Annotated in this window: 49 protein-coding genes and 2 pseudogenes (1 of these 51 running past the window's edge); 17 read left to right on the top strand and 34 right to left on the bottom strand. The window is 64.6% G+C overall.

Annotation, left to right across the window (positions count from 1 at the left end; genetic code table 11):
* On the top strand, positions 1 to 354 hold the end of the coding sequence (locus tag KBA48_RS06940) for an iron ABC transporter permease (protein ID WP_292904575.1). It extends 1359 nt beyond the left edge of the window; only the last 354 of its 1713 coding nucleotides appear in the window; its start codon lies off the left edge, out of view; its stop codon occupies positions 352 to 354.
* 50 nt (positions 355 to 404) lie between these two features.
* Here the strand turns inward: KBA48_RS06940 and KBA48_RS06935 are convergent, their stop codons facing one another.
* Positions 405 to 1802 (bottom strand): nitronate monooxygenase, encoded by a 1398-nt coding sequence (locus KBA48_RS06935; protein WP_292904573.1) that lies wholly within the window; start codon positions 1800 to 1802, stop codon positions 405 to 407.
* Positions 1803 to 1973: 171 nt separating this feature from the next.
* Here KBA48_RS06935 and KBA48_RS06930 point away from each other — a divergent pair, with 171 nt between their 5' ends.
* Positions 1974 to 2399, top strand: coding sequence for a VOC family protein (locus KBA48_RS06930; RefSeq protein WP_292904571.1), 426 nt, complete (start codon positions 1974 to 1976; stop codon positions 2397 to 2399).
* Positions 2400 to 2403: 4 nt separating this feature from the next.
* Here KBA48_RS06930 and KBA48_RS06925 read toward each other — a convergent pair whose 3' ends face one another.
* Together KBA48_RS06925 and KBA48_RS06920 are read right to left on the bottom strand one after the other, a co-directional pair.
* Positions 2404 to 2898, bottom strand: a complete 495-nt coding sequence (locus KBA48_RS06925; protein WP_292904569.1) for a hypothetical protein — start codon at positions 2896 to 2898, stop codon at positions 2404 to 2406.
* Complete coding sequence (locus KBA48_RS06920) at positions 2895 to 5018, bottom strand: S9 family peptidase (protein ID WP_292904567.1); 2124 nt, start codon at positions 5016 to 5018, stop codon at positions 2895 to 2897. Before KBA48_RS06920 ends, KBA48_RS06925 begins: the two co-directional genes overlap by 4 nt.
* A gap of 385 nt (positions 5019 to 5403) precedes the next feature.
* Here KBA48_RS06920 and KBA48_RS06915 point away from each other — a divergent pair, with 385 nt between their 5' ends.
* On the top strand, positions 5404 to 6972 hold the full coding sequence (locus KBA48_RS06915; RefSeq protein ID WP_292904565.1) for a diguanylate cyclase: 1569 nt from the start codon (positions 5404 to 5406) through the stop codon (positions 6970 to 6972).
* 15 nt (positions 6973 to 6987) lie between these two features.
* Entirely contained in the window at positions 6988 to 7656 is a 669-nt protein-coding gene (locus KBA48_RS06910) for an HAD family phosphatase (RefSeq protein ID WP_292904563.1), read from the top strand.
* 33 nt (positions 7657 to 7689) lie between these two features.
* On the opposite strand, the gene KBA48_RS06905 is transcribed toward KBA48_RS06910, so the two are convergent.
* A complete protein-coding gene (locus tag KBA48_RS06905; protein WP_292904561.1) occupies positions 7690 to 8433 on the bottom strand; it encodes a Crp/Fnr family transcriptional regulator in 744 nt (247 codons plus the stop codon).
* Between the two features lie 321 nt (positions 8434 to 8754).
* Here KBA48_RS06905 and KBA48_RS06900 point away from each other — a divergent pair, with 321 nt between their 5' ends.
* Positions 8755 to 9210: a hypothetical protein gene (locus KBA48_RS06900; protein ID WP_292904559.1), complete on the top strand. Its 456-nt coding sequence runs from the start codon at positions 8755 to 8757 to the stop codon at positions 9208 to 9210.
* A 53-nt stretch (positions 9211 to 9263) separates the two neighbouring features.
* Positions 9264 to 10517, top strand: a complete 1254-nt coding sequence (locus KBA48_RS06895; protein WP_292904557.1) for a class I SAM-dependent rRNA methyltransferase — start codon at positions 9264 to 9266, stop codon at positions 10515 to 10517.
* A gap of 119 nt (positions 10518 to 10636) precedes the next feature.
* Here the strand turns inward: KBA48_RS06895 and KBA48_RS06890 are convergent, their stop codons facing one another.
* The 17 genes from KBA48_RS06890 to KBA48_RS06810 all read right to left on the bottom strand — a co-directional run bounded on the left by KBA48_RS06890 (position 10637) and on the right by KBA48_RS06810 (position 26027).
* Positions 10637 to 12241, bottom strand: coding sequence for a phosphoenolpyruvate carboxykinase (locus KBA48_RS06890; protein WP_292904555.1), 1605 nt, complete (start codon positions 12239 to 12241; stop codon positions 10637 to 10639).
* A gap of 183 nt (positions 12242 to 12424) precedes the next feature.
* Positions 12425 to 13810 (bottom strand): DUF2142 domain-containing protein, encoded by a 1386-nt coding sequence (locus KBA48_RS06885; RefSeq protein ID WP_292904553.1) that lies wholly within the window; start codon positions 13808 to 13810, stop codon positions 12425 to 12427.
* 89 nt (positions 13811 to 13899) lie between these two features.
* Positions 13900 to 14958 (bottom strand): S41 family peptidase, encoded by a 1059-nt coding sequence (locus KBA48_RS06880; protein WP_292904551.1) that lies wholly within the window; start codon positions 14956 to 14958, stop codon positions 13900 to 13902.
* Positions 14959 to 15112: 154 nt separating this feature from the next.
* Positions 15113 to 15862, bottom strand: a complete 750-nt coding sequence (locus KBA48_RS06875; protein WP_292904549.1) for a DUF2470 domain-containing protein — start codon at positions 15860 to 15862, stop codon at positions 15113 to 15115.
* Positions 15863 to 15934: 72 nt separating this feature from the next.
* Positions 15935 to 16477 (bottom strand): GNAT family N-acetyltransferase, encoded by a 543-nt coding sequence (locus KBA48_RS06870; RefSeq protein WP_292904547.1) that lies wholly within the window; start codon positions 16475 to 16477, stop codon positions 15935 to 15937.
* 2 nt (positions 16478 to 16479) lie between these two features.
* Complete coding sequence (locus tag KBA48_RS06865; protein ID WP_292904545.1) at positions 16480 to 16881, bottom strand: cytochrome c; 402 nt, start codon at positions 16879 to 16881, stop codon at positions 16480 to 16482.
* A 101-nt stretch (positions 16882 to 16982) separates the two neighbouring features.
* Positions 16983 to 18551, bottom strand: coding sequence for a flavin monoamine oxidase family protein (locus tag KBA48_RS06860; protein ID WP_292904543.1), 1569 nt, complete (start codon positions 18549 to 18551; stop codon positions 16983 to 16985).
* Positions 18552 to 18735: 184 nt separating this feature from the next.
* The gene (locus tag KBA48_RS06855) at positions 18736 to 21189 is read right to left on the bottom strand and encodes a TonB-dependent receptor (RefSeq protein ID WP_292904541.1); all 2454 of its coding nucleotides are present in this window, start codon (positions 21187 to 21189) and stop codon (positions 18736 to 18738) included.
* A gap of 243 nt (positions 21190 to 21432) precedes the next feature.
* Positions 21433 to 21933, bottom strand: coding sequence for a RidA family protein (locus tag KBA48_RS06850; protein ID WP_292904539.1), 501 nt, complete (start codon positions 21931 to 21933; stop codon positions 21433 to 21435).
* Between the two features lie 34 nt (positions 21934 to 21967).
* Positions 21968 to 22186 carry a hypothetical protein gene (locus KBA48_RS06845; protein ID WP_292904537.1) on the bottom strand — a complete coding sequence of 73 codons (219 nt, stop codon included), beginning with the start codon at positions 22184 to 22186 and terminating at the stop codon, positions 21968 to 21970.
* Between the two features lie 367 nt (positions 22187 to 22553).
* Positions 22554 to 23210, bottom strand: coding sequence for a transglutaminase-like cysteine peptidase (locus tag KBA48_RS06840; protein WP_292904535.1), 657 nt, complete (start codon positions 23208 to 23210; stop codon positions 22554 to 22556).
* A gap of 408 nt (positions 23211 to 23618) precedes the next feature.
* Positions 23619 to 23840: an envelope stress response membrane protein PspB gene (locus tag KBA48_RS06835; protein WP_292904533.1), complete on the bottom strand. Its 222-nt coding sequence runs from the start codon at positions 23838 to 23840 to the stop codon at positions 23619 to 23621.
* A gap of 25 nt (positions 23841 to 23865) precedes the next feature.
* Positions 23866 to 24108, bottom strand: coding sequence for a hypothetical protein (locus KBA48_RS06830; protein WP_292904531.1), 243 nt, complete (start codon positions 24106 to 24108; stop codon positions 23866 to 23868).
* Between the two features lie 47 nt (positions 24109 to 24155).
* Positions 24156 to 24833 (bottom strand): envelope stress response membrane protein PspC, encoded by a 678-nt coding sequence (pspC, locus tag KBA48_RS06825; RefSeq protein WP_292904529.1) that lies wholly within the window; start codon positions 24831 to 24833, stop codon positions 24156 to 24158.
* Positions 24830 to 25057 carry an envelope stress response membrane protein PspB gene (pspB, locus tag KBA48_RS06820; protein ID WP_292904527.1) on the bottom strand — a complete coding sequence of 76 codons (228 nt, stop codon included), beginning with the start codon at positions 25055 to 25057 and terminating at the stop codon, positions 24830 to 24832. Before pspB ends, pspC begins: the two co-directional genes overlap by 4 nt.
* A 75-nt stretch (positions 25058 to 25132) precedes the next feature.
* Positions 25133 to 25813, bottom strand: coding sequence for a phage shock protein PspA (gene pspA, locus KBA48_RS06815; protein WP_292904525.1), 681 nt, complete (start codon positions 25811 to 25813; stop codon positions 25133 to 25135).
* Positions 25814 to 25826: 13 nt separating this feature from the next.
* Complete coding sequence (locus KBA48_RS06810) at positions 25827 to 26027, bottom strand: hypothetical protein (protein WP_094455683.1); 201 nt, start codon at positions 26025 to 26027, stop codon at positions 25827 to 25829.
* A gap of 252 nt (positions 26028 to 26279) precedes the next feature.
* Here KBA48_RS06810 and pspF point away from each other — a divergent pair, with 252 nt between their 5' ends.
* The 4 genes and pseudogenes from pspF to infA all read left to right on the top strand — a co-directional run.
* Positions 26280 to 27407, top strand: coding sequence for a phage shock protein operon transcriptional activator (gene pspF, locus KBA48_RS06805; RefSeq protein WP_292904521.1), 1128 nt, complete (start codon positions 26280 to 26282; stop codon positions 27405 to 27407).
* Positions 27407 to 27790, top strand: a complete 384-nt coding sequence (locus KBA48_RS06800) for a DUF1801 domain-containing protein (RefSeq protein WP_292904519.1) — start codon at positions 27407 to 27409, stop codon at positions 27788 to 27790. Before pspF ends, KBA48_RS06800 begins: the two co-directional genes overlap by 1 nt.
* Positions 27791 to 28006: 216 nt before the next feature.
* A complete protein-coding gene (locus tag KBA48_RS06795) occupies positions 28007 to 28219 on the top strand; it encodes a cold-shock protein (protein WP_292904517.1) in 213 nt (70 codons plus the stop codon).
* Between the two features lie 76 nt (positions 28220 to 28295).
* Positions 28296 to 28511, top strand: a pseudogene (gene infA, locus KBA48_RS06790) (translation initiation factor IF-1); the annotation flags it as partial.
* 202 nt (positions 28512 to 28713) lie between these two features.
* Here infA and KBA48_RS06785 read toward each other — a convergent pair.
* The 9 genes and pseudogenes from KBA48_RS06785 to KBA48_RS06745 form a co-directional block, all read right to left on the bottom strand.
* Positions 28714 to 29763: a LacI family DNA-binding transcriptional regulator gene (locus KBA48_RS06785; RefSeq protein WP_292904515.1), complete on the bottom strand. Its 1050-nt coding sequence runs from the start codon at positions 29761 to 29763 to the stop codon at positions 28714 to 28716.
* A gap of 239 nt (positions 29764 to 30002) precedes the next feature.
* A pseudogene (locus KBA48_RS06780) lies at positions 30003 to 31418 on the bottom strand (sugar porter family MFS transporter); the annotation flags it as partial.
* 283 nt (positions 31419 to 31701) lie between these two features.
* A complete protein-coding gene (locus KBA48_RS06775; protein WP_292904513.1) occupies positions 31702 to 33489 on the bottom strand; it encodes an IlvD/Edd family dehydratase in 1788 nt (595 codons plus the stop codon).
* Complete coding sequence (locus KBA48_RS06770) at positions 33486 to 34367, bottom strand: SMP-30/gluconolactonase/LRE family protein (protein WP_292904511.1); 882 nt, start codon at positions 34365 to 34367, stop codon at positions 33486 to 33488. The genes KBA48_RS06775 and KBA48_RS06770 overlap by 4 nt, the downstream gene beginning before the upstream one ends.
* A complete protein-coding gene (locus KBA48_RS06765) occupies positions 34364 to 35125 on the bottom strand; it encodes an SDR family NAD(P)-dependent oxidoreductase (protein ID WP_292904509.1) in 762 nt (253 codons plus the stop codon). The genes KBA48_RS06770 and KBA48_RS06765 overlap by 4 nt, the downstream gene beginning before the upstream one ends.
* 49 nt (positions 35126 to 35174) lie before the next feature.
* Positions 35175 to 36353, bottom strand: a complete 1179-nt coding sequence (locus KBA48_RS06760) for a fumarylacetoacetate hydrolase family protein (RefSeq protein ID WP_292904507.1) — start codon at positions 36351 to 36353, stop codon at positions 35175 to 35177.
* A gap of 179 nt (positions 36354 to 36532) precedes the next feature.
* Positions 36533 to 38935: a glycoside hydrolase family 3 N-terminal domain-containing protein gene (locus KBA48_RS06755; protein WP_292904505.1), complete on the bottom strand. Its 2403-nt coding sequence runs from the start codon at positions 38933 to 38935 to the stop codon at positions 36533 to 36535.
* Positions 38936 to 39219: 284 nt separating this feature from the next.
* Positions 39220 to 41166, bottom strand: a complete 1947-nt coding sequence (locus tag KBA48_RS06750; RefSeq protein ID WP_292904503.1) for a sialate O-acetylesterase — start codon at positions 41164 to 41166, stop codon at positions 39220 to 39222.
* The gene (locus KBA48_RS06745) at positions 41163 to 43286 is read right to left on the bottom strand and encodes an alpha-glucuronidase family glycosyl hydrolase (RefSeq protein WP_292904501.1); all 2124 of its coding nucleotides are present in this window, start codon (positions 43284 to 43286) and stop codon (positions 41163 to 41165) included. Before KBA48_RS06745 ends, KBA48_RS06750 begins: the two co-directional genes overlap by 4 nt.
* A gap of 344 nt (positions 43287 to 43630) precedes the next feature.
* Between KBA48_RS06745 and KBA48_RS06740 the strand changes: the two genes are divergently transcribed.
* The 7 genes from KBA48_RS06740 (at position 43631) to KBA48_RS06710 (ending at position 53218) form a co-directional block, all read left to right on the top strand.
* Positions 43631 to 44356 (top strand): GntR family transcriptional regulator, encoded by a 726-nt coding sequence (locus KBA48_RS06740; protein WP_292904499.1) that lies wholly within the window; start codon positions 43631 to 43633, stop codon positions 44354 to 44356.
* A 23-nt stretch (positions 44357 to 44379) separates the two neighbouring features.
* A complete protein-coding gene (gene manD, locus KBA48_RS06735; protein ID WP_292904497.1) occupies positions 44380 to 45588 on the top strand; it encodes a D-mannonate dehydratase ManD in 1209 nt (402 codons plus the stop codon).
* Positions 45589 to 45823: 235 nt separating this feature from the next.
* Positions 45824 to 47098 (top strand): MFS transporter, encoded by a 1275-nt coding sequence (locus tag KBA48_RS06730; RefSeq protein ID WP_292904495.1) that lies wholly within the window; start codon positions 45824 to 45826, stop codon positions 47096 to 47098.
* 127 nt (positions 47099 to 47225) lie between these two features.
* A complete protein-coding gene (locus tag KBA48_RS06725; RefSeq protein WP_292904493.1) occupies positions 47226 to 50312 on the top strand; it encodes a TonB-dependent receptor in 3087 nt (1028 codons plus the stop codon).
* Between the two features lie 327 nt (positions 50313 to 50639).
* Positions 50640 to 51773 (top strand): endo-1,4-beta-xylanase, encoded by a 1134-nt coding sequence (locus tag KBA48_RS06720; RefSeq protein WP_292904491.1) that lies wholly within the window; start codon positions 50640 to 50642, stop codon positions 51771 to 51773.
* 100 nt (positions 51774 to 51873) lie between these two features.
* Positions 51874 to 52440 carry a sigma-70 family RNA polymerase sigma factor gene (locus KBA48_RS06715; RefSeq protein ID WP_292904489.1) on the top strand — a complete coding sequence of 189 codons (567 nt, stop codon included), beginning with the start codon at positions 51874 to 51876 and terminating at the stop codon, positions 52438 to 52440.
* Positions 52430 to 53218: a hypothetical protein gene (locus tag KBA48_RS06710; protein WP_292904487.1), complete on the top strand. Its 789-nt coding sequence runs from the start codon at positions 52430 to 52432 to the stop codon at positions 53216 to 53218. Before KBA48_RS06715 ends, KBA48_RS06710 begins: the two co-directional genes overlap by 11 nt.
* An 11-nt stretch (positions 53219 to 53229) precedes the next feature.
* On the opposite strand, the gene KBA48_RS06705 is transcribed toward KBA48_RS06710, so the two are convergent.
* From KBA48_RS06705 to KBA48_RS06690, 4 genes are all read right to left on the bottom strand, one after another.
* On the bottom strand, positions 53230 to 53952 hold the full coding sequence (locus KBA48_RS06705; RefSeq protein ID WP_292904485.1) for a response regulator transcription factor: 723 nt from the start codon (positions 53950 to 53952) through the stop codon (positions 53230 to 53232).
* 139 nt (positions 53953 to 54091) lie between these two features.
* Complete coding sequence (locus KBA48_RS06700) at positions 54092 to 55351, bottom strand: D-alanyl-D-alanine carboxypeptidase (RefSeq protein ID WP_292904483.1); 1260 nt, start codon at positions 55349 to 55351, stop codon at positions 54092 to 54094.
* Positions 55352 to 55515: 164 nt separating this feature from the next.
* A complete protein-coding gene (locus tag KBA48_RS06695) occupies positions 55516 to 56127 on the bottom strand; it encodes a glutathione S-transferase family protein (RefSeq protein WP_292904481.1) in 612 nt (203 codons plus the stop codon).
* A gap of 46 nt (positions 56128 to 56173) precedes the next feature.
* On the bottom strand, positions 56174 to 57355 hold the full coding sequence (locus KBA48_RS06690; protein WP_292904479.1) for an aspartyl/asparaginyl beta-hydroxylase domain-containing protein: 1182 nt from the start codon (positions 57353 to 57355) through the stop codon (positions 56174 to 56176).
* Positions 57356 to 57671 lie beyond the last annotated feature (316 nt).

Here is a 57671-nt window from a genome sequence, read left to right as displayed (position 1 = left end):
AACACGGTGGAGGCCAGCCTGTCCAAGATCCGCCCCACCATGGACCAGGCGGCCCGCATCCTGGGCCAGACGCCGGGCAAGACCCTGTTGAAGGTCCACACGCCCATTATGCGCGGCAGCCTGCTGACGGCGGCGCTGCTGGTCTTTGTCGATGTCATGAAGGAACTGCCGGCGACCATGATCGTGCGGCCGTTCAATTTCGACACGCTGGCCGTGCGTGTCTATACGCTGGCCAGCGACGAACGGCTGGCGGAGGCCAGCACGCCTGCCCTTGCCATTGTGGCCGTGGGCATCATCCCCGTCATCCTGCTGTCCCGTGCCATTGCCAAAAGCCGGCCGGGCACGGAAGGCTGAAACAAAAACCCCACCGCAGGGCGGTGGGGTTTTCTTCGGCTGCGGTTTTCTTACTTACCGGTCATGATACGGTCCACCAGTTCCTTGACGGTCGGCACGAAGCCGTTCGCGTACCAGGGGTCCTGGGCGAAGCGATAGGCATTGTGGCCGGCGAACATCAACTGATGCTCGCAATCCTCGGAATGGCTGATGTTCTGCAACGTCTTCTGAATGCAGAAGGAACGCGGATCGGCGCGGCGGCCGGTCGTCCCCTCCTCGTTCTGTGACCAGTTGGAGAAGGCGCAGGCCGACAGGCAGCCCATGCAGTCCACCTGATCCTTCAGGATAAGGCGGGCCTTTTCCGGCGTCACGAAAACCAGGGTCGTGTCCGGGGTCTTCAGTGCCTGGGTATAGCCGGCGGCGACCCAGCCCTCTGCATGGGCCTTGTCGGCGGGGGTCAGATAGACAGGGCGGCCGCGCGGGCCGATGGCAAATTCTTCCGTCAGTTCGCCCACCGGCTCCGTCGCGAAGGCCACCTGCCGTTCGGACCGCTGGCGCAGATCCTCCAGGAACGGGTTGCGCACGGCGGACGAATAGAAGCCCGTGGGGGAAAATTTGTTCAGATAGACGTCGCCGGCCTTCAGGGTGAGAAGCTTCTGCTTCCAGGCATCCGAAATCGGGCTTTCCTTGGTCAGCAGCGGACGGGTGCCGAACTGGAACGAGATCGGGCCGATTTCCGGATTGTCCAGCCAGTGATCCCATTCCTCCAGCCACCAGACGCCGCCGGCCATGACGATGGGCGTTTCGGTCAGGCCGAAACTGTTCATCATCTGGCGCAGGGCCGCGACGCGGGGATAGGGGTCTTCCGGCTTCTGCGGGTCTTCGCTGTTGGACAGGCCGTTATGGCCGCCGGCCAGCCACGGGTCTTCATAGACCACGCCGCCCAGATTGCTGGGGAACTTGTTATAGGCACGCAGCCACAGGGCGCGGAAGGCACGGGCGGAACTGACGATGGGATAATAATGCACGCCATGGCGCACGGCGATTTCCGCCACGCGATAGGGCATGCCCGCCCCGCAGGTCACGCCATGGACCAGGCCCTTGGCGCCTTCAAGGATGCCTTCCAGGATCTCCTCGGCCCCGCCCATCTCCCACAGCACATTGACATGCAGACGGCCATTGCCGTTCGACACTTCATGCGCGATGCGGGCCTGGCTGATGCCGCCCTTGATACCATAGGCGATCAGCTCATGGTGGCGTTCGCGGCGGGTGCGGGTGTGATAGACCTGCTCGATCGGATTGCCGTCTTCGTCATAGCTGTCGGCATTGACGCCGGAAAAGGTGCCGATGCCGCCGGCAGCCGCCCAGGCGCCCGCACTTTGCCCGTTCGACACGGCGATGCCTTTCCCACCTTCCACCAGGGGCAGCACTTCCTTGCCGGACATGACCAGGGGCTTCAGCGCCTTCACTGTACTTCCTCCGAAAGACCAACCGGTACCGGTCCCGCCGCCAAAGCCGGGCGCGGGTTCCATGGGGTGCATATAGGAAAAGATATCAGAGCGAAAGAGGGGGGCTGGCCTATAAAGTCACTTTATGGTGACGTAACGTAAGGTGACATCGATATCCGGGGGGAACGGACAATGTCGGTTACGGGTCGCAACGGGCAGGTCACACCTTGCCTGCGCTATAAAGATGCGAAGGCAGCCATCGCCTGGCTGGTCCGCGTGGTGGGCTTCAGCGAACAGTTGGTGGTGCCGGGGGAGGGCGACGAGGTCGTCCATGCCCAACTGGTGCTGGGGGCCGGCATGGTGATGCTGGGCAGCGACCGGGAGGACCAGTACGGGTTTCGCGCACCGGGTCCCGATGGAACGGGCGCGGCGCTGAATTGCTTCATCATCGATGATCTGGACGCCCTGTTCGCCCGCGTCACGGCGGCGGGGGAGGTGGCGCTGGAAGGCGGGATCATTGACACGCCCTATGGCTCCCGCGCCTTCACCATCCGCGATCCGGAAGGGCATTTGTGGCATTTCGGGACATATGATCCATGGGTGCTGCCGACGGCGTAAATCCTTACATGTAATGCCCAAGCGACAGGAAATTCTCCTTCGTCGCCTCGTCCACGGGCAATCCGCGTTCAAGCACCAGTTCCGCCACGCGGGCTGCGATGGCATCGAAGCCCACCAGTTGGCTTTCGATGCTGCAGCGGCCCCGGCCGGCCTGGATGGTCAATTGCATCCAGCCACCCGACTTGTCTTTCTTCGTGGAATAGTAGCGCAGCTTCACCCCGGTGATCTGGTCCCAGCGGACCATCACCATGAAGAACCCGCGAGGCAGGACCAAACCTTGCGGGGTCAGCCGGTAATGTGTACCCCGGCGGGCCAGGGTGCGCAGCCCCAGCCAGCCGAACAGGCCCGCCCCCGCCAGCAGCGGCAAAGCCACCAGCGGATGGGCATCGAATCCGACAAGCGCCAGCGGGCCCAGCGTCACCGCCAGGCCCGCCGCGGCCCGCAACCCGTCGGCCTTTAGCACATCGGCCGGATAGTGACCGAACTCCGGATCGTTCACTGGTTCATCCCGTGGGCACGCAGGATGAAGGCCTGGGACAGGGCCACTTCCTTCAGCTTGTCGAAGCGGCCCGTGGAGCCGCCATGGCCGGCACTCATCTCCGTCTTCAGCAACAGGATATTGTCGTCGGTCTTGTAGGCGCGCAGCCGGGCGGCCCATTTGGCCGGTTCCCAGTAGGTGACGCGGTAATCGTTCAGCCCGGCGGTGATCAGGATCGGCGGATAGGGCCGCTTGGTCACGTTGTCATAAGGGCTGTAGGTCTTCATGACATCGTAGATTTCCTTGATGTTGGGATTGCCCCATTCCGGATAATCGCCGGTGGTCAGCGGCAAGGTCTCGTCGAAAAGGGTGTTCAGCACATCGACGAAGGGCACATGCGCCACGGCACCGGCAAACATGCCGTCGGACGCCATGTTCAGCACGGCCCCCATCAGGGTGCCGCCGGCCGACCCGCCCTCGATGCTGATCTGACCCGGGCTGGTATAGCCCTGGGACACCAGGAACTGTGCCACATCCAGGAAATCGTTGAAGGTGTTGGGCTTGTTGGTCAGGCGCCCGGCATCATGCCAGGGCCTTCCCATCTCCTCGCCCCCACGGATATGGGCGATGGCATAGACGAAACCACGGTTCAGCAGGCCGATCCGGTTGGCGGAGAATCCGGGCTCTGTAGCGATGGAGTAGGAGCCATAGCCATAGAGATGCAACGGCGCCTTGCCATCCTTTTTCACATCCTTGCGATAAACGATGGAGACGGGGATGGGCGTACCGTCGCGCGCCGGGGCCATCAGCCGTTCCGAGGTATAGAGCGAAGGATCATAGCCGCTTGGGATCTCCTGCACCTTGCGCGTGGTCAGGGTGCGGGCGGCGAGGTCATAGTCGAATACCGTCGGCGGCGTCACCAGCGAGTGGTAGCGCACACGCAACGTGCCCGTTTCATATTCCTCGTTATTCAGGCCGGAAACCGCGAAGGCCGCATCGGGGAAGGCGATGGTGTGCGATCCCCCCTTGTTGTCCAGCACCCAGACCTGCTGTGTGCCATCCTGACGGCCGAACACCACCAGCCAGTCCTTCAGGGCCAGCAGGCCCGTCAGATATTGCCGGTCGGAACCTGCCATCACCTCCGTCCAGGCCTTCTCCGACCAGTCATTGAGGGGCGTCTTCACCAGACGGAAATTCAGGTGCTTGTCATTGGACAGAATCCACAGGCTGTCGCCCTGATCGGCCACGGAATAGAGATGGTTCTCCCGGCGCGGGATCACCGGCTTGGGCTTGGCCGTCGGATTGTCGGAGGGAATCAGCAGCGTCTCGCTGGAAACCAGGGTGCCCGACCCGATCTCGATGAACCGGCCGGACTGGCTTTCGCCGATGCCGACCCACCAGGACGGGTCCTGTTCCTCATAGACCAGCACCCCGGCATCGGCCTTGGCACCCAGCATGGTGCGCATCACCTGCTTGGGCCGCTGGCTTTCATCCTTCAGCACATAGAACAGGGTCTTGTTGTCGGCGGCCCAGACCACGGCGCCGGAGGTGCCGGCGATCGGCTCGCCTAAGAACTCCCCGGTCGTCAGGTCCTTCACGACGATGGTGAAATTTTCCGACCCGTTGTCATCAAAACTGTAGGCGAGGTAGCGGCCGTCGGGGCTGGGTTCCAGCGCCTCCACATCATAGAAATCCTTACCCTTGGCCAGTTCATTGATGTCCAGGATGGTCTTCTCGGACCCTTCCGGCTCGCCCTTGGCGCGGCGCACGAAGGTGGGGTGGTCCTGACCGGCGGCGAAGCGCGACTGATACACATAACCGCCCTTGGGATAGGGCACGCCGGTATCATCCTCCTTCACGCGGGCCTTCAACTCGGCGAACAGGCTGGCGCGCAGCCCCTGCTCCTCCTCCCCCAGCACCGTGTCGGTATAGGCGTTCTCGGCCTTCAGATAATCCAGGACTTCCGGGTCATCGACCTTGGGATAGGAACGGTCGCGCAGCCAGTCATAGGGGTCGGTCCAGGTCTCGCCCTGGTACACATGCTCGACCGGCACCTGCTTGGCGACGGGCGGGGCGGGGAACAGGCTCTGGCGCAGCGGCGGCAGATCGTTGCCGGCCTGGGCGACGGGTTGGGCGGGCATCTCGGCTGGCTTCCTCGGCAAGGTCACATAGGCAAGAGTGGTGGCCCCGACCAGGGCGGCGAAGAGAAGAAGGATGCCGGGACGGCGCGGACCACCCCGTGTTGGATCACCCGATGACATCTGCAACACCCCTTCCTGGTGAAGTTTGGCGCCAAGGATAGGGCGCCACGGGCCGGCGCGCCAACGGGGAAATCCCGGCGGACCCATCATTTAGGGCGGGCATCGGCCCCTGAAACGCTTTATAGTGGTAATCAGATCAGTGAGCTGCCCGATCCGTTCCGTCATTCGACAATGTGGAACGGATGGAGTGGCCTACATTTGTTTCGGTTTGGTGTGCCGGGTCCCACCCGATAAAGGGGGGCCCGCAGACGGAACGGAGCGCCCTTTGGTTGAAGATGATTTCCTGTTCGCGGAGGACGGTACCCTGAGGGGTGCGACTACTGCGCTGCCGGAAAGCTGCCAGCCGGACGGCCCGCCCTGGCGTATCCTGATCGTCGATGACGATGAGGAGGTGCATTCCGTCACCCGCTATGCCCTGCGCAAGGTGCGTTTCCGCGATCGCCCCCTCGAACTGCTTTCCGCCTATTCGGCGTCGCAGGCGCTGACCATGCTGGCGGCGGAAGCGTCGGTTGCCCTTGTCCTGCTGGACGTGGTGATGGAAACGGATGATGCCGGTCTGCGTCTGGTCCGTGCCATCCGCGAGGATCTGGGCGATGCCGCCGTGCGCATCATCCTGCGCACCGGACAGCCGGGGCAGGCGCCCGAGGAACGGGTGATCGTCGATTACGACATCAACGACTATAAGGCTAAGACGGAACTGACCTCGCAGAAGCTGTTCACGACGGTGATCGCGGCGCTGCGGGCCTATGACAGCATCACGACGATCGAGGCGAACCGCCGCGGCCTGCGCCGCATGATCGCGCTGGATGACCGGCTGCGCCCCGACATGGGGCTGGAAGCCTATGCCCAGACCGTGCTGGAACAGGCAGGCCCCATCCTGGGCTCCAACGCCTGTGGTCTGGTCTGTACGGTGCAAGGGGTGGAGGGCTGGACCATCGGCGGCACCCGGTTCCAGCCGCTGGCCGCCACGGGTGGTTTCGCGGGCACGGCGGATGTGCCCCCCGGCGGACCGCTGCATGACCGGCTGGCCCATGCCCTGGCGGCGCGGCGCACCGGGGTGGACGGGCGGACGGCCACGCTCTATATGCCCGGACCCGATGGCGGCGCTTTCCTGGCCATTCTGGATTGCGACCGGGCGCTGTTGCCGGCGGATGCTGAAATGCTGGGCGTGCTGACGGCGAAATTCGCGGGCGGGCTGGTCAATCTGGTGTTGTATGAGCAATTGAGCCAGGCCAATACCGATCTGCGCGCCCTGGCCCAGACGCTGGAACACCGGGTGGCGGAGCGCACGCGTGAGCTGTCAGAGGCCAATGCCAAGCTGGAAACGCTGGCCAGCATCGACAGCCTGACCGGCATCCTGAACCGCCGCCGTTTCATGGAACTGGCGGAAGCCGAATGGGAGCGGGCGGTGCGTTACGACCGCCCCTTCGCCCTGCTGCTGCTGGATCTGGACCAGTTCAAGCGCATCAATGACGGCTATGGCCATGCCGCCGGCGATACCGCCATCCGTGTCGCGGCCGAACGGGCGGGCAGCGCGCTGCGCGCGACCGACAGTCTGGCCCGGTTCGGCGGGGAGGAACTGGTGGTGCTGCTGCCGGAAACGGAACTGCCCACCGCCCTGCTGGCGGCCGAACGGATCAGGGCCGCCATCGGCACCCACCCCGTCCTGCACGAGGACAAGGCCATCCCCCTGACCACCAGCATCGGTGTGGCGGCATGGTGCGGTGTGGAGGAAACGCTGGCCCAATTGCTGGACCGCGCCGATCAGGCGCTGTATCAGGCCAAGCAGATGGGGCGCAACCGCGTGGAAGCGTCCCGCGTCACCGTTTCCTGAAGGCCTGTCTTCCCCATGTCCCTGACCGTGCCGGCATTCCCGCGCCCCATCCATGCCGTGATTTTCGACATGGACGGGCTGTTGATCGATACCGAGCGCCATGTGCGTGTCGCCACCCTGGGGGCTGCCGCCGATATCGGCCGACCCATGGATGATGATTTCTATGCCGGCATCATCGGCACGCCCTGGCCGGAAACCTTCGTGATGCTGAAGGATTATTTCGGCGGTCAGGAAGGGTTCGACCGGTTCCGCACCCATTTTACCCCGCGCATGGAAGCCCTGCGCCAGGGGGTGGAGATGATGGCGGGCGTGGTCGAACTGCTGGACCGGCTGGAGGCGCTGGGCCTGCCCAAGGCGGTGGCGACATCGACAGGCCGGGAAAAGGCCGACGAACATCTGCGCCATGTCGGCATCCACCATCGATTCGCGTCCATCGTCACCCGTGACGATGTCACGCGGGGCAAGCCGCATCCGGAACCCTATCTGACGGCGGCCCGGCTGCTGGACATCGATCCGGCCCATTGCCTGGCGCTGGAGGACAGCCATAACGGCATCCGTTCCGCCCATGGCGCCGGCATGATGGCCGTGATGGTCCCCGACCTTCTGCCCGCCACGGATGAAATGCGTCGCCTGGCCCTGCATGTGGCCGGCGACCTGCATGATGTGCGGATGATGTTGGGATAGGCTGGCCGCCCCCCGCGCCCGCAGGCGCGTGGGTCAAACGCCCTCGGCCAGCTCGTGCAGGGTTTCCATGTCGTTCAGACGCACCTTGCCGCCTTCCAGCAGGGAAATGGCGCGGCTGGTCTTCAATTGCGTGAAGGTGCGGCTGACGGTTTCCGTGGTCAGGCCCAGATAGTCGGCGATGTCCGACCGGCTCATCGGGACATGCACGGGATTGTCGGGATAGCCCCGGCGCTTGGCCCGTTCCGACAGCATCAGCAGGAATGAGGCGATTCGTTCCTTGGCGTTCTTGCGGCCCAGCAGCAACATCTGGTCCTGGGCGGCGGCCAGTTCGCTGGACGCCATGGCGAACAGCCGGCGCTGCATCTTGGGGTAATCCTCCAGCAACCCTTCCAGGCGGCGGCGGGGGAAACGGCACAGCGTGGCCGGCGTCACCGATTCGGCCGAATAGGCATAGGTGTCGTTGATCGACAGGCCCAGGAAATCACCCGGCAGCAGGAAACCCGTGATCTGCCGGCGGCCGTCGGGCAAAAGCTTGTACAGCTTCATGGTACCGGCGGTGACGTTGAACAGGGTATCAGCCCCGTCACCCTCCGCGAACAGCGTATGCCCGGCATCGACCTTCACCGAAACCAGGATATCGGCCAGCCGCTTCAGTTCGTCCGATTCCAGCGCGGAACAGACCGACATGCTGCGCACCGGGCAGGCATTGCACGGGGAAATATCGATACGGGCCGCAACGGCGCTTTCGCGCGTGCATGCATGTTCAGCCAACGCCATGTAAGGCCCCCCGATATAAGCATCGCCCCCGATTTTCTACCGGAAAGCAGGATGCGCCTGTTGGAAACGATCCGCAACGCGCAACAAGGCTGGCGGAACGCTTCCAGTCATGTCCGCCAGCCAATGGAAGGATTTCATAATGGTTGGCTGATGAACACATATCCAGAGGTCTATGCCTATGCGAAAGATTGCGCCTTGATCCAGATCAAAGCGCGACCATCGGCTTATCGGTTAACGGTTGGGGGCCGTCCTTCCGTCGGGCGGCACCTTGTTCAGACAGACAGAGACTTAGCCGTGCTTATCTCGCCGGAACGGGTGACCATGTCCGACCGTTTTACCGTGAAGCCGCTGGACCGCCGCCGCATCGACCAGGCTTGGCCGCTGGTGCAGACGGGCCGCGCCGCCGATGACCGTGAGGCCTGGCGACAATATGCAGGCCTGCTGCTGGGCACGGCGGATGGTGGCATCCGCACCGTGGAGGGCGACCATGGCTATATCCATGGCATCTATGCCTATCAGGTCCTGCCCAGCCCAAGGCATGGCAAGGTGTTCCAGGTGGACATGTTTCTGGCCCTGGACCTGATCGAGCCGGAGGCCGCCATTGATGTCCTGCTGGACGACATGGACCGGATGGCGCTGGAACTGGGCTGCAATGCCGTGCATCTGCACCTGCCGCAGCGGGAAGGCATCGGGACCAGTGTTTCAATCGCCCTGGCCCGTGCCCTGGACCATGGGCACCATCGCGAAGATCTGCGCCTGTGCCGGCCGCTGACCTGACCGGCGGGCACCGCGCTTGATGACCGGGGGATGGCGGCGGTATTTTCCGCGCCATGACCGACATTCCCGCCGCGACGGCCCCCGCCATGACCAGTGATACAACGACCCCGGCCCCCAGGCCGGCCGCATTGCCCGTGATCCGCATCCAGGCGGGCCGGCACAAGCGCGCCCAGCATGGCCATCCCTGGGTCTATTCCAATGAAGTGGACATGGACAAGGCGGCCAAGGCGCTGCCGGCCGGGTCCATCGTTCGGGTGACCGATGCCGGTGGGGCCACGCTGGGCATCGCCGCCTTCAATCCGCACAGCCTGATCTGCGCGCGTTTCCTGACCCGCGACCCGGCAGAGGCCATCGATACGGGCTTTTTTGTGCGTCGTATCCGCCGCGCCCTGGAAATCCGCGAACGGCTTTATGACCGGCCCTTCTATCGCCTGATCCATGCGGAGAGTGACGGGCTGCCGGCCCTGATCATCGACCGGTATGGCGATATCGTGGTGGTGCAAGCCAACAATGTCGCCATGGACCGCCGCCTGCCCATGATTCTGGCCGCCTTGGACGAGGTGTTGAACCCGTCCGCCATCGTGCTGCGCAATGACAGCACGGCCCGGTCCTATGAAGGGCTGGAGGAGGTGGTGAAGGTGGTGAAGGGCTCCGTCCAGGGGCTGATCCCGCTGGAGGAAAACGGCGCCACCTTCTTCGCCGACCTGTCGGAAGGGCAGAAGACGGGCTGGTTCTTCGATCAGCGCGACAACCGTTCCTTCATCGCCGACCTGTGCAAGGGCCGGTCGGTGGTGGATTTCTACACCTATGCCGGCGGTTTCGGCGTGCTGGCCGCCAAGCGCGGGGCCAGCCATGTAACGCTGGTCGACCGGTCGGCCCTGTCGCTGTCCATCGCCATGAAGGCGGCAGAGGCCAATGGCGTGGCCGACCGCGTGTCGGCGGAAAAGGGCGACGCCTTCAACCTGATGGACCAGTGGGTGGCAGAGGGACGCACCTTCGAGGTGGTGATCGCCGACCCGCCGGCCTTCGTGAAGTCCAAGAAGGATCTGGCCGTGGGCAGCCGCGCCTATCGCCGCATGACCAAGGCGGCGGCCCGTCTGGTGGCGCCGGGCGGCATGCTGCTGGTGGCGTCCTGCTCCCATAATATGGAGCCGCCTTTGTTCCATACGGAAGTCGCCCGTGGCCTGGGCGAGGCCGGGCGTCAGGGGCGCATCCTGCGCTTCGCCGGTGCGGGCTGCGACCACCCGGTGCATCCGCTGCTGCCGGAAACGCAATATCTGAAGGCCATGGTCTTCGCGCTGGATTGATGGGGCCGGGGCGATCTGTTCCGTGAAGATGGTTCCCCGCATGCAAAAAAGGCCGGGGGATCGCTCCCCCGGCCTTAATCGCCCCTCCCCGGTCATCGGAGGGGTGGTGAACGGTCTGTTTACGCGGCGGTACGGATACCGGCGCGCACGACCTTTTCGTCCACCTGGTCGGCGAACTGGGTGAAATTGGCTTCGAACCGGCGGGCCACCTCATGCGCGGTGGCATCAAACGCCGACTTGTCGGCCCAGGCGTTACGGGGCAGCAGCACATCGGCCGGCACGCCCTCGCACCCTTCCGGAACGGCCAGACCGAAATTCGGCTCCGGCTTGTGGGTGACGGTGGCCAGCTTGCCCGACAGGGCGGCGTTCACCAGCGCACGGGTATGGCCGATCTTCATGCGGCTGCCCGTGCCATAGGAACCGCCCGTCCAGCCGGTATTGACCAGCCAGCAATTGGCGCCATGGGCCTTGATCTTCTCGCCCAGCAGCTTGGCATAGGCGGTGGGATGGCGCGGCATGAAGGGGGCGCCGAAGCAGGTGCTGAAGGTGGCCTGCGGCTCCGTCACGCCCTTTTCCGTGCCGGCCACGCGGGCCGTGTAACCGGACAGGAAATGGTACATGGCCTGTTCGGACGACAGCTTGGAAATGGGCGGCAGCACGCCGAAGGCATCGGCCGTCAGCATGATGATGTTCAGCGGCTGCCCGCCCAGACCCGTATCCGACGCGTTCGGAATGAAATCGATCGGGTAGGAGGCGCGGGTATTCTCCGTCAGGCTGGCATCGTCCAGGTCGAGCGTGCGGCTGCGCTCATCCATCACGACATTTTCCAGAACGGTGCCGAAGCGGCGCGTGGTCTCGAAAATCTCCGGCTCGGCCTCCGCCGACAGGCGGATGACCTTGGCATAGCAGCCGCCTTCGAAATTGAATGCGCCGCGATCGGACCAGCCATGTTCGTCATCGCCGATCAGGGTGCGGGAGCTGTCGGCCGACAGGGTGGTCTTGCCGGTGCCCGACAGGCCGAAGAAGATGGCGGTGTCGCCATTGGCGCCGATATTGGCGGAGCAATGCATGGGCAGCACGCCCTGCGCCGGCAGCAGGAAATTCAGGACGGAGAAGATCGACTTCTTGATCTCCCCGGCATAGGAGGTGCCGCCGATCAGGACCAGCCGCTTCTTGAAATTGATCACGACGAACACGTCGGACCGGGTGCCGTCGCGCTCCGGCACGGCGCGGAAATCGGGCGCCTGCAGAACCGTGAAGGCGGGTTCGAAATGCATCCGTTCCTTCAGGGCCGGGCGGATGAACATGTTCTGGGCGAACAGATTGTGCCAGGCATGCTGGGTCACGATACGCACAGGCAGGCGATAGGCGGCATCGGCGCCTGCATACAAATCCTGCACAAAGACCTCGCGGTCCTGCAGAAAGGCCGTGACGCGGGCATGCAGCCGGTCGAACGCGTCTTCCGTGAAGGGCTTGTTGGGACCCCACCAGATGTCATGGGCGGTGGTCTCTTCCTTCACCGTGAACTTGTCGTTGGGGGAACGGCCCGTATGCTGGCCCGTGATGGCGACCAGCGCGCCGTCCTTGGACAGCTTCGCCTCGCCCCGCTTCAGGGCCTGTTCGTAAAGCGCGCCGACGCTGAGGTTCCAGTGCGCGGCCTTCAAGTTGGACAGGCCCAGATAATCCAGACCGAAGCTGCTGATGACGGGACCGGTATGTTCCACGTTGGGTTTCTCCCTCTCCAGTGACAAGGGCCGTTCCCGTTTTTCCGGGTCGCATGCTCGATGTAGTGCCTGGTACGGGCGCTACAAGGCTTTTTATGTAACGGCTTTTGTACACTTACCGTTCCCGCCGGTGGCTGGCAACCCCCACAGGCGTGGATACCCCCATGGTGTCGGGCATGCCTGTCAGCCGGCCGTTACATGCAGGCGCATCATCACGGTATGGGGCAGGGCCACGGCGGTGACGATGCCCGCCGCCATCAGCGCCACGATGGTGATGGCGGGCGGCAGCCGGCGCAGGCGGGGCGGCAACCGGTCCGCGAAGGCTGGCACCAGCAGGCCCAGCAACAGGGCCAGCGGGGCGAAATAGCGCCCCTGCACCCCGCCCACCTGATCGGCGCCCACGGCGGTGAAGGTCAGATATTGCAGAAGAAAGATGGCGAGTACGGTTCCGCCCAGCCCCAGGGCCACACCACCCTTGACCCGCCAGGCTGGCCTGTTGCCCTGCATCAGGCATGAGAGCGCCAGAACCAGCGCCAGAACCCAGAGATAGGCGGGATACACGGCACCCGGCAGGACGATGTTGACATGGCTCCAGCCGATCCAGCCCAGCATGGCCACCGTGAAGGGCCATGTCCATTCGGCCAGCGTATGGGCCATGGCGGACGGAAAGGCCAGCGGATGGGACAGCATGTAGGAAAGCTGGCCCCCCAGATCGGGCACGACCGTGCCATGCACCTGCATCACCTGCACATACAGGATGGCATGCAGCGACCAGGCCATGGTCAGCAGCAGCACCGACAGCAGGGCCAGCCAGCCCGGCAGTCGCCCCATCCGTACCGGCATCACCAGCAGCAACGGCAGCAGCAGGGCCAGATTGGCGGGCCGCGACATGGACAGCAGCAGGGTGACCAGGGCCAGCCCCATGAATTCCGCCATCGTTGACCGGTCCTGCCGGGCGATGGCCCGCGTCAGCAGCGCGGCATACAGGGCCGACAGGGCGATGAACAACCCATCCTGGCTGCAGGCCGCATATTGGGCCAGACACATGGGCCATAGCAGCACGGCCAGCAGCGGGCCGTGGGCAAAGGCGGCCAGATGCAGGGCGGCGGCGATCAGCAAGGCCGCACAGGCGATATTGGCGAACCGGGCCAGCCGGATACTGTCCTCCACGCTGAGATCCAGCGCCTTGCCCATCCCAAGGCCGGCGATGGTGGGCAGATACAGGGTGGGCGGATAGATCGCCGTATTGGGGATATGGACAAAGCGGGTCCTACCCGCCCAGGGCACCGTCGCCGCCTCCGCCATCAGGGCCGGCGGTGTCACCTTTGCCGGTTCGGACAGGACCGGCCAGTAGCGCGACAGCAATGTCAGCAGCCCCTCATCGATCTGGCCGCCCGATGATCCATCCGTATCCCGCGCGCCGAAGAAATGGCCCTGCAGAACCGTTTCGGCCCGCATGACGTGATTGCTCTCATCCACGTTGAAATAGGGCGGCATGGCCCAGGCCATGAAACAGGATACCGGCAGGGCCAGCAGAAGAAACAGCAATACGGTCAAATTCTTCGGCATTGTTCCCGGCCCCCCTTCGGTCCGCCCCTTCTACCTTACCGCGGACGAAGGGGACAAACAGGAAACCGGTCAAGGCAGGTGTGATAATGCTACCGCGCTTGCGACGGAACCGGATGTGCCCCGGCCTGCGCCGCCAGATCCAGCGCCACGGTCAGCGCCTCATCGGCATGGGTGGCGATATCGGGGGTGATGCCCTGGCCTTCCCAACTCCACCCATCATCGGGATTATAGGTGCGGCCCACGGGAATGAAGGCGGCGAAACGGTCGCCGATATCCTGCACCCCGCCGAAATGGCCAGCGCCGGCGGTCTTTTCCCCGATGAGGGTGGCGCGCCGCGTCCGCTTGAACGCCAGGGCCAGATGTTCGGCGGCGGATGCCGTCCGGCGTGATGTCAGGTAATAGACGGGCACGGACTGCAGGCGCTTCTCGGCCGCGTCCGGTGTGACCGTGTGATCCTGTCGCATGATGCCCGCCGGTGCCTCCCGCGTGACCAGCGACCCATAATCCGGCATGCCCAGGGCATAGGCGGATGTCCTTGTATCCATCCGGGCCAGCGTGGCCGGCTGCGCATAGAGCAGGGGCAGGATGGCATCCATCTCATCCAGGCCGCCGCCGCGATGGGGACGGGCATCGATGATCACGGCCCGCGCCGTGCCGGCATTATCAAGAAGGAAGCCGCGCGCCGCCGCCACCATTTTTGCGTCCCCCAGGAAACCGTTGAAGCGCAGATAGGCGATGTCGCCGATCATCTTCGTTTCCTCCAGCCCCGGTGGACCGCTGGGCTTGGTGCTGGCCGGCATGTCGGCGGGCTGCGGCCTTGGGGTGCGGTTCTGGAACAGGGTGGCCGGGGCCAGGCGCAGATGCCCGTCGCTGCTGACCGCCTGCAGGTCGGCCGTCACCCGTTCACCAAAGGCCGTGGGGTCGGTCAGGGCCGTATAGGCATCCGTGTCCGCCTTTTCGCGTAGCATGGCGGCGTAGCGGGCGCCGATCTCGGGGAAGACGAAGTTCGCCTCCAGAGTGTCGGCCAGCGTCCGCAGCACCTGCCGCTGTTCCGCCTTGGTCATTGATCCCGTGGCTGGCACTTGCGCCAGAACGGGTGCCGCCATCGCGGTCAGGGCGAGTGTCAGGAAATGGCGGCGCTGCAACATGCTTGTCCCCTTTGTTCACGCGTCCGGCGCGGTGGGTTACAGGGACAGCATTCGCCATGCCAAGCCGGGAAATGGCGCAAAACCTGTTTTTTTGCCCCCACCAACTGTCCGCCGGCGGACAGCATGTCCGGTAATGGACAGTGGACCGTCCGTTTCAGAGGGAGGAGCCTGTGCGGGCCTGCGCAACCAGACGCACCAGTTCCGCCCGTGCCTGACCGCCATGGGTGACGCGGGTGGCGAAGGGCAGGCGGGCGGTATCTTGGCCGGCGCGCAGGTCGGCACCGTCCGGGTCGATGCCGGTCAGGCGCCAGTCGCCCGCCATCTTGCCCAACAGGCGTGTGGCATAGAGCAGGATGGCGTCGGCATGGTCCTGGTTCATATGGGCGATGATATCTGCCTCCGCCCCCGCCAGGGTGGCGCAATCCGCGGCGGGCAGGCGCAGATCGTCCACCGACAGGCTGTGGATGCGCCCGAAGCCGGCAACCATGTGACCGCGTGCCACCGACACCTGCCACAGGGCAAAATCGCCGAAGCCGGCATAGGTTTCGGCTGACGGGTGGCGGGCCAGGAACCGGCGCAGCAGGGCGGGGTCGCCATCGCGCACCGCCTCTCCCTGCACCGACAGGCGCGGGCCGGTCAGCCGGTCGGCGTGCCCCGCCGTGCCATCGAACAGCAGGCCGCAGCGCGGATCGGCGCCCAGGTTGCGTGTATGCTCCGCCAGACCGGAGATCAGCAGCAGCGGGCTGCCATCCGGGGCGAAGCCGGTCAGCACCAGAGAGGGGCTGGGCCAGCCTTCACCGTCGCTTCCCGGCCGGGTCAGCGTGGCCAGAGTCGCCTGGCCACAGCCGCGCATCAGGTTGCGCGCTGCTGCCGCCCGGTCGGGGCCTTCACCCTCCGTCATCATCCCTCTCCGCCATCATCAGGCCATCGGCAGGGTGAGGCAAAGCGCATGGGTTGGGAAGGGGACGGGTTGCCGCTATCCGATCGGTTTGCGCATCGGCACGAAGGGGATGATGGTGCCGTCGGCCAGCCGTTCCTCATGCGTGCCCGTGGCCGTGAAGCCCAGGGCCCGGTACAGCGGCACACCGGGCAGGGTGGCCATCAGTTCCAGGTTCCGGAACCCCTCGGCCAGGGCCGCCTGTTCGGAGGCCCGCATCATCAGGCTGGCGATGCCCCGCCGGGCAAAGGCGGGATCGACAAAGAAGGCGCGGATCTTGGCGGCATCCGTGGCGGGGTCCAGCAGGTCGGCCGAACGGCCGCTGGCCTGATCCCCGCCGAACAGGGTCTTACGCCGGCTCCACCCGCCACAGGCGGCATAGTGATCGCCGACCATGACCGTGAAATAGGTGCCGTCGGCGATCAGCGTACCGTCGATGCCGAAGATCGCCTTCAGTGACGCGTCGATCTGGCTGGGGCTGTAATGGTCGCGACTGAGGTCGCGCACCGACCGTTCCAGAAGCGCTTCCAGTGCCGGCCGGTCTTCAGGCGTGGCCAGCCGCAGGATCGGTTCATCCACCATGGTTACTGCCGCATCCCCTTCACATCCTCCGGTGTTACGGCATCCTTATAGCCGTTGCCGAAATGCGTGCGGACATAATTCACGATGGCCGCCACCTGTTCATCCGACAGATAGTTGAAGGAGGGCATGGCCTTCTGTCCGTTCACCACCATGTGGATGGGATAGGTCCCGGCCTCCAGATTGGGATTGGTGGCCAGGGCGGGATATGTGCCGGCGCCGGTGGCACCCTTGCCGTCGGGCATGTGACAGCCCTGGCAGATGGCGTGATAAAGCTGTTCCCCGTTCTGATAGGGGAAGCGGCGGGCATCGGCGAAATCGCTGCTCTGCGCGTCGGTACGCTGGGCGCTGGCGGGTAGGGCCAGGGCCATCAGGGACAGGCCAGCGACGAGGATCAGGCTTCGCATAAAAACTCTCCCGGAAAAGGCCGGCGACCGCCGGCCCGGCGCTCGTGCGCCGTGAGCCAAGCCGCCGGACGGCGGCGCCCGGCGACTGAGGGGACCCGAAATCAACTGGTGACGCGCTGGTGCAGGCGGGTGATGGCGTCCAGCGAGGATTGGACGGCACCTTCCTGCCAGGCCGGCAGGTAGGAGACATGTTCACCCGCCAGCAGGATGCGCCCGTCGATCTGGCAGAGATTCTTGTAATGCGCGGCCCGTTTCTCTTCCGTCCAGGACCCGAAACAGCCCAGCGTCCAGGGCACGCGGTGCCAGGCGACGGCCACGCCTGTATCGAATTCCTTCAGGTACTGCGGATGGATCTGCGCCCCGAATTCCACGCATTTCTTCACCCGCTCCTCCGGCGCCATGGAGGCGAATTCATAGGCGAAGGGACCCCAGGGGTAGGCACCCAGCAGCACGCCCTTGCCCCTGGACCCGTAATGCGTGTTGGGATAGGCGATCAGGGAGATGGGCAGGTCGGTATAGGTGATGCCGCCATAGATCTCGTCATCCTGTTCCCAGAAGCGGCGCTTGAACTGCAAGCCCACCTTGAACGCCGCCTCATAGGGCAGGGCGTTGATGGCGGCGTCCATGTCGGACGACACGTTCTTCTTGATCTGCGACAGGATGGAGGCGGGGATAGTGCACAGGCACCAGTCGGCCTTGGCCGTCTTCGCGGCACCGCCCGCCTTGGCATCGATATAGGTGACGGTGACGCCGCCCGTATCCTGCTGGATCTCGGTGACCTTGGCGTTGAAGGTGATCTTGTCCTTCACCTTTTCGGCCAGCGCCAGGGGGCCGGCATCCATGCCGCCTTCCGGCTGGAACAGGGCCGTCTGGAACTCATAGCCCGAACCGGTGCCGATGGCCCGCCACAGGCCGGATTTCAGCAATTGCGAAAATTCGATGGGCTTGGAGAAAACCGGCTCCCCCGACAGACCGCCGCCGGGGTCCTTCTCGAAGCCGCGCCGGTTGGATGTCGTGGCATTGGCCTTGTAGGCATAGTTCTGGTCCAGGGCGCCCCAGTCCTGCATGGCCTCCAGCAGTCTTTCCTGGTCCTCCTTGGTGACATGGCCGTCCAGCCCGCCCTTGTGGCCCAGCTTGGCCAGCAACTCGGCGACATGGCCGTTGAAATCGGCCAGCACATGGCGGTAGCGCTGCGGCTTGCCACCGAAGGCGTCCCTGGAATGGACATAGGCGTTGTAGTTGATCTGGAAGAACGGCTCCAGCTTCACGCCCAGTTCATGGTAATAATGCATCACGCCGCGATGATGGTAGGGCACGCGCCAGGGGCCGGGATTCAGATAGTTACCCTTGTCGAACCCGACCTTCTGGGTGAAGCCACCCAACTCGGTATAGGTGTCGCCGCCACGCAGCGTCCAGGCGCGGCCACCGGCCTTTTCCCGGTATTCCAGGACCTGCACCTTGTACCCGGCCTTGCCCAGTTCATAGGCAGCCACCAGACCGGCCCAGCCGGCGCCCAGAATCAGCACCGACGTGCCCTTGGGCGCGCCGGACAGGTTGGGCGGCCCCTTGAATTCGCTTTCGGCCGCGTAACCCAGCGACGTCGCTGCCTGATACATGACGGAACTGCCGGCGGCCGTACCGATCATGGCCAGCAGTTCACGCCGCGTCATGCGGCTTCTGGGGAGCATGCTGTTCGTTGCAACCATCATCGCCTCGGATGGGAAATTCAGGGCATGTCCTCACAAGCGCCGCCCCCGGGGGATGCCGGGAGCGGCGAAGTCGAGAAGACAGGGCATCATCAAGGACCGGGGACGGGAGGATGGGCCCGCCGCCCCCGGTTGACGCGTCGGACGCTTAGAACTTCACGCCCAGGCGGACATAATAGGTGCCGCCATTGTACCCCATGGGCGAGGTGTCGGGATAAACCTGGCCCACGGCGTAACCGCCGCCCGCCAAGGCATCGACCTTGTCGGGATAATTGTCGAACAGGTTCTGCACGCCCACGGCAACATTGATGTTGTCGTAGAAGTCGTAGGAGACTTCCGCGTCAAACAGCCACTCCGACCCGAAGGTCTTCGCGTAGTTGATCGTGTCGGTGAACTTGTCGTAGTAGCTGGCGCGACCCATGATCGAGAAGGCATCCAGCGAATAGATGGCGGTGAAGTTGCCGCGGAACTTCGGCAATTGCTTCTCCAGGTCCGCCACGCGGGTATCATCGATAACCGCCGTGTCACGGGCGATCACCTTGGTCTTGTTGTAGTTCACCGCCGCCGTCAGATCGATCTTGCCATCGCCGGCCGGAACGGTGGTATTGGCCACGAAGTCCACGCCCTGGGTACGGGTATCGAAGGCGTTGGTGAAATAGTTGACGGCGCCCAGCGTATTGGCACCGGGCACGCCCAAGGCCGCCAGGGCGGCACGGTCGGCCGCCGTGGGGCTGAAGTCGGCGGACAGCGCGATGCGGTCCTTCACCTTGATGTTGTAATAGTCGATGGTGACATTGATGTCGGCCAGATCGGCAACGATACCGCCCGCGAAGTTCGTGCTCTTCTCTTCCGACAGCGGCGTGGCGCCGAAATATTCGGCAACGACGCTGGCGGCCGGATAGGTGCCGCGCGCAACCGGGCTGGAACTGCCGGCCGGGAAGTAGGTCTGCACCGACGAGGTCTGCGACTGGCCGGGGGTCGGCGCCCGGAAGCCGGTATTGACCGACCCGCGGACGGCGAAGGCATCCGTGAGGTCATAACGACCGCTGACCTTCCAGTTGAAGGTCGATCCGAAATAGTCGAAATCCTCGTAACGGGCGGCGACGCCGACCGTCAGTTGCTCGGTGATGCTGCCTTCGGTATCGACATAGAAGGCGATGTTGTCGCGCTTGAACTCGCCCGAATCCTCCGGACGGAAACCGGGATAGCCGTTGGAACCGATGGGCAGAGCCGCCGGTTGGCCCGACAGCACATCGGTAAAGGAGGCATAGGGGCCGACCGTGTAGGAGGCGGTATCGCCGGGGCCGATTTCATACAGTTCCCGGCGGAACTCGGTACCGACAGCGATGTTCAACGGCGTAGCCCAACCGATCTCCACCGGATAGGACAGGTCGACGTTCAGGTTCTCTTCTTCCTGAACCAGACGGCCGACATAGAATTCCCTCGGGCTTGCCGGACCCAGGGAGGGGTTGACGGTATTCTTCAGGTCGTAATCGATCTGGCTGCGGCCGAAGGAGCCGCCGATATTATAGGTCAGGCCGCTTTCCAGCTCATGCTTGAAGCCACCGACGATGGACGCGTCCTTGACATCACCATAGAAGCGCGGGGTGAAGCCGGTCGGGAACCATTCGCCGAAGCTGAAACCATTGGGATCACCCGCCACCGGCATCACGGGACCCGTCACGCCGTGGCTGCGGTCGTTGGGGCGATAGTAGAAGCTGCCGTTGGCCTTCGATGCGCCGTAATTGCCGAACAGGTAGATGGAGGCCGTGTCGGTCAGGTCGATGCCGGAATTGATGAAGACGCGCGTGGCCTCGCTGTCCGGGTCGCCCCAGTTCATCGCCAGGTCCTTCTTGGCGGCCGGCGCGCGGGGGTCCTGGACACCACGATTGGTCGGGTCGCCCTGGCTGTATTCGGCGGAAATGTTGAAGAAGCCGTTGGGGCCAAGCGGCAGGCCGACATTGGCGGCGAACTTGGCGTTGTCGCCATCGCCCTCATAGGTGGAACCGTACTGGATGGACGCGGAGCCGCCTTCCGACGCGTCCTTCAACTGGAAATTCATCACGCCGGCGATGGCGTCGGAACCGTACTGGGCGGCGGCGCCGTCGCGCAGCACTTCCACCTGCTTGATGGCGATGGTGGGGATCTGCGACAGGTCGGGGGCCTGGGCGCCGGCGGCCAGCGCACCGCCGGACAGTTGCACCAGGGCCGACCGGTGGCGACGCTTGCCATTCACCAGGATCAGGGTCTGATCCGGCGGCAGGCCGCGCAGCGTCGGCGGACGCACGAAGGTGGAGCCGTCGGAGATGCCGTTGCGGCTGACATTGAAGGAGGGCACCAGGGTACGCAGAATGTCATTGGTGTCGGTGTAGGCTTGTTTTTCCAGGTCACCCGTACCCAGGACATCGATGGGAGCCAGACTTTCGGTCGCCGTGCGGTTGGCGACGCGTGTACCGGTAACGATGATCTCCTCGATCTGAAGTCCTTGGGCCGCGGCCGGGGCCGCAAAACCGAACGGGATGAGACTGGTCGTGCACAGGATGCCGAATGCGACCTTCCGCACGGATGCGCGCTTGGCCTGCTTGCTGTTGTTTACCTGCATGAGAGGTCCCCTGTTCAACTCGGTTGTTTGGTTCCTTCCTCCTCGGTTGCGCTTCTTCCCCGGACGATGCCCCCTTTGCGGGGTGCTTTGTCGGGTCCGGTCCCTGCCGCCGGTTTTCCGGTCGTACAGGCCCCACCGGCCCCTGTTCCCCCTTCCGGCCCTACCCGCGGGCCATCGGAGGTTGGTGCAAAACCGAAAAGGGCCGGTCGGGGGCTTTCCCGTTCCCCCGACCGGCCCTGCCGGTTATTTCTTGGCCTTGGCGGCCACCACTTCGATTTCCACCAGCATGCCCGGGGTCACCAGGCTGGAAATCTGGACCGTGGAGCGGGCCGGTTTGTTCGGCTGCTCCGGCGTTCCGAAGAACTTGGTGTAGCCAGCCATCATGCCGGCAAAATCCATCTTGCCCTCCTTGGCCGGGTCGCCCACCAGATAGACATGCATCAGCACCACATCGCCCATGGTCAGTCCCTGGGCCTTCAGCGTTTCCTGGATGCGGGTCAGGACATTGACCGTCTGCGTCTCGGTATCGCCGAACACGTCGGTGCTGCCGGCGGGGGCGTCCTTGTTCACGGCCGGCGGCACCGTGCCGGACAGGAAGAACAGGTCGGACCCGGCGGGCACCTGCACCGCCGAGGCAATGGGGAAATTCGGCACATCCGTGCGCTTGATCTCGCGGGCCTCTTCCTTGTTGCAGGCCGTCAAGGCCGCTGCGAGGACCAGGAGACTACCCAACCGCTTCAACATTCTTCCTCCGTTCTTGATGGACCGGCCAGGGCCGTCAGCCGCGGGCCGGGAGGGGCGTGGGATGGACCAGCCAGACCTTGCGGCCATCATCCCAGGAGACACCGGACAGAAGCTCCGGTGCCGTGGGGCCGGCCGGGCGGTCCGGGTGGCGCGACTGACGATCCGTCATCCGTTCCCGCGCGGCAAGGGCGGGCGGCGCCTTCACCACCCTGACGACGTTCCTGACGGCGACCCTTACGGCATTCTTGGCCATGTCTACCTTCGCGCCTGTCGATGGGTGATGCGACGGACCGCACTTGGCCATCGCGTGAACGCGAGCCACATCCCCCTGATACGAAACAGGGTTTCAGCAACAACCGTGCCACGGTTCCGCAGGCGTGAAATCAAGGGTGACGTTAGGGAAGCGGGCCGGGCGAATGCTCAGTAAAGAAGCATCCTGCCGTTAAAGAAGGGATATTGATCGAATTTAAGGCAACAATGATTTCGAAAAGAGCAGTTTGGTTAATTCTTCGTAAAGTCTGGCAAAAACAATGCCGAATTTCATGGCAAACCGGTCTCTGCCCCCGACTTTGGTCGTGGGTGTGCATCCTTTTGCATCCGGAGCCTGTCACGTGCCGGCTTCATTCGCTTCGTTCTGCCACCATCAAGGCCGGCTGGCTTTCCGCCCGACGCCAGTGGCGGCGGCCGGGGACCTCCTGTGCCACGAAGACATAGCCTTCGGCGGCCAGTTGTTCGGGGCGCATGGGATGGTGGTGGCGATCATCCAGGAAAATCTCCTCCACCCCTTGCGCGCTCTGGCGCCTGACAGACAGAATCAGGTGGTGACCGCCATTGCCGGGCAGGCGCACGATGGTGGCGCGCAGGGCGGCGCGCGGATAACCACGGCGCAGCAGACGGGAGATGGTGGTCATCACCACATCGTCACAGTCCCCGGACATGCCCCTGCCGGGTGTGCCCAGTATTTCCCAGCGGTCCTGTTTGTCCTCGCGATAGACAAGGTCGCCGACCACTTGCCGATGCACCATCACGGCCATGCCCAGCGTGGCGCGGCCGGCATCGACACGGTCGGCGCCGATGGGTGTGCCCACCTTGCCGCCCAGACCGACGGCGCATCCCGGATCGCGATCGCCATAGGTCTGACAATAGGTGCGGTACTGCGCCAGCGGTTCCATGTCCCCGTTCCAGGCCAGGGCAAAGGCCGGTGCATTGGCCGTCATCACGGCCGACAATAACAGCAACAGGGCCAGGAACGGCGATAGCCGCCGAACCCTTCCCAATGTTATAGGCCGAAAGGAATATAGTATAGCTTGAGCAAAACAGAAAATTAAGATATTAGTAACCAATATACAGACAGCAAACCGCCGGACGAGCATGTAATGAATGACATTATTGCGATGCAAAATGCCTTCGTATGCGCTGCAATATGGGAATTGTGGCGCGATGTTCAGGGTTTGTGCGGCCATTGTTGATCGCTTATTGGCGTTTCCTCTGGCCTATTAATGTATGGTCGGTGGAATTATTATCCACCTGAAAATTGCCATCAGGACAAAGAAAAGGCGCGCCTCTCCGTTGCCGGCAATGCTGCCGGGCGGATCGACGCGCCAAGTGGGTAACATGGGTGAGATGGGGCGGCGGGATCGGACTTCCCCGCCGTCCGGAAAACCCGGGGGCAGACCCCCGGGGGATCAGGCGCGGCTGCGCCAGCCTGGCGCTTCCGCGTCCAGGATCCGTTCAAGCTGGAGAACACGATCCTCCAGCCGGGCCGCCCGGCCCGACAATTCGGCGGCGGCCCCTTCCGACAGGCCCCCGACACGCATGGCGCGCATCTGGGTCAGATGTTTCATGACGATGGCCACGATGGGGATCAGCAGGGCCACGACGGGGATGATGAAGGGTGAGTTGAACATTGCAGCGTCCGCCTTGGCTCTTTGATCAGGAGGAAGGGCGTTCCAGGTCGCGGAACTGCCGGTTCAGGCCGAATTCGGGGCTGGTGACATAGCGTTCGATGCCGGCCACCCGCCGCTCGATCTCGTCCAGGGAGCGGAACCGCCGGCGCAAGTCCACTTCGCTTTCCGCCACCTGGATGTCGATCTCATGCCAGCGCCGCACGTTCTTGGCGATCAGGGCCACGATCGGGATGCACAAGGCGAGCACGGGGATCAGGAAGGGGCTCATGCGTCACCTGATGAAGGGGAGGGGGAAGAAGGGACGGACCCGCCGTCTCACTTCTTCTCCAGGTCGCGGAACTGGCGGTGCAGATCATACTCGCGGGAGGCCACGAACCCTTCCAGGCGGGCCAGGTCGCGATCCAGGTCGCGGAACTTGCCGCGCAGGCTGGTCAAGGTCTGATCGGGCTTGGTCGCCACGGTGCGCCAGAACACTTCTTCTTCCCGGCTTTCATAAAGGCCCGTGGGCCGTTCCTTCAGCAGCCACCACAGGATCGGATAGCCGAACAGGAAGACGGGCGGAAAGAAGAAGAAACCGATGATGAAGCCGAGGCGGACGATCCAGGCATCGACATTGGCATATTCGGCGATGCCGCCGCAGACGCCGGCGATCTTGCTGTCGGTACGGCTGCGCCAGAGCCGGTAGGGCGTGGAACTATGGTGTGTTGCCATGCCATCCTCCCCAGGGTGCCGATGATCGGTCTGATACTCATCCCGGTAGGAGCCGGCGGCGTCCGGGATGGAGCCCCAGTCGTCGCGCTGCCGCCTTTTGCGACCGGTGCCGCAGAGGGCACCCGGTCCCAGGCCGAAATAATCTGCCCAGCTCTGTTCCGGGCGCTTGCCGAAATATTCCTGTTCCCAGCCGCGGTCCTGCCGGCCCTGCCCCTGCCGCGACCGGTACTGGTCGCGACCGGGGAAGGGGGGCGGGGTGCCGGGTCCGTGACGGTCGTTCATGCTTTCGCCCTCCAGCCCGGCGCCTCCGCGTCGAGGATCTTTTCCAACTGGCGGATGCGATCCTCCATCTTGTTGGCGGAGTGCCACAGGTCGGACAGCATCTGCTCGTCATCGGCGGACAGCGTCTTGGCGATGCGCCAGCGGGTCACATAGTGGAAGATGATCCAGACAGGCGCCACGATCACCATGAAGATAACAGCGACGACGAATATTCCTTCAGGCATTGTTGCCCCCTTTTCCCAAGGCCCAGCCTATGGCGGGCCCCCCACTCATTCCCATGCGAGGGGCCCCGGTCGGGATTACCCCTGCTGCTGATCCTTGGCCGCGAGCCTGGCCTTGAGCGCCGCCAGTTCCGATTCCACCTTGGACTCGGCTTCCAGTTCGGCGATCTCATCCTCCAGGCTCTTGGCACCGCGACCCATGCCCAGCACTTCGGAGCGACCTTCCAACACATCCAGATTACGTTCAACCTGCTCGAAGCGGGAGAAGGCATCGGTGATGCGGTCGTCATAAAGCTGGGTGCGGACCTTCAGACGGTTGGTGGCGGTTTTATGCCGCGCAATCAAGGTCTTTTCGCGGGTCTTGGCGTCGGCCAGCTTGACCTGGAGCGCGCTGATATCCTCGTTGGTCTTGGAGAGCGCGCTGTCCAGGCGGCCCAGCTCGCTGGCCATCTGTTCTGCCGCTTCGGCCAGCTTGGCCTTGGCGACCAAGGCGCCCTTGGCCAGATCTTCGCGGTCCTTGGACAGCGCGAATTCGGCCTTGCGCTGCCAATCCTCCGACTCGCGGCGGATTTCGGAGAGGCGACGCTCGATCTCCTTCTTCTCCGCGACCGTCTTGACGGCGGAGGAGCGGACCTCGACCAGCGTGTCCTCCATTTCCTGGATGATCAGGCGGACCAGCTTCTCCGGGTCCTCAGCGCGATCCAGGATGGCGTTGATGTTCGAATTGACGATGTCGCCGAGGCGGGAAAAAATGCCCATGTCGGGGTCTCCTTCAGGCAAGGGCAATGAAAAGGTTGCTCAAACCGGTGGCCACCGCAAGGATGATCCAGGCTTCCACCGGCACGGCCCGGAAATCCTCATAGAGGTCCCGGAACATGCCGCCCGCGGGCCGGGCAAAGAACCCGTCAGCGGACTTGGTATAGCCGGTTGCCGGCTGATCGGACATCCCATTGTCAAAGGTGAAGTCGGTCATGGCTGGCTTCCTTGCGATCTCGTTGTTTCCCCGGTGTCTGGGAACATTAAGAGCAAGGGGTGTGCCAACTCTGGGGTGCTATTCATATTTTGTTTTATATCAAATACTTAGTAGGTTTTGGTCTTTCTGAGGGTTTTTGGGGAAGGTGGGGCTGAGCCCACTCGTTGGCGATTTTCACCACTCGCTCGCCAATCCGCCCACTCTTCGCTAAGATGCCGTCATCGGTCGTCAAAAAAGAGTGGCACAGGCCCCATGTCCCCCGCCGTTTCCCCTCCGTCGCTGATCGGTCAGGCCCCTTCCTTCCTGGGTCTGATGGAGCATGTATCGCAGGCAGCCCCCCTGAACCGCCCCACCCTGGTGATCGGGGAGCGCGGGACAGGCAAGGAACTGGTGGCAGCCCGCCTGCACTATCTCTCCCCGCGCTGGGACAAGCCGTTCGTGAAGCTGAACTGTGCCGCCCTGTCCGACACGCTGCTGGAAACCGAACTGTTCGGGCATGAGGCGGGGTCCTTCACAGGGGCGGCCAAGCGTCATGTCGGCCGGTTTGAACTGGCCGATGGCGGCACCCTGTTCCTGGACGAGATCGCGACCGCCACCCTGCGTGTGCAGGAAAAGATCCTGCGCGTCATCGAATATGGGGAGTTCGAGCGGGTGGGCGGCAATACCACCATCCAGATCGATGTGCGCGTGGTAGGGGCCACCAACGCCGACCTGCCGCGTCTGGCCGATCAGGGCAAGTTCCGCGCCGACCTTCTGGACCGGCTGTCCTTCGATGTCGTGACCATCCCGCCCATGCGGGCAAGGCCGGAGGATATCCCCATCCTGGCCGAACATTTCGGCGTGGCCATGGCCCGCGAACTGGGCCGGCCCTTCTTCGGCGGTTTTTCCAACGACGCCATGCAACAGATGCTGGCCTATGACTGGCCCGGCAATGTGCGTGAGCTGAAGAATGTCGTGGAGCGCGCCGTCTATCGTGCCGCCGACCCGGAAAGCCCCATCACCGACATCCATTTCGACCCGTTCCAGTCGCCCTGGCGGCCCAAGCAGATGTCGATCTACAACGATGCCGCCCCCGCGCCGATCGTCATCGCCGCCCCGCCGCCGGTCTCTACGCCCGGTCCCGCCGCTGTGGCCCCGGCGGCATCCGCCGGACCCTCCCTGCCGGAGGGGCCCTGCGACTTCCTGGGCCTGGTCGCGGATTATGAGAAGGTGCTGCTGCGCAATGCCCTGGAACGCAACCAGTTCCACCAGAAGCGCGCGGCGACCGACCTGGGCCTGAATTACCATCAGTTCCGGGGATATCTGCGCAAATACGGGCTGCTGGAACGCCGCCATGGTCCGCGTGAGGCGGATGACGGGGACGAGGGGGAGGAGGGCTGATGCCACCGAAATCCTATAAGGATGTCGAGGCGTTTCTGGATGATCTGTCTCCGCAGGCACGGCAAGTCGCGCACGGATTGCGCGCCTTGATCCGGGCGGTGCATCCGGGCCTGACGGAACAGGTGAAATGGAACGCGCCCAGCTTCGCCCTGGATGGTCAGGATCTGCTGACGCTGGGCGTACAGCGCGACGGGACGATCCGTCTGGTCCTGCACCGGGGGGCCAAGGTGAAGGATAATGACGGCTTTCATGTCGATGATCCCCTGAAGCTGGCGCAATGGCCGGCGCCCGACCGGGGCGTGGTGATCGTGAGGGATGCTGCGGCCCTGGCGGCGATGGAAGTGGGCCTGACCGACCTTGTCCGCCGCTGGGTCGGGGCCTGATCCCCCGTCTTTGCGGGGCCGCGCGGCCCAGCCATGTGTGGCCGGGACACGATGGTGCTTGTTATGTCGCCAATAAGCGCCCATCTTCCCTCTTGTCGACTTTGCTACTGGGCTATCTTCCGGCTACCGCTGGTTCTTCCCTGTCGTGACTTTGATGCCCGTGTCGCACTCTCGCGCCGGGCAGCTCCGAACGGGAAAGATCCCAGGAGGCATTCCATGTCCGTTTCCGGCACCGTCAAGTGGTTCAATGGCACCAAGGGTTTTGGTTTCATCCAGCCCGAGGATGGCTCTTCCGACGTGTTCGTCCATATCTCCGCCGTTGAGCGCGCTGGCCTGTCCAGCCTGAACGAAGGCCAGAAGGTCACGTTCGACGCGGTCCGTGATCCCCGCAAGGGTAAGACGGCCGCTGAAAACCTGCGCGTGGCCTAAATCCACGTCCAGTACGGCTTTGAAGGGGCGGCGGCATGGGTTCATGCCGCCGCCCTTTCTGTTTCAGGGGTAGAGCATGACCAAAGAAGAATTCATCGAATTTGACGGCATCATCGCCGAGGCGCTGCCCGATGGTCGCTTCCGCGTCCAGCTTGAAAACGGGCACGAGATCATCGCCTATACTGCCGGCCGCATGCGCAAGAGCCGCATCCGGTCGCTGGCCGGTGACCGCGTGACCGTTGAAATGACGCCCTATGACCTGAGCAAGGGGCGCATCACCTATCGACACAAGGATGAACGCCCGGCAGGCGCCCCCGGCGGCATCCGCCGTCCGCCACCGCCCCGCCGGCGGTGAGCCTGGAAACCGGGCCGGGGGACGCTTGCCCGTTCTCCGGTCTGGACCCGGCCTGATAAAACCCTATTGCCGGGGATGCGTTTCCCCAGGCACCGGCCAGACCGCCACAGGCCCCATGGTCATCAGGGATGACCATCGATCACCCCAGCGGCAGCGTCGATTCCCGCTTCACCAGCTTATAGGCCAGCAGGCGCTGTTCCGGCCCGTCATTGGAACGGCCGGGCTGCCATTTGTTCCGCATGGCATTGGCCAGCACGGCAACAGCGGCCTTGCCCATGGCGGCGATGGGCTGGCGGATGGTGGTCAGCGGCGGCCAGACGGTGGTGGCGATCAGCGTATCGTCAAAGCCGGCCACCGACAGATCGTTCGGCACATCCAGATGCAGCCGGTGCGCGACAGAGATGGTGGCGGCGGCCATGTCGTCATTGGCGGCGAAGATGGCTGTCGGGCGCGGATCAGCCCCCAGCAGCTTTTCCGCCGCTTCCAGGCCCGAGGCGTAATCATACTGGCCCTGTTCGACCAGGATGTCGGCTTGCCTGATCCCGGCCTCGGCACAGGCATCCATGAAGCCATGGTACCGCATGTCGGAGGCCGACTGGTTCCTGTTGCCCTTGATATAGCCCAGACGGCTGTGGCCGAGCGTGATCAGATGTTCCGTCATCTGCTTCGACGCGGCGTAATTATCGATGCGGATGGTAGGCAGATGCGGGTTGGGCCGGCCCGTGGCCACGGCCACCGCCAGCACGTTCGCCTCTTCCAGCATGGTCAGGATGGGCTTGGACTCGCACAGCGGCGGCGGCAGGATGAAGGCATTGACGCCGCCGGCCAGCAGACGCGTCACCGACGCCGTCGCCTTGGCCGTACCGGCGCATTTCTCCACCACCAACTGATGCCCCTCGCGGCTGCTCTCATCCAGGGCGCCGACCAGGAATTCCGACAGGTAAGCGCTGGACGGGTTGGAATAAAGCAGGCCGATCCGCAGCACCTCAGACCCGGCCAGCCGTCGGGCGGCGGGGTTGGGGGTATAGTTCAGTTCCTTGATCGCTGCTTCGACCAGGGCGCGGGTATTCTCGTTGACCTTGTCATCCTTGTTGATGACGCGCGACACCGTCATGGATGACACACCGGCACGGGCCGCCACCTCACGGATGGTCACCGCCTGGCTACCGCGCCGCCGCTGTCTTTCCATGTTACCCCCTGATATTCAAAACGCCCCTTTATTGGCCTTGTCGGCCTTGCGCGCAACCGTTTCCGGTTGGGGGCCGAAGGCGCTGTTGTTCCCTCACCCTCCCATCCGGCTGGCGCCGACGGGCCCCTCCCTCTCCCGCAAGCGGTAGAGGGGCGGAATTTAAGCCCCCCGCCCACGAACGTGTGAGAGGGAGGGGCCCAAGCCCGAAGGCTTGGGAGGGTGAGGGAACAACCTCAAACTCAGCCTTCCATCTTCTCCAGCTCCCGTCCCTTCGTCTCATGCACCATGGCGCGGACGAAGAAGAAGGAGATCAGCGCGAAGAAGGCGTAGAAGCCGTAGGCACCCGTCAGGCCGATGGTGGTCAGCATGATGGGGAAGGTCATGGTGATGCCGAAATTGGCCGTCCATTGGGCAAAGCCCGACACGGCCAGACCGGACCCCCGGATCTGATTGGGGAACATTTCGCCCAGCATGACCCACATGACCGGGCCCCAGGAGAAGTTGAATAGCACCGCATAAGCGTTGGCGCTGATCAGCGCGATCACGCCGACATTGTCGGACAGGTGCAGCTTGCCATCGACGATGGAGCCCGACGCGAAGCAGGCAACCATGATGCCCAGCGTGATGGCCATGCCGGCCGACCCGATGGCCAGCAGCGGCTTGCGGCCCAGCTTGTCCACCAGCGCCATGGAGGCGAGACAGCCCAGGATGGACAGCGCACCCGACAGGATGTTGATGCGCAGCGCGTCGGCTTCAGAGAAGCCCACGGCCTGCCACAGGACGGCGCCGTAATAGAACACAACATTGATGCCGACCAACTGCTGGAACACAGCCAGACCGATGCCGACCCAAACGATGGGGCGGACCTTGCCCGACGCCTTGTCGATCAGGTCGGACAGCTTGGGCTTGTGATGGTCCTTGGCCAGGCTTTCGCGGATTTCCACGACCTTGGCGGCACCGGCGGCGGGGCCAAACAGGCGGGTCAGGACGGCCTTCGCCTCATCCTCGCGGCCCTTCACCACCAGATAGCGCGGGCTTTCCGGGATGACCAGCAGGGCCAGGAAGAACAGGCTAGCCGGGATGATCTGTGCCCAGAACATCCAGCGCCAGGCCTCATAGCCCAGCCAGAACGGCTCCGTGGAGCCGCCGGCATAATGAGCGATCAGGTAATTGCCCAGAAAGGCGCCGGTCAGGCCGGAAATGATCATGATCTGTTGAACCGAGGACAGGCGGCCCCGGATGGAGGCCGGCGTCACTTCGGAAATATAGGCCGGCGACAACACCGACGCGGCACCGACCGCCAGGCCACCCAGCAGACGGGCAATGACGAAGACGGTGGAGCTGTGGGCGGCACCCGTGCCGATGGCGGACAGGATGAACAGCAGGGCTGCGATCATCATGACATTGCGGCGACCCATGATATCGGCCAGCCGCGCCGCGCTGAACGCGCCGGCGGCACAGCCCAGCAGGATCGACGCGACATTGAAGCCGGTATCGATGCTGTTGGAATTGAAAGCCTTTTTCAGGCCTTCCACGGTGCCGTTGATGACGCCGCTGTCATAGCCGAACATGAAGCCGCCGATGGTCGCCACCGCCACGATGGCGGCGACATAGCCCATGTTGACCTGTTCCTCCTGGGAACCGCTCATCACTGTCTCCTTGTTGTTGTTCGGCCGTGCTTGACCCCGGCCATCCCCCCGAAATGCACTCTGTCGCTGTTGTTCTCACCCACCTGTTGTTCCCTCACCCTCCCAAGCCATCCGGCTTGGGCCCCTCCCTCTCCCACGTTCGTGGGCGAGGGGCTTAAATTCCACCCCTCGCCCGCATGGCGGGAGAGGGAGGAGCCCGCCCGCGTCAGCGGGTGGGAGGGTGAGGGTACAAAGAGTTCCTGTTGGCGTCAGCCAATGGGAGGGTGAGGGAGCAACGTAAACACCAACCTCAATGATTGTGACGCGGCGTCTCGTCCGCCACGCCACGGTACTTGAGCGCCATTTCCAGACAGCCGCCGCTGTCCAGTTGGCCCACATGATCGCGGTAAAGCTCCTGCCACGGCGTCTTGGAGGCCGGGATGGGCGGGGGCGGATCTTCGGCGCGCCGGCGCGCCAGTTCCCCATCCTCGACCAGCATGTCGCAGGTGCCCTTGTTGATATCGAGCCGGATGATGTCGCCCGTGCGCAGCCACGCCAAACCGCCGCCCGCCGCCGATTCCGGGCTGGCATTCAGGATGGACGGGCTGTCCGACGTGCCCGACTGCCGCCCGTCGCCGATGGTGGGCAGGCTCTTGATGCCGCGCTTCAGCAGGGCATCGGGCGGCTGCATGTTCACCACCTCGGCCGAGCCGGGGAAGCCCAGGGGACCGGCGCCGCGCACCACCAGGATGCAGTTCTCGTCGATCCCCAGCGCCTCGTCATTGATGCGCTCGTGATAATCGTCCGGCCCGTCAAAAACGATGGCACGGCCTTCATACACGCCCTCATCACCGGGGCGCGACAGGTAGCGCTGGCGGAAATCGTCGGAAATCACGCTCGTCTTCATGATGGCGAAGTCGAACAGATTGCCCTTCAGCACCAGGAAGCCCGCACGGGTCATCAGCGGCTTGTCATAGGCGAAGATGACCTCGCGGTCGTTCGTCTCGCGGCCCTGGATATTCTCCGCGATCGACTTGCCCGACACGGTCAGGCAGCCAGTGTCGATCTTGCCGGCACCCGCCAGTTCGCACAGCACCGCCGGCACGCCGCCGGCGCGGTGGAACCGCTCGCCCAGATATTTGCCAGCGGGCTGCAGGTTGACCAGCAGCGGCACGTCGTACCCGTACTGGCGCCAGTCATCATGGGTGATCTCGATCCCGGCATGACGCGCCATGGCCACGATATGCGGCTGGGCATTGGTCGACCCGCCGATGGCGGCGTTGGCCACGATGGCGTTGATGAAGGATTGGCGCGTCAGGATCTTGGACGGGCGCAGATCCTCATAGGCCATTTCCACGATGCGCCTGCCCGTCTCATACGCCATCTGCCCGCGCTCGCGGTACGGCGCCGGGATGGCGGCACAGCCGGGCAGGGACAGGCCCAACACCTCGGCAATGGCGTTCATGGTGCTGGCCGTGCCCATGGTGTTGCAGTGCCCGGCGGACGGGGCCGATGCGGCGGCCAGATCCAGGAATTCCTCTTCCGTGATCTCGCCGGCGGCCAGACGGCGGCGGCCACGCCAGATGACGGTGCCGGACCCGACCAGATCGCCTTCGAACCAGCCATCCAGCATCGGGCCGCCCGACAGCACAATGGCCGGGATGTCGACCGTGCTGGCCGCCATCACGCCCGACGGCGTGGTCTTGTCACAGCCCGTGGTCAGGACCACCGCGTCGATCGGGTAGCCATGCAGCACCTCCACCAGACCCAGATAGGCCAGGTTGCGGTCCAGCGCCGCTGTGGGACGGCGGCAATTCTCAAAGATCGGATGGACGGGGAATTCGAACGGGATGCCGCCCGCATCGCGGATGCCGTCGCGCGTGCGCTTGGCCAATTCCACATGGATGCGGTTGCAGGGGCTGAGGTCGGAACCCGTCTGGGCAATGCCGATGATCGGCTTGCCGGAGCGCAGCTCCTTGGGCGTCAGGCCGTAATTCATGAAGCGCTCAAGATACAGCGCTGTCATGTCGGCGCGGCCGGGCGCGTCGAACCATTCGCGGGACCGGAAACGGCGGGGGGCGTTGTTATCGCTGCTCATGCGCGCACCTTTGCGGGCGGAAGTCCCGCCACGGGGCTTTTGAAGGTGAAAAGACCACCGGCCAGGGGCTGTGCCGCCCGCTGTTCGTCATTCAGGTTCAAGGTTGCCGTGGTGGCATAGACCGTCTTCAGGTCCGGACCACCGAAGGCCAGCTTCGTGACGTTGGAAACGGGGAAACGCACAAAGCCCAGCAGCGTGCCGTCGGGCGCGTAGCGGCGGATGCCCCAGCCGAAGAACAGCCCGACCCAGACGCAGCCTTCGCTGTCCACCGCCATCCCGTCGGGATAGCCCTCATCCTTGCCAATCTTCGCAAAGACGCGGCGGTTGGCGATGGAGCCATCGGCCTGGATGTCGCCGGCATAGACGGTCTGGCCCAGCGTGTCGGTATGGTAAAGCACCTTGCCGTCCGGGCTGGTCGCCGGGCCGTTGGTGATGCAGATGCCGTCCAGCACCCGCACCGGTTCCCCGCCCGTCCAGTGATAGAAGGCGCCACTGTCGGCGCATTCACCATCGCTCATGCTGCCGAACCAGACGCGGCCCGTGGCGTCGGTGAAACCGTCGTTCAGGCGGTTGCCCTCACGCTCGGCCTCCACCGACACCAGCTTGGTGAAGCTGCCGGCCGACGGATCGAAATGGTACAGCCCGAAGGGCATGCCCACCACCAGCCCGCCCGACGCGCGGGGCAGGACAAAACCCGGCTGGTCCGGGGCCGTCCAACTGTCGCGCCGGCCCGTGGCCGGGTCCAGCCGGTGGATCAGCCGCTTCTTGATATCGACGAACCAGAGCACGGATTTCTCCGCATCCCAGCAGGCGCCTTCCAGAAGAATGCCGCCAAGCTCCCAGGCCAGATCGGGCCTGATGGAGGAAAGATCGGTCATCGCCACCCCGCATCGACAAAGTAATTATGCGCGGTACATAGCCGCGCGTCGTCGGATGCCAGGAATAGCACCATTGCCGCGATATCGCGCGGTTCAACACGCTGCTTCAGGCACTGCAGGCCCAGCATGCGGGCCTCCTCCTCCGGATTGTGCCAGAGGCGCATCTGGCGCGGGGTTTTCACCCCGCCCGGTACGACGCAGGTGACGCGGATGTTATCCTCGCCCAGGTCGCGGGCCAGCGCGCGGGTCATGCCCTCGATCGCGGCCTTGGCTGTCTGGTACAGGGTGATTTCCGGCAGGGCCAGATGCCAGGAGATGGACCCCAGATTGATGATGGCGCCGCCGCCATTGGCCTTCATCGACGGCGCGACCGCCTGGGCCGCGAAGAACAGGTGACGCAGGTTCACCGCCATGCGGTTGTCCCAATATTCGGGCGTCACCTCTTCCACCTTGTGGCGGTCGTCATTGGCGGCGTTGTTCACCAGGATATCGATACCACCCTCGGACGCGACAATGCCGTCGATGGTGGACTTGACCGCACCCAGGTCGGTCAGGTCGCAGCGCTGAAACTGCGGGGGCACCTCGGCGCCCGACAGGCTGGCCAGCAGTTCCTCGCTGTCCTGGACCGCCACGTCGACAAAATGGACGCGTGCCCCCTGTCGGACGAACGCCTCCACCAGGCCGGCGCCGATGCCGGAACCGCCGCCGGTGATCAGCACCCGCTTTCCGCGCAGGCTGGGGTAAATCGCATGGGTCATGATGGATGGTCCAGGGTGGGGCGTTGCATTGGGAAAGGTTGGGGGAGGATCAGGCGCGCAGCAGGCCGCGACGGGCCAGATTGCGCATCAGATCGCCGATGCCGAAATTCCATTCCGGCGCCTCGTGACAACCGACAACCTTGTTGGACAAACTGCCAAGACGGGGGCTGGCGATCGTGACGATGTCGCCGCCCTTATGGGTGAAGCCTTTGCCGGGGGCGTCGCGGTCATCGATGGGCGCGAACAGCGTGCCCATGAACAACACGAAACCGTCCGGATACTGATGGTTCTTAGAGATGGTCTGGCCCACCAGATCCAGCGGATCGCGGCTGATGAAGGCCATGTTGGACTTGCCGTTCAGGACAAACCCGTCTTCGCCCGTCACATTCACCGTCACCTCGGCATTGCGCACATCATCGATGGTGAAGGTGGCGTCGAACAGGCGGATGAAGGGGCCCAGGGCGCAGGACGCGTTATTGTCCTTGGCCTTGGACAGAAGCAGGGCCGAGCGCCCTTCGAAATCGCGCAGGTTGACGTCATTGCCCAGGGTGGCGCCATGCACCCGGCCCTTACCGTCCACGGCCAGCGCCAGTTCCGGCTCCGGATTGTTCCAGTCGCTGTCCGACCGCACGCCGATATAGGCACCCCAGCCAACCGACGACAGGGTCGGGCCCTTGGTGAAGATCTCCGCATCCGGGCCGATGGCGACCTCCAGATATTGCGACCACAGCCCATCGGCGATCAGCGCCTGTTTCAGCGAGGCCGCTTCCGCTGACCCGGGCTTCACGGCCCGCAGGTCGGTGCCGATGCGGGCCGACAGGTCGCTTCGGATTTCATTGGCCTTGGCGTAATCGCCCCTGGCCCGTTCCTCGATCACGCGTTCCAGGGCCGACACGGCGAAGGTGACGCCGGCCGCCTTGATGCAGTGCAGGTCGATGGGAGGCAACAGGGTGGGCGCGCCGGGCAGCGGCTCACCCCATTGCAGCGCCACCTTGATGGCCGCCGCATCGCCCAGATCCTTGCCACCATCGGGCAGGGCGCCATCGGACAGGCTGTTCAGCAGGTCGGCGACGGTGGGCGCCTGTTCGGACAGGTCGTAAAGCCGCCCGCCCTTGATCAGCACCGGGCTCGGCCCCTGTCCGAAATCCATCCGCCCCAGAAGATGCGCGTCCCGCCAGTCGGCGGGCAGGAAATCGGTCAGCAGGGCGGGAACGGGGCTGGCGGACATGGTCGAAAAAACTCCCTGGGTGGGGCGATGAGTTTAACCGTTACGCAACGGAATTGATAGCGGTAACAGAGATATTTGTAGGTCAGATCGGGCACAGAGACCGATCCCTGACAGAAAAGGCCGAAATCTTTGCAGTCAGGGATCGCTCTTGGCTCGACCTGACCTACGGCATCTCTTGCTTAAACCACTTTCAATTGGACCGACTTCAACTCCACGGAGTCGAATCCGGCGCTGATGGTGAAGATACCGGGTTCGACCACCCGCTTCATGTCGATGTTCCAGATCGACAGATCCTCGGGCGTCAGGGTGAAGCGCACCGTCGTGCTGGCGCCAGCGGCCAGCGTCACGCGCTGGAACCGCTTCAGCTCCTTGATGGGCCGCGTCACCGACGCCTCCTCATCGCGCAGATAGATCTGCACCACCTGATCGGCGGTGCGCGACCCGGTATTGCGCAGGGTGACGGAGACATCGACGCTGTCGGCCACCCCGATCTGGCCACGCGACAGGGTCGGCGCGTCCAATTCGAAGGTTGAATAGGTGAGGCCGAACCCGAACGGGAACAAAGGCGTCACATCATCGAACAGGTAACCACGCCGGGCCGAGGGCTTGGCATTGTAATAGACGGGCAGTTGCCCGACCGAACGCGGAATGGTGATGGGCAGCTTAGCCCCGGGCGAGACCTTGCCGAATACGACATCGGCCACGCCATTGCCCGTCTCCTGGCCCAGATACCAGCCTTCGATCAGGGCGTCGGCCTTTTCCACCAGCCGGTTGACGGCCAGCGGACGGCCGTTCAGCAGCAGCACGATAACCTTCTTGCCGGTCTTGAACATGGCCTCGGCCAGATCGGACTGACGGCCATAGAGGTCCAGGCTGGCGCGGTCGCCCAGATGGGTGGTGGCCCAGGCTTCGCGGCTCAACTGCTCATTCTCGCCCAGCACCATCAGGATGGTGTCGGCATTGGCAGCCTTGGCGACCGCTTCGGCGATCAGGGCATCATTCTCGGCATCGGGGATCGGCTCGACCTTGTCCTCTTCCCAGACACGCTGCCGCGTCAGGCGCACGCCCTCGGCATAGTCAACCTTCAGGCCCTTGCCGGCGGCGGCGGTCAGGCCCTCCACCACCGACACGACCTTGCGCGGCACTTCGGAATAACCGCCGATGGGCGTGTCCCTGGCATGGGTGCCGACGACCAGCAAGGTACCCGTCGCCGCCGGGTTCAGCGGCAGGGCGTTGTTGGCGTTCTTAAGCAGCACCATGGACCGGGCCGCCGCCTCGCGCGCCAGGGCGATGGCGTCCGGCGTGGCCGTCAGCTTGTCGGCCAGCTTGGCATCGACATAGGGGTTTTCGAACAGCCCCGCCTCGAACTTCATGCGCAGGATGCGGCGCACGGCGTCGTTGATCTTGGCTTCCGACGCCTTGCCCTCACGCACCAGTCCGGGCAGCAGCGGATAGCCCTCCCCGTCCGGCAACTCCACATCCACCCCGGCATTCAGGGCGCGGATGGCGCCATCGGCCAGACCGGATGTCATGTGGTGGACGGTATTCATTTCCCGGATGGCGAAATAATCGCTGACCAGCGCGCCCTGATAGCCCCATTCCTTGCGCAGAACCGTATCCAGCAGCCACTTGTTACCATGGCTGGGCACGCCGTCCACTTCGTTATAGGACGGCATGATGGCGCGGATGGGCAGGTTCTTCACGGCCCGTTCGAACGGCACCAGGAAGTTCTCGCGCAAGGTGCGTTCGGAGATCGGGGCGGGGCCGACATTGGTGCCGCTTTCCGGCTGCCCATGGCCCGTCATGTGTTTCAGCGTGACCAGGACCTTGTCCTTGGCCAGCGGCAGGGTCGTGCCCTGGAAACCCTTCATCGCGGCCAGGCCCATTTCGGACACCAGCCACGGGTCCTCGCCATAGGTTTCCTCTGTCCGGCCCCAGCGCGGGTCACGGACAATATCAACCACGGGCGCCAGCGCCAGATGCACGCCGCGCAGGCGCATCTCCCGCGCGGCCACGCCGAAGATACGTTCCACCATGGCCGTATCCCAGGAACTGGCCAGCGCCATGGATTGCGGGAAGCTGGTGGCGCCGCGCGCCACGAAACCGTGCAGCGCTTCTTCGTGGAAAATCAGCGGAATGCCCAGGCGCGTCTGCTCGACAGCCCATTTCTGGGCGGCGTTGACATAGGTCGCGGCCTCCAGACCTTCACGGTTGATGATGTTGGCCTTGGCGCCGGCCGCGATGGGCGCGCCATCCTTGTCCACGGCACCGACGCGGTCGCCGGGGCGGGAAATCTGGCCCAGACCGTTGGGGAAATTCTTCGCGGCCTTCTTGGCGTCGAAGCCGCCCTTTTCATTATGGACCAGCTTCTTGTCCTGCCAGATGCCGATCATCTGGGCCACCTTCTCCTCCAGCGTCATGCGCGAGAGAAGGTCCTCGATCCGCTGATCGATCGGCAGGGCGGGATTGCGATAGGGTTCCTTGCCGGCGGCAAAGGCAATGGTGGCGGGTACGGCCGCGGCGGAGGTAAGCGCCAGCAGGCTGGCGCCGAACAGTCGGCGTGACAGCTTCGGTGTCGTCACTGAAATTTCCTCCCGGTGTCTTCGCTAACGTCGCCCTCTGTCGGGGCGATGGTAGCGCTATCATTGAGGTACATGAGCTTGGTTGTCAATGCGGGTGTTGGGTGACGGGTTCTGTCGCTTCCTCACCCTCCCATCGCTTCACAGCGATGGGCCCCGCCCTCTCCCACCTTCGTGGGGGAGGGGCGAGAATTTCACCCCTCCCCCACGAAGGTGGGAGAGGGAAGGACCCGGCGGCGTCAGCCGACGGGAGGGTGAGGGAACCACGGCAGGGGCGCCGCGCCCCCTCATTTCACCACCGCCTCGAACGGTCCCGGCGGCTGCCGGGCGCTGTCCTGCAGGTTGCAGATGGGGCTGTCGGCCCAGCAATAGCGCACGCGGACCGCCGGCCCGGTACCCACGGGCAGGGTGACCGCATCCCCCTTCAATTCGGCATCGACGAAGCGGCAGGTGCCCGGCCCTTCGCCGCACAGTTCGAACCCCAGCGGGCGGTGATAGGACAGGGCCTTCAGGCCGCCATCGATATCGGTGAAGCGCACCGATACGGTGTCGCCGGAACGGGTGACGCTGGCCGGGATGGGGCCGGACGGCGCGATCTTCTCGCCCAGCACCACCTTGCGGGCGGCGCGGACCAGACGCTTGGCCACGATCTGTTTGTTGGCGGGGTGGATATCGTACCAGTCGCCCACCCCCAGCGCCACGGCCAGCCCGGCCTTGGGATCGGCGGCCACCGCCGCGCGCTGGCTTTCGCGCAAACGCGCCCAGCCGCTGTCCATCGGCTTGTCCTGCGGATAACCCCATTCCGGCAGTTGCACGATCAGGAAGGGCAGGTCGGCCCCGAACTGCCGGCGCCAGCCCGTCATCAGGCCGGTCAGCAGTGACTGATACTGCACCGGCCGGCCGGTATTGCTTTCGCCCTGGTACCAGAGGGCGGCACGCACACCATAGGGACCGATGGGGGCCAGCATGGCATTATGGATGGTGGACAGGCCGTTCACGGTGCCCCAGGGCGCCTGCGGCACCAGCGACGTGTCGACGGGCGTGGGCTTGAACTGCCAGGGTGTCGGCAGGGTCAGAAGCGCACCGTCCGACAGTTCGACGGCCTGCGCCTCCGCCGATCCATACAGCCCGCCATCGCCATAGCCGTCCAGGATCGCCACCGTGATGGTGTTGGCCCCTTCCTTCAGCGTGCCGGGCGGCAGGGGATAGCGGCGCGGATCGCCGGGGCCGTACAGGCTGCCCACGGGTGTGCCGTTGACCCAGGTGACATCCAGATCATCGGCCGGTCCCAGATGCAGGGCCACGGCGGATTTGGCCTGTTCCGCCGTCAGGCTGATGCTGGCGCGCATCCAGACGATGCCGTTATAGGCCGCCATGTCCGGGATGCCCCAGGTCTCCCACGGGCGGAAGGTGGCGGGGGCGTCGCGCCAGCCGTCACCCTGGCCGAACGGTTCGCGCCAATAGTCGGGCTGCCCCGTCTTTTTCCACCATTTCTCCCAGCCACCGATGAAGGCGCGCACGCCCTCGGACTGGTTGCTGTCATATTTGGCCAGGAAGGAGAGGTCGTCCTCATAATCGGGCTGCTTGCGCAACTCCTCCACCGGCATCCAGCTTTCGATGGTGGACCCGCCCCAGGCGGTGTTGATCAGGCCGACGGGCACGTCCTCCAGCTTGCGCATCTCCCGCCCGAAGAAATAGCAGACGGCCGACATGTCGCCGACAGTCTGGGGGGAGATCACCTGCCAGTTCACCGGCTTGCCGAAGGTCCGCTTCACCGCCGTGGCCGTGTCGCGCTCCACATTCAGGTACCGCATCTGCGGCTGGTTGGCGCGGGTACCCGTCTCCACCCAGGCATCCAGGGAGCGGCGGACCTGCATCTCCATGTTGGACTGTCCGGAACAGAGATAGACATCCCCCACCAGCACATCGGTGGCCGACTGTTCGGCGCTCCCGCTTTTGGCCGACAGGGTGAAGGGGCCGCCAGCCTTCTGTGCGGGCAGGGTCGCCTGCCAGCGCCCGTCCTTGCCGGCCTTGGCGGTGACCTTGGCATTGCCCAGGGTGACGGTGACACTCTCCCCCGGTTTGGCATCGCCCCAGACCGGGATGGGCCGATCCCGCTGCAGCACGCCATGATCCTGGAACATCGGGTGCAACAGGGGGGCGTCGGCGGCGAAGGCGGGCAGGGGAGAGAGCGCCAGAAGGGCGGCCCCCAGCAGAAGGGAATGCTTCGTCATTTGCCATCTCCCGGCGCGAAGGGGAAGGACAGGGACTGGTAATAGGACAGGGGCTGCGGCGGCGGCTTTTCGCCGGGCGGCAGGGGCAGGCCGTTGATGGACTGCCAGTAGGCGACGCTGGCATCGCGCCACCACTGCGCCTCCTTGTGCTGGATCGACAGGAAGGTGGCGGTCTGCTGCCAGCGCGCGTCATCCACCTTGCCCTTCAACCCGTCCCAGGTGCGGCGCATGGCGGCGACGCTGTCGATGCCCTGGCCATAGCGGTACAGCAGCTCGGCCCAGAGCGTGCGGCCGGTGGACAGCTTCTCCTGCCAGCCGACATGGTGGAACCAGAGCAGGAATTCCGGCGGCGTGGTCTTCACCTTGTCGAACCGGTCGGCCCAGACCTTGGCATACTGGTCCACCGCTCCCGTGCCCCGGCGCGTGCGGTCGAAGCCGATCCCGTCCTTGGTGGAGCGGTGATAATAGACCGACGTCCAGTCGGCGCGCGGGCCGCCCGCGACCCACGGCGCCGGCCCGTAATGATGCCCGCGCCCCATCAGGTGATGCAGGCCGATGGGCGTCATATAATCGACCACGGCCTGATGCGACGGCATCATCATGGACAGGACCGGCTCCACCACGGCCGGGTCGGGGCCGAAGGCGGCGGCGGCCCATTCGCGCGCAATGGCCTCGGATGTCAGGTCATGGTTCCAGGCCAGACGGCCATAGGCGTACCAGTTGGCCTGATCGAAATGCGATCCGGACCAGTTGCGGTCGCTGCCAATATTGGCGACGCCGGCCATGGCGGACAATGTGTGCCCGTCCAGGCCGCCATCCACGACCCTGGCGACCGTCGATCCCTTTTTCGGGCGGAAGGTGTCGGCGTCCAGCACCTCCTTCCACATGGGGGCGAGGTAGACGAGGTGTGTGGCAAAGCCCAGATATTCCTTGGTGATCTGGAATTCCATCATCAACGGCGTCTTCGGCATGGCGCCGAACAGCGGATGGAACGGCTCACGCGGCTGGAAATCGATGGCGCCGTTCTTCACCTGCACGACCACATTGTCGCGGAACTTGCCGTCCAGCGGCACGAACTCCGTATAGGCCTGCTTGGCACGGTCATCGGGCGTTTCGTGGCTGTAGACGAAGGCCCGCCACATGACGATGCCGCCATGGGGCGCCAGCGCATCGGCCAGCATATTGGCCCCGTCGGCATGGGTGCGGCCATAATCCTGCGGCCCCGGCTGGCCTTCGGAATTGGCCTTCACCAGGAAACCGCCGAAATCGGGGATGATGGAATAGATCTCATCCGCCTTGGCCTTCCACCAGGCGGCGACGGCGGGGTCCAGCGGATCGGCATGGGACAGGCCGCCAATCTCCTTCGGCGCGGAGAATCGGGCCGTCAGATAGACCTTGATGCCATAGGGCCGGAACACCGCCGCCAGCGCCGCCACCTTTTCCAGATAGGGCCGGGTCAGGCTGGTGGCATTGGCATTCACATTGTTCAGCACGGTGCCGTTGATGCCGACCGACGCATTGGCGCGGGCATAATCGGTATAGCGCGGGTCGGTCCAGTCCGGCAGCTTGTGCCAGTCCCAGATCGATTCGCCCGCATATCCCCGCTCCACATAGCGGTCCAGATTGTCCCAATGGTTCAGGATGCGGCGGTCGATCCTGGGCACTTCCCGCACGTTCAGCGCGGTCAGCGGCGCCTTTTCCTGCGCCAGACGCAACAGGTGGAAGGCGCCATAGAGCAGGCCCGTGCGTGATCCGCCCGCGATCACGGTACGGTCCCCGACGCTGCGGATGACATAGCCGTCGGGTCCCAGACCGCGCAGGTCCAGGCCCAGGGCCTTGATGGCCGGATCGTCGGCGGTGCCCAGCAGCAGCTTGCCGCCAGGGGCGACGGAAACCGGCTTGCCCAGCAGGCCCGACAGGCCGCGCGACAGTTCCGCCACGGCGGTGCCATCGGCATCCGCCGCCTCGATGCTGCCCAGGCGTGTTTCCGTCTGGGCAAGCGCGGCACCGGTCAGCGGCCGGAATCGCAGCCACAGATCATAGCCGTCTTCCGCATGGGCGGAGCCCAGCAGGCCGGCGGCCAGCAGCAGCCCCGCCAGCAGGCGTGCAAATACGCGCATTCTTCCTCCCTGCCGCCGGCCCTGTTGTTCGGGTGGCCGGTCGTTCCGGTGTTTTTCGCTCTGGTTCTCCCCACCCTGCCAAACGCTTGCGTGCCCGGCGCCTTCCCGCGAACGCGGAAAAGACCGGACCCCATCGGCACCAGCCGATGGAACGGTAGGGGAACCGCGCTCTTCTTTCCAGAAACTATGGTAGCGCTATCAAATTTCCGCAACAGGGTACTTGACCCTAACTGGTATGGTAGTATACATGAATGGTAACGGCAACGGCGTTGTTATGATTGCCGCCGATAGCCCACCTGGAAACAGGCACGGGGCTCGGGAATGAATTTCAGGGAGTGAAGCGCTTGGAACGGGACCAGGAAAGGCCCGGCCTGCGGCCGATCGATATGGACAGCAATGAACCGGTGGCGCGCCGCGTCTTCCGGGAACTGCGCCGCGCCATCGTCCGTATGGTTTTCCTGCCGGGACAGGCTCTCTCTGAACAGGATATCGCGGACCAGTTGGGCGTCAGCCGTCAACCGGTGCGGGAGGCCTTTATCAAGCTGGCGGATGCCGGGCTGCTGCAGATCAAGCCGCAGCGCGGTTCCTTCATCGTGAAGATTTCGGTTCGTCAGGTCTTCGACGCCCGTTTTGTGCGTGAAGCGGTGGAGGTGGCCGTTGTTGCCCGTGCGGCGGCGGAGGCCACACCCGGTCAGATTGAGGAATTCCGCGCCAACCTGAAGCAGCAGGCCATCGCTATTGATGAGCGTGACCATGGTCGCTTCATGGAACTGGACGAGGCGTTTCACCGGTCCATCGCGCTGTCGGTCGGCTGCGACTATGCCTGGCGCGTGGTGGAGGAAACGAAGGCCCAGATGGACCGGGCGCGTTACCTGTCCATGCCCGATGCCACGCCGCTGCCGCGCCTGGTGGCGCAACATACATCCATCGTGGATGCCATTGCCAGCCATGACGCCCAGCAGGCGCAACTGGCCATGAGCGCCCATCTGCGGGAAATCCTGGCCTCGCTGCCGGAGCTGGAGAAGCGGTTTCCCGCGCTGTTCAACCATGACATTCCGGACCCGCCATAAGGCCGGGGCCGGGGGAGCCGCAGATGCGTATCACCAACGCCTATTGCATCGTCACTTCGCCGGGCCGCAATTTCGTGACGTTGAAGATCGTCACGGATCAGGGCGTGTACGGCATCGGCGACGCCACGCTGAACGGGCGAGAACTGGCGGTGGAATCCTATCTGACCGATCATGTCATCCCTTGCCTGATCGGCCGTGACGCCCACCAGATCGAGGATATCTGGCAGTACCTGTACAAAGGCGCCTATTGGCGCCGGGGGCCGGTCACCATGTCGGCCATCGCGGCCGTGGACATGGCGCTGTGGGACATCAAGGCCAAGGCGGCGGGCATGCCGCTCTATCAGTTGCTGGGCGGGAAAAGCCGCGAGGGCGTGATGGTCTATGCCCACGCCAATGGCCGCGACATTCCCGAAGCGCTGGACCGCGTCGCCTATTACAAGGAGAAGGGGTTCAAGGCCATCCGTGTGCAGACGGGCGTGCCGGGTCTGGACAAGGTCTATGGCGTGCAGAAGGGCGAGGCCTATGAGCCGGCCATCCGCGCCACCGTTCCGGACGAGACGCTGTGGGCCACCGAACCCTATCTGGATTTCGCCCCGAAACTGTTCGAGGCGGTGCGCGACAAGTTCGGCTGGGACCTGCACCTGTTGCATGACGTGCATCACCGCCTGACCCCGATCGAGGCGGCGCGGCTGGGCAAGTCGCTGGAACCCTATCGCCTGTTCTGGATGGAGGACCCTACCCCGGCGGAGAACCAGGAGGCGTTCCGCCTGATCCGTCAGCACACGACCACGCCGCTGGCCGTGGGGGAAGTGTTCAACTCCATCCATGATTGCCGCGAACTGATCCAGAACCAGTTGATCGACTATATCCGCGCCACCATCGTGCATGCCGGCGGCGTCACGCATCTGCGCCGCATCGCGGCTCTGGCGGAACTGTATCAGGTGCGCACGGGCTGCCACGGCGCTACGGATCTGTCACCCGTCTGCATGGGCACGGCCCTGCATTTCGACACCTGGGTCCCGAATTTCGGCGTTCAGGAATACATGATCCACAACGCGGAAACCGACGCGGTCTTCCCCCATGCCTACAGCTTCAAGGATGGCTACCTGCATCCTGGCGAAGCACCGGGCCATGGGGTGGATATCGACGAGGAGCTGGCCGCGAAATACCCCTACACGCCTGCCTACCTGCCGGTCGCAAGGCTGCGGGACGGCAGCATGTGGAACTGGTGATGTATTCACCCCTCTCCCGCGTGAGCGGGAGAGGGAGGGGCCCAAGCCGGAAGGCTTGGGAGGGTGAGGGAGCGAGCTGGATGCGTTTCCCCCTCACCCTCCCACCCGCTGACGCGGGCTGGTCCCTCCCTCCCCCTCAAGGGGGAGGGGCGGTTTGTTGGATGGATATTCTGTTGCCACCGCGCCCCCACGCGCCGGTGAACGCCTTTTCTTTGCCGGAAGGAACCCGCCCGCGATGCCCACCACCACCCGCCTTGGCCGACGTTGGATCGTCGTGGCGCTGCTATTCGCAGCCACGGTGATCAACTATGTCGACCGGCAGATGCTGGGCCTGCTGAAGCCGACCCTGTCGGTGGAGTTCGGCTGGACGGAGACCGATTACGCCGACATCGTCTTCGTGTTCCAGGCGGCCTATGCCGTCTGCTACCTGCTGTTCGGGCGTTTCATCGATCTGATCGGCGCCCGCTGGGGTTATGCCCTGGCCTTCACGGTCTGGAACCTGGCCCATATCGCCCATGCAGCCGCGACCACGCTGGCGCAGTTCATGCTGGCCCGGCTGTTCCTGGGCGCCGGCGAGGCGGGCAACTTCCCGGCGGGCCTGAAGGCCGTGGCCGACTGGTTTCCCAAGAAGGAACGGGCGCTGGCGGTCGGCGTGTTCAATGCCGGGGCCAATATCGGCGCCATCATCACGCCGCTGATCGTGCCCGTCATCACCATCACCTGGGGCTGGCAGGCGGCGTTCGTGGTCACGGGCCTGTTATCCTTTGTCTGGCTGGCCGCCTGGCTGACCTTCTACCGCACGCCGGAGACCCACCCGACCGTGACGGCCGAGGAACTGGCCCATATCCGTTCCGATGCCGAACCGCCGGTGACGGTTCGCATCGGCTGGACCGTGCTGCTGCGGCGGCGGGAGACATGGGCCTATGCGCTGGCCAAGTTCCTGACCGATCCCGTCTGGTGGCTGTTCCTGTTCTGGCTGCCCGACTTCCTGCACCGCACCTATGGGCTGGACCTGAAAGGGTTCGGGCCGCCGCTGGTGGCCATCTACATCCTGTCGGATGTGGGGTCGGTGGCGGGGGGCTGGCTGTCCTCGCGCTTCATGCGGGGTGGGATGGGTGTGAACAGGGCACGCAAGATCGCCATGCTGGCTTGCGCGACCTGTGTTCTGCCGGTCGTCTTCGCCACCTCCGCCGCTGAATTGTGGGTGGCGGTGCTGATCCTGGGGCTGGCCACGGCCGGACACCAGGGTTTCTCCGCCAACCTGCTGACCCTTCCCTCCGACCTGTTTCCCCGTGCCGCGGTGGCGTCGGTGGTAGGGATCGGCGGCATGGCCGGGGCCGTGGGCGGCATGTTGATGTCCAAGTTCACGGGATGGGTGCTGGATAGCACAGGCAGCTACACGCCCATCCTGCTTGTCGCGGCCGGCGCTTATCCGCTGGCCCTGCTTTTCCTGCATCTCTTGTCGCCACGCCTCGCACCGGCGGCGATCGGAAACGGCGGCGGGCCGTAACCCGTCAGGATTGACCGGTTGTCGCCATGCCCGGGGCAGGGCGAAACGGCGACCGGAAATGATAGCGGTATCAATCGACCTGAACCAAGGCCGCCCATGAGCGGCCAACACGAGGGAGGGAGTAGTCATGAACATGCAAGCAAAAGCTTCGAACATTCTGTCCAACAAGGCCCTGTTGCTGATGGCCACCTGCCTGACGGCGGGCGCCTTCCTGCCGGCACAGGCGCAGACCGTCACCGGTGGCGGTTCCGGCGATACGCTGGAAGAGATCGTGGTGACCGGTTTCCGGTCGAGCCTGGCCAACACCACCAATGACAAGCGCAACGCCACCGGCTTCCAGGACAGCATCTTTGCCGAGGATATCGGCAAGTTCCCCGACACCAACATCGCCGAAAGCTTCAACCGCGTTCCCGGCATCACCATCAACCGCGAAGTCTCCGGTGAAGGCATTTCGGTCGCCATTCGCGGCCTGGGCACCAACTTCACCAAGGTGCTGCTGAATGGCGCGCCCGTTGCTGTTGCCTCAACGGGCCGTACCGACGCGCAGAGCACGAACCGCGAGGTCGATCTGGACATGTTCCCCACGGAACTGTTCACGCAGCTTACCGTGTCGAAAAGCCCGAACGCCGCCATGGTTGAAGGCGGGGCCGCCGGCACCGTGAACATGCGCAGCGCCCGTCCCTTTGACAGCGAAGGTCCGCGCGTCAGCTACTCGTTGCAGGGCACCAAGAACAGCGAGGCCGACAAGTGGGGTGGCCGCGCCTCGGCGCTGGCCAGCAATACCTGGGGCAATTTCGGCGCCCTGATCGGTGTCGCCGGGGTGCGCAATCAGGTCAGCACGCCGGGCTTTGAGACCATCGGCTGGACCAATGCCAACCTGTCGGCGGCACAGTGCGGCGCGACCACGGGCTGTAACAGCACCGGCGGCGGCAACTGGACCATCCCGGCCACCGTTCCGGCCAATGCCGGCAATGGTCTGGTCGCGGGCACCACGCTGGACCGCGCCGCTTTGCTGGCGTTGAATCCCGGCCTGACTGTCCAGCAGCTCGACAATGCCATCATCCCGCGCCTGGGCCGCCCGGCGGAAATTTTCGGCACCCGCGACCGGATCAGCGCCGTCGCCGCCTTCGAACTGCAGGCCACCGAAGACCTGCATTTCTATGTCGACAGCCTGTACGGCAAGAAGAAGAACGACCTGGAACGTGTGGATATGAACTGGGTTGGCCGTAACGGTGCCGCCATCCCGATCAACATGAAGGTTGACCGCGCCGACTGCTCCGCCGGCTGCGTGGTGACCGAGGGTACCTTCGCCAATGCCCAGTTCTTCCTGGAATACCGTCCTTTCCTGGAGGACACGGAATTCTACGGCGTCAATCCCGGCTTCGATTATCAGATCACCGAGGATCTGAAGCTCGACGTGCAGGCGAACTACACCAAGTCCACCTTCCATCGTGAATCGCCGACCGTCGGCCCGCTGACGCCCGCCGGTTCCGGCGTGACCGTCACCTACAAGAACAATGGCGGCGTTCCCGACATCTCCAGCAATATCGACCTGAACGATCCCAAGCAGTTCGGCTGGCCCGGCGGTCGCGTGAACATGCAGGATGAACGCCGCACCACGGAAACCAAAGGTGCGCGTGCCAACGTGACCTGGGGTGACGAGAGCCTGAACCTGAAGGTCGGCAGCGCCTATGACAAGGTCACCCGCCGCATCAGCGCCTATGACAACAGCCAGGCCTGGCAGAATGCCGTCTGCGGCAACAACCCGTCGGTCTTCCTGCCCAGCCCCAACACCCAGCCGCCCTGCAATGGCCTGAACCAGCCGGGTGCGGCGCCGGCCGGCTATCCCACCTATCCCGGCTATGGCACAGGCTATACGGCCGGCCAGACCGGTGGCGTCACCTATGGCGGCTCGCTGATCCCCAACGCGTCCTTTGCCAATTATCTGAAGCCCGGCAAATTCGGCTTCCTGACGGTCGATTGGGACAAGTTCAAGACCGACAGCAAGTATGACCAGTTCCATGACGCCTCGCCGGAGGCCGGGTCCTCCAACACCGGCGCATCCGGTGGCTTTATCGGTGAGGAGACGCTGGGCGCCTATGGCGAGGTGAACGGCATCCGCCAGATCGACGGTCAGGATCTGCGCTTCAATGTCGGTATGCGCTGGGTTCAGACGGATCAGAAGGTGGGTGGCCGCGTCAGCCTGCCCGACCCGCGCAACACCACAGCCGCGGGCACCCAGATCGCAGACGGGTCGCGGTATCCCAACGTGACGAACTTCGTCTACATCAAGAACAAGTACGACAACTGGCTGCCGTCGGCGTCGGCAGCCTATAATGTGGCGGACAATGCCGTCGTCCGCGCCGCCCTGTCGCGGACCATGACCCGTCCGGACCCGAATGCGCAGCTTCCGGGCCTGAACTTCTCCGGCCCGTCCGCCGATGTCGGCTCGGTCGGTAACTCCGCCCTGGCCCCGTATATCTCCGAGAATATCGACTTCGGCTTTGAATATTACACGGGCCGCGAGGGGTATATCGGCATCGCCGCCTTCCGCAAGGCCATCACCGGCTTCACGGTCAACGGGTCCAGCACCGTGCCGTTCACGGCGCTGGCTGCCTATGGCGTCACCTATGACACCCTGTCGCCGACGCAGCAGGCCGCCATCAATTCCCGTGGCGGTCCGGGCACGGCTACCGTCGTGTTGCAGCAGCAGGTGAATGCCGAAGGCCGCCTGACGGTCAACGGCATGGAATTCAACTGGGTGCAGCCGCTGGACTTCCTGCTGGAAGATATCGTGCCCGGCCTGGGCTTCCTGGCCAATGCCACGATCATCGACCAGAAGGGCAAGGGCGCGGCTCCCGCCGTGGCCATCGGGGTGGCCGATTACACCTACAATGTCACCGGCTATTATGAGCATGGCGGCATCTCAGCCCGCATCTCGCAGACCTTCACCAAAGGGTCGCAGTCCAGTGGCACGAACCAGAACGGCATCCCCGCCGCAGCATTGTTCAGCGACGATTACCGGCAGTGGGACTTCTCCTCCAGCTTCGATCTGAACGAACTGACGGGGTATACCGGCATGCCGCAGCTCACCTTCGATGTCACCAACCTGAGCAATGCCAAGCAGCGCAGCTACTTCCAGTTCGAAAACGCGACCTTCACCCAGTACACGCCGGGCCGGACCTTCATGATCGGCCTGCGCGGACGCCTGTAACCTTCCTCCCCTCCAGGGTCGGCTGACTTCCCCGATGCTGACCCGACTGGCGGCCCGTTCCGGCGGGCCGCTTTCTTTTTTTGGGCACCCTCACCCTCCCATTGGCTGACGCCAACGGGCCCGTCCCTCTCCCACGTTCGTGGACGAGGGGTGAAATTAACGCGACGTCCTGTTACGCCCCTCGCCCACAAGGTGGGAGAGGGAGGGCCCAAGCCCTGGTGGGCTTGGGAGGGTGAGGGAGCGACCGCCCCCCAACAACCCCGTTTCCCCCTGCGTCCCACCCTGATATGATACCGCTAACAATAATCAGACCCAGGGAGATGCCCCATGAATCCCCGCCTGTCCCGGCGCCACATCCTGTCGGCCGCGCTGGCCGCGTCCGCTGGCCTGTCGCTGCCGGCCTTCGCCGCCGCGCCCGGTCCCTCGCTGAACGATCTGGCCAAGGCGACGGGCCGGCGCTTCGGATCATGCGTGGGGACGGGGCGGCCGGGCACCCTGACCGGGTCCTTTGCCGATCCCGCCTATCGCGACCTGCTGGTGGCTGAATGCGGGCTGCTGGTGCCGGAGAACGAGTTGAAATGGGGTGCGTTGCGCCCGTCGGCCGATGTCTTCACCTTTGATGCGGCCGAACGGCTGCTGGCCTTCGCCAAGGAGAAGAACCTGGCTTTCCGGGGGCACACGCTGCTCTGGCATCATGTGAGATGGCTGCCGAACTGGCTGAATAGTCATGATTTCGGCCCCGACCCTGTCAAGGGCGTGGAGAAGATGTTGACCGACCATGTCGCTATGGTGGCCGGTTCCTACAAGGACCGAATCACCTCCTGGGACGTGGTGAATGAGGCGGTGGACGCCGATACCGGTCTGATGCGGGAAACGGCTTTCACCCGCCATGTCCCGGCGGAAAAGGTGCTGGACATCACCTTCCACAAGGCGCGTGAGGTACTGCCCCAGGGTCAGCTTGTCTATAATGATTACATGAGCTGGGAACCCGGCCATGCCAAGCATCGCGACGGTGTGCTGCGCCTGCTGGAAGGCTTCCGCAAGCGCGGCACGCCCGTCGATGCGCTCGGCGTGCAATCGCATATCATGGTGGTAGAAGGCGGCCCCACATATGAGGAGGCGGCGTGGCGCCGCTTCATCGATGAGGTGGTGGGCATGGGCTATGATCTGTTGATCACCGAATTCGACGTGAATGACAAGGGCCTGCCCGCTGACATCGCCGCCCGCGACCGGGGTGTTGCCGATTATGCCCGTGCCTATCTGGACATGATGCTGTCCTATAAGCAGACTGGCGACGTGCTGGCCTGGGGCATGGTCGACAAGTTTTCCTGGCTGCAGGGCGTCACCCCACGCGCCGACAAGAAATCCCAGCGCTGCTGCCCCTATGACGATGCCTTCCAGGCCAAGCCATTGCGGGAGGCCATCGCGGCGTCATTGCGCGGGGCGGCGAAGCGGGGGTGACCTGTTGCGCCCTTCACCTGTCCGCCGCGTCGCCGTAAATTCCCGGGGATGAAAAACATCTCGTCCGCGTTTATCCTGGTGAAACGCGGACGAGACCCCGATGCATGATGATCCCTTCCACCAGGAACTGACCCTGCACCTGACGGCGCTGCGCCGCTACGCCTTCGTGCTGACCCGGTCGGCGGACGAGGCGGAGGATTTGTTGCAGGATTGCCTGGCCAAGGCGGTGGCGTCGGCGACCCAATGGCGGCCGGGCAGTGACCTGAAAGCCTGGTTGTTCCGCATCCTCTATACCACCCATATCAGCCGGCGCCGCCGGCAGCAGGTGCGCCAGCGCAATGTCGGCAGCCTGGAAGATGAACTTCTGGAGCCGGCCCAGCCGCCCGACCAGTTGGCACGGGTGGAGGCCACGCGGGTCGTGACCCACTTGGAGGCCCTGCCCGAGGGGCAGCGCCAGGCCATCCTGATGGTGGCGGTCGAAGATTTGAAATATGACGAGGCGGCCAAGCGCCTGGGCATTCCCATCGGCACCTTCATGTCGCGCATCGCACGGGGACGGGAAGCCCTGCGCCGCGCGCTGGAGGGGGAGGACCGCTCGGCCGAGACGGGGGGCAAAGCGAAGACCGCGTCGCTGCGCCTGTTGAAGGGGGGCAAAAATGGCCGATGAAACGATGCCGGACGGGATCGAGGAAAGCGACCTGCACGCCTTCCTCGACGGAGAACTGGAGCCCGCGCGCGAGGTTCTGGTCCGTGCCTGGCTGCTGGACAATCCCGCCGCACATGAACGGCTGGCCCGCTATGCCGAGCAACAATTGGCCCTGGCCGCCGCCGCCGCGGAACCGGCCTGGCCGGTCCTGTCGGGTACGCTGGTGCGGGATCTGGAACAGGCCCTGCGATGGGGACTGTGGCGGCAGCGCCTGTCGCGCGTGGCGGCCACCGTGTTGCTGGTGGCGGTGGGGTGGGGGGCCAACGACCTTTTGCGGCGCCCCGTTTTCGCCAGCCTGCCCGACTATGCCCAGCAGGCGCTGGATGCACACGAGATCTTCGCCAATGACCCGACCCGGCCGGTGGAAATCCCCGGTACAAAACCGGACGAAATCCGGCGCTGGCTGACGGCCAAGCTGGGGGAGAAGGTGGCCATCCCGGATCTGCGCCGGCTGGGGCTGGTGCTGGTCGGTGCCCGGGTGCTGGGCACGGACGAGGGGGCGGCCGGACAGCTTTTATATGAGGATGCGATCGGCCGCCGCTTGACCCTGTCGCTGGCCCCGGACGAGGCGCTGGCGCCGGAGACCCCCGTGCTGGAGGAGTTTCAGGGGTTGGAGGTGGGCCTCTGGCGTGGGGATGCCTTCGCCATGGCGGCCATCTCCAGCGACATACCGGTCGAACTTGATCAACTGATCCCGGCGGTTGACGGTGCGCTGGGCGGCGCTTCCCCCCGGAACTGACCCCGCTGGCGTCAGACCAGCCCTTCCGGGTGAAACATATAGCCCGTGCCGCGGATGGTGCGAATATAGCCGGGATGGTTGGGGTTGATCTCGATCTTCTTGCGCAGGCGGGTGATCCGCACGTCGATGGCGCGGTCGAACGGTTCGGCCTTGCGCGTATGGGCCAACAGCAGCAACTCGTCCCGGCTCAACACCTGATGGGGCCGCTGGGCCATGACGCAGAGCAGGTCGAATTCCATGGCGGTCAGATCCACCGTCCGCCCGTCCGGTTCATGCACCAGCACCCGGTCGTCCCGCTTCAGCAACCAGGGACCGAAACGGATATGCAGGTCGGACGGCGCTGCCGCCGGTTCCGGGCGGGGGGCGGTACGGCGCAGCACGGCCCGCACACGGGACAGCAATTCGCCGAGGTCGAAGGGCTTGCACACATAATCATCGGCCCCCAGGTCCAGCCCGGTGATACGGTCGCGCGGGCTGCTGGCGCCGGTCACGATGATGATGGGCGGACAATCGGCCCCGCGTTCATGCATCCATTCCATGATGCGGTAACCGTGATCGTCGGGCAGGCCGATATCCAGGATCACCAGATCGGGCCGGCCCGCCGCCATCTGTGCCCGGAAACGGGCGCCATCGGGGGCGGACAGGATGGTGAACCCATGTCCCCCCAAAAACGTCGCCAGCATTTCCCGAAGGTCGCCATCATCCTCGACGATGGCGATCGTCTGTGTGCTCATGCCCGTCCCGATCCGCAGATTGGTTAACAAATCTGCTCTATGACGAGTCCCCGCCGCCGTCAAGGCGGTGGGCGCCGGTGCAATAAAAAACGGCCCGCCCGGGGGGCGGGCCGTCAAATCCTGGGAAGCAAAACGGGGGTCAGAGACCGGCGGGCGGCAGGGTCAGGCATTTCTGACCCGACTTCGACAATTGTGCGCAGGCGCGGCGCGCGGTCTTTTCATCCAGGCCGGTCAGGCGGGCGCGGTACAGGGTGCCCTTGGTGGTCGACACTTCCATCAGGTGCGGGGTGGCGCTGTCCAGCAGGGTGCCGGCCTTCTGCGTGGCCTGGTTGACGGCGCGCTGGCTCTGCGCCTTGTCATTGAAGGCGCCGACCTGGATGGCCCAGCTACCATTGGCGCGCGAGACGGGGACGCTGCCGGCGGTGGCGACGGCCGGGGCGGCATTGGCGGTGCCGATGATGCTGTCCGACACGGCGGCGACCATGGTTTCCGGGGCCGTCTGCTTGGCCCGGACCTTGGTCTTGGCCGGCTTCGACTGGTTGCTGGCCACCAGCATCGGCGCTTCACGCTTGCCCATGAAGGCATCGTCCAGCAGGTCGGCCATGTGGTTGTCGCGCCAGGTGCCCGTCTGTCCGCCGAACACGACGCCGATCAGGCGGCGCCCGTCGCGCACGGCCGAGGCCGCCAGATTGAAGCCGGACGCACGGATATAGCCGGTCTTCAGCCCGTCCATCCCCTCATACCGGGCCATCAGCCGGTTATGGTTGCGATGAACCACACCCTTGTAGGTGAAGGAACTGGCCGAGAAGTAGGAATAATACTTGGAATGATCATAGATCAGGCTCTGTGCCAGCCGCGCGAAATCGCGCGCCGTGGAAAGCTGACCGGCATTGGGCAGGCCCGAGGCATTGCGGAAGGTGGTACGGGTCATGCCCAACTGGCGCGCACGGTCCGTCATCATGCGGGCGAAGTTCGGCTCGGAGCCGCCCAGCGCCTCGGCCAGGACCACGGCACAGTCATTGGCCGACTTGGTCACCAGGGCCTGGATGCACTGTTCGGTGGTGATGCTGTCGCCGGGCTGCAGGCCCAGCTTGCTGGGTTCCATGGTGGAGGCATGGCGCGACACGGGCAATTGCTGGTTCAAGCGGATCTTGCCGGTGTTCAGCGCGTCGAAGACCAGATGCAGGGTCATCATCTTGGTCATGCTGGCCGGGAAATTGCGCGTGTCGGCGCTGGCCTCGTGCAGGACTTCCCCGGTCTTGGCATCGATGATGATCGAGGCGTATTTGGCCAGTGCCGCAACCGGGGTGGCGATGGCGACCAGGGCGGCCATGGCGACAACTGTTGCCAATTTGCGGGATTGGGCCGTCGAACGCCGCCAGATCGTCGTGAACGCCATGCCCCAACCCCCTTCAAGATCACCAGATGTCCCGCTTTCCCGCCAAGCTAAAGGCGATGATTATCAATGTCTAGCGGGAAGTCGTTAAGAAAATGCCTTTAGTGGGGGCGAATTATCGCCTCATTTCAAGGACCTGTTCGATAGACATACCCGGATAGGGGTGGTCAGGCGGCGGCACTGGGCCGTGCCGTCACTTCCGCCATCCAGCGGGTGACATGGGGCAGATGGTCGCCCAGCGCGATGCCGCAGAGCCGGGGGAAGAAGGCCAGGGTGGTGAAGGCCGTGATATCGGCGATGGTGAAACGGTCGCCCGCCACGAAGCGTGTCACCCCCAGATCACGGTCCAGCAGCGCCAGACGCTTTTCCGCCTGCGGCTTCTGTATCGCGGCATAGGCGGGGACCTGCTGTTCCAGCGCCGCCATCTTGGGATGGGTGTGGCGGAACACGGACGCGAAGGGCAGCAGCAGTTCGAATTCCATGCGCCGCTGCCACATCTCGATGACCGCGCGTTCCTTGGCATCCGCGCCCATCAGGTTGGGGTCGGGATACAGGTCCTCGATATAGCGGCAGATGGCCACGCTTTCGCAGATCACCGTCCCGTCATCCAGCGCCAGGGCCGGCACGCGGGCGTTGGGCACCAGGGCACGGTAATCGGGGGACAGATGTTCCCCCTTGCCGATGGTCACGGCCTGACGCGGGATCTCCACGCCCTTTTCCGCCAGGAACATACGCACCCGGCGCGGGGTGGGGGCGATGGCATCATCATAAAGCAGCATGGGCGGGCCTCCTGTTTCTCGTTTTCCGGTGCCGGACCGGCCGGGGTCAGTTGCCCCAGTCGCCGGCCCCGGCGCCGTAATCATCGATGGCGGTCAGCATGGCGGACACCATCTCCCGCTCTGCCAGCGTCAGTTCCGGGCGCCAGACATCGAACAGCAGGACCACGCGCGTCTGGTCACTGTCGTTCCACGCCTCATGTTCGATGGTATCGTCGAAGACCCAGGCCTGCCCCTCCCGCCATTCCCGCACCTCGTTCCCCACCCGGAACCGGCATGGGCCGGGCACGATCAGGGGCAGGTGGCAGATCAGGCGGGTATTCACAAAGCCCGTATGGGCCGGGATATGCGTGCCCGGCGTCAGCAGGGAGAACAGGACCGATGGCGCCCGGCCGCGGATACCGGTCAGCGGTATGCCCGCCAGCGCCGCCGCCGTGGCGGGGCAGCGGGCGATATTGTCCTCCTGCGCCTCCCCGTTTTTCCAGAGATAGAAGGCGCTCCAGTTCCGGCTGCCGCGCAGGCCGGACCGGTCCACCTGGGCCCGGTTGGGGCTTGCCTCCAGATAGGGCTGAAACGCGTCCGGCCCCTTCATCACGGTCCGCAATTCCTGGCGGATGGCATCGGTCTGCGCCTCCAGCCCCGCCAGCCAGGGGAAGGCGTCACGGTCGTAGAACTGTACCTGCGGCAATTCCGGGAACAGATAGGCCTGCGGCTGCTGGTAATAAACCTGTCGGCGTCCGAACAAGATGTCCAGGGACCGGCCGAAACGACCCGTTCCCATCTCCGCCCCGAACCCGGCCTGTTCCAGGCTGGACAGCAGATGCGCCTCGAACCGCGTTGCGTAATCCTGGGTCGCCGCCTGTACCCGCCGCAGTTCCGCCACCAGATCGGGCGGCAATTGTGCCGCCGGCGGGGCCGCACGCAGGGCATTGTTATAGAAAGAGGTGGCGGCCTTGTGGTCGCCGTTGGCCCCGAAATGGTCACCCTTCAGGATCAGCGCCCGCACATTGCGCGGGTCCAGCGCCAGCACCCGGTCGAGCGCGGTCACCATGCCCGCCGCGTCACCCACGCCCCGGCAGCCATAGGCCAGCCCCAGCCAGGTGCCCAGGTCCGCCGCGCCCAGCGCCACCGCCTGCCCGAACCCCGCCTTCGCCCCGGGAAAATCCCCCCGCTTCAAGGCTTCGGCCCCGGCGCGGGCATGGGGGGCGGGATCGGCGGGACGGGTGAACATGGGGGCAGGGCCTGGATCGGGGAGCAGGCTGCCATTGGAGGGACTGGTTAAGGCGACGTCAACCCCGTTCGGAGATCGGGGAATTCGGAGACCGGACAGGGCCGGCTCCGGCCTGTGCAACATCATGAAACGCAAAACGGGAGGAGGTTTCAGAGATCCCGGGGGGCAAACTCCGAATGGTCGGGGAAATGGTAAGCGTCAGCTGTTCCCCGCGTCTTTTTTGTTTTTGAGGCGTTTAGCGGCAGCGTTTCTGCGGTTTGCGATGCGGCTGAGGGCGTATTGCATCGGGATTTCATCGATGGTGTCGGGATCGTAC

The organism is Niveispirillum sp., from assembly GCF_017996735.1.
In the GTDB taxonomy this organism is placed as follows: Bacteria; Pseudomonadota; Alphaproteobacteria; order Azospirillales; family Azospirillaceae; genus Niveispirillum.
Note: the sequence above shows the minus strand (reverse complement) of the source record. Positions and strands in the feature narration are given on the sequence as shown.

Coding starts and splice junctions, on each gene's coding strand:
- KBA48_RS06720 (WP_292904491.1), top strand. CDS start 50,640: ATGAATCCCCGCCTGTCCCGGCGCCACATCCTGTCGGCCGCGCTGGCC.
- pspA (WP_292904525.1), bottom strand. CDS start 25,813: ATGGGCATTTTTTCCCGCCTCGGCGACATCGTCAATTCGAACATCAAC.
- KBA48_RS06855 (WP_292904541.1), bottom strand. CDS start 21,189: ATGCAGGTAAACAACAGCAAGCAGGCCAAGCGCGCATCCGTGCGGAAG.
- KBA48_RS06800 (WP_292904519.1), top strand. CDS start 27,407: ATGCCACCGAAATCCTATAAGGATGTCGAGGCGTTTCTGGATGATCTG.
- KBA48_RS06880 (WP_292904551.1), bottom strand. CDS start 14,958: ATGTTGCAGCGCCGCCATTTCCTGACACTCGCCCTGACCGCGATGGCG.
- KBA48_RS06745 (WP_292904501.1), bottom strand. CDS start 43,286: ATGCGCGTATTTGCACGCCTGCTGGCGGGGCTGCTGCTGGCCGCCGGC.
- KBA48_RS06900 (WP_292904559.1), top strand. CDS start 8,755: ATGTCCGACCGTTTTACCGTGAAGCCGCTGGACCGCCGCCGCATCGAC.
- KBA48_RS06765 (WP_292904509.1), bottom strand. CDS start 35,125: ATGACCCATGCGATTTACCCCAGCCTGCGCGGAAAGCGGGTGCTGATC.
- KBA48_RS06695 (WP_292904481.1), bottom strand. CDS start 56,127: ATGCTGCTTTATGATGATGCCATCGCCCCCACCCCGCGCCGGGTGCGT.
- KBA48_RS06715 (WP_292904489.1), top strand. CDS start 51,874: ATGCATGATGATCCCTTCCACCAGGAACTGACCCTGCACCTGACGGCG.
- KBA48_RS06785 (WP_292904515.1), bottom strand. CDS start 29,763: ATGGAAAGACAGCGGCGGCGCGGTAGCCAGGCGGTGACCATCCGTGAG.
- KBA48_RS06760 (WP_292904507.1), bottom strand. CDS start 36,353: ATGTCCGCCAGCCCCGTTCCCGCCCTGCTGACCGATTTCCTGCCCGCC.
- KBA48_RS06690 (WP_292904479.1), bottom strand. CDS start 57,355: ATGTTCACCCGTCCCGCCGATCCCGCCCCCCATGCCCGCGCCGGGGCC.
- KBA48_RS06750 (WP_292904503.1), bottom strand. CDS start 41,166: ATGACGAAGCATTCCCTTCTGCTGGGGGCCGCCCTTCTGGCGCTCTCT.
- KBA48_RS06865 (WP_292904545.1), bottom strand. CDS start 16,881: ATGCGAAGCCTGATCCTCGTCGCTGGCCTGTCCCTGATGGCCCTGGCC.
- KBA48_RS06775 (WP_292904513.1), bottom strand. CDS start 33,489: ATGAGCAGCGATAACAACGCCCCCCGCCGTTTCCGGTCCCGCGAATGG.
- KBA48_RS06810 (WP_094455683.1), bottom strand. CDS start 26,027: ATGACCGACTTCACCTTTGACAATGGGATGTCCGATCAGCCGGCAACC.
- KBA48_RS06770 (WP_292904511.1), bottom strand. CDS start 34,367: ATGACCGATCTTTCCTCCATCAGGCCCGATCTGGCCTGGGAGCTTGGC.
- KBA48_RS06710 (WP_292904487.1), top strand. CDS start 52,430: ATGGCCGATGAAACGATGCCGGACGGGATCGAGGAAAGCGACCTGCAC.
- KBA48_RS06845 (WP_292904537.1), bottom strand. CDS start 22,186: ATGGCCAAGAATGCCGTAAGGGTCGCCGTCAGGAACGTCGTCAGGGTG.
- pspC (WP_292904529.1), bottom strand. CDS start 24,833: ATGAACGACCGTCACGGACCCGGCACCCCGCCCCCCTTCCCCGGTCGC.
- KBA48_RS06860 (WP_292904543.1), bottom strand. CDS start 18,551: ATGACGCGGCGTGAACTGCTGGCCATGATCGGTACGGCCGCCGGCAGT.
- KBA48_RS06920 (WP_292904567.1), bottom strand. CDS start 5,018: ATGCCCGCCCAACCCGTCGCCCAGGCCGGCAACGATCTGCCGCCGCTG.
- pspB (WP_292904527.1), bottom strand. CDS start 25,057: ATGCCTGAAGGAATATTCGTCGTCGCTGTTATCTTCATGGTGATCGTG.
- manD (WP_292904497.1), top strand. CDS start 44,380: ATGCGTATCACCAACGCCTATTGCATCGTCACTTCGCCGGGCCGCAAT.
- KBA48_RS06910 (WP_292904563.1), top strand. CDS start 6,988: ATGTCCCTGACCGTGCCGGCATTCCCGCGCCCCATCCATGCCGTGATT.
- KBA48_RS06700 (WP_292904483.1), bottom strand. CDS start 55,351: ATGGCGTTCACGACGATCTGGCGGCGTTCGACGGCCCAATCCCGCAAA.
- KBA48_RS06705 (WP_292904485.1), bottom strand. CDS start 53,952: ATGAGCACACAGACGATCGCCATCGTCGAGGATGATGGCGACCTTCGG.
- pspF (WP_292904521.1), top strand. CDS start 26,280: ATGTCCCCCGCCGTTTCCCCTCCGTCGCTGATCGGTCAGGCCCCTTCC.
- KBA48_RS06895 (WP_292904557.1), top strand. CDS start 9,264: ATGACCGACATTCCCGCCGCGACGGCCCCCGCCATGACCAGTGATACA.
- KBA48_RS06835 (WP_292904533.1), bottom strand. CDS start 23,840: ATGTTCAACTCACCCTTCATCATCCCCGTCGTGGCCCTGCTGATCCCC.
- KBA48_RS06795 (WP_292904517.1), top strand. CDS start 28,007: ATGTCCGTTTCCGGCACCGTCAAGTGGTTCAATGGCACCAAGGGTTTT.
- KBA48_RS06870 (WP_292904547.1), bottom strand. CDS start 16,477: ATGGTGGATGAACCGATCCTGCGGCTGGCCACGCCTGAAGACCGGCCG.
- KBA48_RS06850 (WP_292904539.1), bottom strand. CDS start 21,933: ATGTTGAAGCGGTTGGGTAGTCTCCTGGTCCTCGCAGCGGCCTTGACG.
- KBA48_RS06730 (WP_292904495.1), top strand. CDS start 45,824: ATGCCCACCACCACCCGCCTTGGCCGACGTTGGATCGTCGTGGCGCTG.
- KBA48_RS06725 (WP_292904493.1), top strand. CDS start 47,226: ATGAACATGCAAGCAAAAGCTTCGAACATTCTGTCCAACAAGGCCCTG.
- KBA48_RS06830 (WP_292904531.1), bottom strand. CDS start 24,108: ATGAGCCCCTTCCTGATCCCCGTGCTCGCCTTGTGCATCCCGATCGTG.
- KBA48_RS06875 (WP_292904549.1), bottom strand. CDS start 15,862: ATGATGACGGAGGGTGAAGGCCCCGACCGGGCGGCAGCAGCGCGCAAC.
- KBA48_RS06905 (WP_292904561.1), bottom strand. CDS start 8,433: ATGGCGTTGGCTGAACATGCATGCACGCGCGAAAGCGCCGTTGCGGCC.
- KBA48_RS06885 (WP_292904553.1), bottom strand. CDS start 13,810: ATGCCGAAGAATTTGACCGTATTGCTGTTTCTTCTGCTGGCCCTGCCG.
- KBA48_RS06930 (WP_292904571.1), top strand. CDS start 1,974: ATGTCGGTTACGGGTCGCAACGGGCAGGTCACACCTTGCCTGCGCTAT.